This window comes from Paenibacillus sp. B01, from assembly GCF_009649995.1.
GTDB classification, from domain to species: Bacteria; Bacillota; Bacilli; order Paenibacillales; family Paenibacillaceae; genus Paenibacillus_O; species Paenibacillus_O pasadenensis.
The window spans coordinates 2,657,420-2,715,090 of sequence record NZ_CP045802.1 but is presented as its reverse complement, the minus strand read 5'-3'; the positions used below and the strand labels follow the sequence as shown (position 1 = coordinate 2,715,090).

Here is a 57,671-nt window from a genome sequence, read left to right as displayed (position 1 = left end):
GGTTGCGCCAGTCCTTGAAGTTGGCGGCGTTCGTCTGGGACACCCGGAGCTGGGCGTAGGTGAACAGCGGCACGAGCACCAGCAGGATTAGAAGGATAACATAGAACCGCTTCTTTTTCCAAATTTTCAGCGTCTCGTTCTGAACGAGCGGAAGCATCCCCTTCACTCGGCCTCCACCTCCGTCAGCCTCAGGAAAAGCTCCTCGAGCGTCGGCGCGACGCGCTGCACCGCTTCGATGCCGATGCCCCGCCGCACGAGCAGCTCCACGACATCCGGCAGCGCTTCTTCATCCACGCTCGTCACGATCGCTCCGGGCAGATGAGCGAGCGCGCCCTCGTCCAGCCGATGCTCGCCGTCGCCGAACAGCTGGACGGACGGCTGGTCCGCGAGCAGCGCCCGCGCCTCCTCCTGGCGGTCGGTCTGCCACAGCACGAAGCTGTTCGCCTGGCCGACAAGCTCGTCCACCCGGCCGACCGCCAGCACCCGGCCCTCGTTGATAATCGCGACGCGGTCGCACATGAGCTGGATTTCGCTCAGCAAGTGGCTGGAGATGAACAGGCTCAGCCCGGTTGCCGACAGCATGCGGATGAATTCGCGCAGCTCCTTGATGCCCTTCGGATCGAGCCCGTTCGTCGGCTCGTCGAGAATGAGCAGCTTCGGCCGTCCGAGCAGCGCCTGCGCGATGCCGAGCCGCTGCCTCATGCCGAGCGAGTAGTCGCGGACCTTGTCATGGATGCGCTCGTCCAGGCGCACGATCGAGACGACCTCGCGGATGCGGTCCTCCCCGATGCCCGGCTGCATGCGCGCGAACTGCTCGAGGTTTTCCCAGCCGGTGAGGTAAGGGTACATTTCCGGATTCTCGACGATGCAGCCGACCTCGGCCAGCGCCTTCTCCGGATCGCGGGCGAGATGATGTCCGCCGATGAGGATCTCGCCCTCGGTCGGCTTGATCAGATCGACCAGCATCCGGATCGTCGTCGTCTTGCCCGAGCCGTTCGGCCCGAGGAAGCCGAAGATCTCGCCGGGATGCACTTGGAACCCGACCTCGTGGATGATCCATTTCCGGCGGATTCTTTTTTTCAGGCCGCGCACGTCCAGCACGGGCTCGCCGGCGGCGACGCCCGCCTTCGAAGCGGCATCCTGCGCAGCCGCGGACGGCCTGGACTTTGGCCGTTGGCGAACGGGGTAATCAATCGTCATGCAGGTCCTCTCCTTTTGTCTCTAGCTCGTCTGCCAAGACAGCGGCGGCGCGTCCGTCAGGTCAGCGCCTGCACGATGCGCTGCGCGATGCGGACGTAGCCGTCCTGATTCGGGTGGAAATGATCGGACGCCATGTAGGCGGCCGAGCGCTGCTCGAACAGATCCATGACGGGAACGAGCACCGCATGCTCGTCCTTGGCCAGGATGCGGTACGCCTCGTCGTTCCAGCGCTGGACGGCCGCGCTGCCGTCGCGCAGCTCCGCGATGTCGTAGAACGGATTGTACAGCCCGGCGTAGACGAGCGTCGCCTCCGGGTTGATCGCGCGGATCCGCTCGACGATGCTTTTGAGCGACGCGGCCGCGGCCGGAATCTGCGCCTCGATCTCGTCGAGCGGAATGTCGCTCGAGCTCCCGTTCTCTCTCGCTTCGAGGACAGGACGGAACAAGTCGTTGCCGCCGATCGTCAGCAGGATCAGGTTCGCCTGGCGAATCGGGTTGTCGAGGCCCCGGTCCTCGGCGAGCATCTTGTCGAGCTCCGCCGCCGTCAAGCCGCTGATCGCCAGATTGTTGATCTGCTGCACCGGCTTGCCGGTCGCAGCCTTCAGCTGCTCCAGCACCGGCTTCACATAGCCGCGGCCGCTGTTGTCCCCGACTCCTTTGGTCAAGGAATCGCCGAGCGCCGTCACGAGGATCTCGTCCGCCTGCAGGTATCGTCCGCCGGCCTGAGCCTCCTCCGGAGCCTGGCGCGCCGCCTGCTGCACGGAAGGCGTGACGATCAGCATGTCGCGCATGGCGAAGGCGAATCCTCCTGCGAGGAGCAGCGTCGAGGCGAGGGACGCCGTGCCTACGACCCGCCATAATGTGCCGGATGACTTCATCTTATTTCGGCTCCCCTTGCTCGGAATTTGAATTGTGAACATTTGGTATAGCATCATCTACTAAAAATAAGGCTTGCGACAAGTTTTTGCAAATCATGCGGGACGAAAGGACTAGGGCGCGCTCGTCCCCCGCACCGCAAAGCTGCCCGCCGGCGTTCGCGCCCGCTTCTGCCGCCCGATTTTTTTGGACTGCAGCGTCCCGAGCGGACGGCAGCGTCAGACGGAAAGGAGGCGAAAGCGCATAGGTCCATGAAAAAAGCAGGCCTCGTCGGCCTGCTCTTCCTATCCGTCATATCTGATCGTCAAGCACTCCGCTGCCTGGCGAGCCGCGTCGCGCGCGCTCTCGGCATCCGTCCCCGACGCAAGGGCGACGGCCATGCGGCGTCCCTTGCGCGTCTCCGGCTTGCCGAATACGCGCACCTGCGCGCTCGGCACCGCGAGCGCCTGCTCCAGCCCTTCGACCGCGAACGAGCGGCTGTCGCGCGTCGCCTTGAGCGTGCGGCTCGCGCCCGGCGACAGCAGCCGCACGCCAGGGATCGGCAGGCCGAGGATCGCGCGCACGTGGAGCGCGAACTCCGACAGATCCTGCGTCGCCATCGTCACCATCCCCGTATCATGCGGCCGCGGCGACACCTCGCTGAACAGGACGCCGTCCTCGGTCAGGAACAGCTCGACGCCGTACAAGCCCCAGCCGCCAAGCGCTTCGGTAATCGCCAGCGCGATCCGTTCGGCCTCGCGCAGCTGCGCCTCGCTCATCGCATGCGGCTGCCACGACTCGATATAGTCGCCGTCCTGCTGCACATGTCCGATCGGCGCGCAGAACGCCGTGCCTGAGACGGAGCGGACCGTCAGCAGCGTGATCTCGGACTCGAAGCGGACGAAGCCTTCGACGATGACGCGCTTCTTTTTGGCGCGGCCGCCCTCCATCGCATAGTTCCAGCAGCTCTCGATCTCCGCCTCGGAGCGGCAGACGCTCTGGCCCTTGCCCGAGGAGCTCATGATCGGCTTGATGACGCACGGCAGTCCGAGCTCCAGCACGGCCGCCCTCATCTCCTCGAGCGAGTCCGCGAAGCGGTAGGAGGCGGTCGGCAGGCGCAGCGTCTCCGCCGCCAGGCGCCGGATGCCTTCGCGGTCCATCGTCAGCCGCGCGGCTCGCGCCGTCGGCACGACCTTGTAGCCCTCCTGCTCCAGCTCGACGAGCGTGCCGGTGGCGATCGCCTCGATCTCCGGCACGATCAGATCCGGCTTCTCCCGCAGGATCAGCTCCCGCAGCCTCTCCGGGTCGAGCATGTCGACCACATGCGAGCGATGCGCCACCTGCATCGCGGGCGCGTCCGCATAGCGGTCGACGGCGACCGTCTCCACGCCGAGCCGCTGCGCCTCGATGACCACTTCCTTGCCGAGCTCTCCGGAGCCCAGCAGCATCATCTTGCGCGCCCCTTGGGTCAGCGGCGGTCCATACGACATTTCAGTTCCCCCTGTTCCAATTTCCGGTACATGATCCCTATCATTTTGGACGCTCTCTATCGAAAAATCAAGCGAACAGAGTCGTTTTCCTTGACAGCTATATTCCACTGAACGTATATTTTAGGCATGAAATCGATCCTTCACGCGCTGGCCGAGCCGAATCGGCTGCGGATCGTCGAGCTGCTCCGCTCCGGTCCGCTCACAGTCGGAGAAATCGCCGAACGGCTGTCCTTCAACCAGCCGCAGACGTCCAAGCATCTCAAGGTGCTGAGCGAGGCCGGCGTGCTGCTTGTCGAAGCCTCGGCCAACCGCCGCATCTACCGGCTCTCGTCAAAACCGTTCCAGGAGCTGGAGGCATGGGCTTCCTCCTTCCGCCGCGACTGGGAGGAGCGCATGGACCGCCTGGACGGGTACCTGCAGCGGCTGCAGCAGGACGGCACGGAGCGCTGACGGCGCAAGGCTCGGCCTTGCGGCCCGAGCCTCGCTTGCGCGGCCGCTGCAGACGGACTTTCAGGCCGCCCGCAGAAGGCCCCTTCCGCAAAAAAAAGCTGACCCGCATGTCCGGACTTGGACAGGCGGAGTCAGCTTTTTTGGAGCCGGCCTTGGCTTGCCGGCAAGCGTCAGGCGCTGAGGAAGCGGTACTGCGCCTCGATGAGGCCGTAGTACGTGCCGCCATGCCGCATGAGCTCGTCATGGCTGCCCTGCTCGACGATGCGGCCGTGGTCGAGCACGACGATGTTGTCGCAGTGGCGGATCGTCGACAGGCGATGCGCGATGATGAACGACGTGCGTCCGGCCAGCAGCGTCTTGAGCGCTTCCTGGATCTTGAGCTCCGTCTCGGTGTCGATGCTCGCCGTCGCCTCGTCGAGGATGAGGATCGCCGGATCCGCGAGCAGCGCGCGGGCGAAGCTCAGCAGCTGCCGCTGTCCCATCGACAGGACGTTGCCGCGCTCCTGCACCTCGGTGTCGTAGCCGTCGGGCAGCGTGACGATGAACTCATGCGCGTTGACCGCGCGGGCGGCCATCTCGACCTCCTCGTCCGTCGCGTTCAGACGCCCGAAGCGGATGTTGTCGCGGATCGTGCCGGAGAAGATGAACGTATCCTGCAGCACGATGCCGACCTGCGAGCGCAGGCTGTCGATCGTCACGTCGCGGATGTCCTGGCCGTCGATGCGGACCGCTCCCTCTACGGGATCGTAGAACCGGCAGAGCAGGTTGATGATCGTGCTCTTGCCGGAGCCGGTATGGCCGACGAGCGCCACCGACTGGCCGGCCTTCACCTCGAGCGAGATGCCCTTGAGGGCGGGACGGTTCTTCTCGTACTCGAAGACGATGCTGTCGAACGACACGTCGCCCTTGATGCCGGTCAGCATGCGCGCGCGGCCGCTTTCCTTGACGGTCGGCTCCTCGTCGATGAACTCGAAGATCCGCTCCGAGCTGGCCATCGCGACGAGCAGCTGGTTGTACATCTGGCCGAGCCGGTTGATCGGATCCCAGAAGTTGCCGATGTAGTTGGCGAAGCCGACGAGCAGGCCGACGGTGATGACGTTCGTCTGGAGCAGATGCGAGCCGTACCAGAACAGGATGAGCGTGCCGATCGCCGCCGTCACCTCGATGATCGGGCCGAACGTCTGGTTGAGCACCGAGGCGCGGTCCCAGCTTTTTTTGTTGATCGTGTTCATATGGTCGAAGAACTTGTAGTTCTCCTTCTCCTGCACGTACGCCTGCGTCACCTTCATCCCCTGGATCGCCTCGTTGAGATGGGAGTTGATGCGCGACTGCTTGATGCGCACGTCCTGCCAGGCGAAGCGGATGCGCTTGCGGAGAGCGCCGGAGACGATGAACATGAGCGGCACCGTCACCATGACGGCGATCCCGAGCTGGAAGTTCCAGATGAGCAGGATCGCGGCGATGCCGACGAGCTGGATGCAGTCCATGAGCAGGTTGACGACGCCGTTCGTGAACAGGTCCTGCAGCGAGTTGACGTCATTGGTGACGCGCACGAGCACAGAGCCCGCCGGCCGCTTGTCGAAGAAGCGGAAGCTGAGCTTCTGGATATGCTCGAACAGCTGCTGCCGCAGGTCGTAGATGACCTTTTGGCCGATGATGTTCGTGTACTTGATGCGGATCGTGTTGGCGGCCCACTGGATGACGTACAGGCCGAGCATGATGCCGCCGTAGGCGAGCAGCAGGCTCTTGTCGCCGCCGTCCTTGTCGATCGCCTCGTCGATCGCGAGGATGATGACGGCCGGCGCGGCGAGCCGCGTCAGCGTGCCGAGCAGCATCATGAGCACCATCGGCACGAGCTGCTTGCGGTAAGGCTTCATATAGGAAAGCAGGCGCAGGACCTGCTTCCAGTTGAACGGCTTCTCGATGACCTCGTCATCGGTATACTTGAAGCGCTGGCGCTGAGCCTGCGCCGCCTCCTGCATGGAGGCGTCCAGGCCGGATGCGGGCGCGGCCGGCCCTTTTGCGCTGCTAGCCATCAGGCGGTCCCTCCTTTGCCCAGCGCGGGCTCGTCGTCCTGCTGCGGACGGTCGGCGTACTGGATGTTGTAGACTTCGCGGTACGGTCCGCTCTGGCGGACGAGCGCCGCATGCTTGCCGCGCTGCACGATGCGGCCCTTGTCGAGCACGAGAATCTCGTCGGCGTCCTTGAGCGAGCTGATCCGGTGGGCGATGATGAACGTCGTCCGTCCCTTCATCAGCTCCTTGAAGCCGGCCTGGATCTCATGCTCCGTCTCCATGTCGACCGCGCTCGTCGCGTCGTCGAGCACGAGGATATGCGGATTGCGGATCAAGGCGCGGGCGATGGCGATGCGCTGCTTCTGGCCGCCGGAGAGGCCCATGCCGCGCTCGCCGACGAGCGTGTCGTAGCCGAGCGGCAGCTCCATGATGAAGTCATGCGCCTTGGCCAGCTTGGCCGCGCGCTCGATCTGCTCCATCGTCGCGTCCTTGTCGGCGTAGGCGATGTTGTCGCGGATCGAGGCGGAGAACAGGAACGTCTCCTGGAACACGGTCGCGATCTGGCTGCGCAGGCTCTGGACGTCGAGCTGGCGGATGTCGAGGCCGTCGACGGTGATTTTGCCCTGCTTGACGTTGTAGGCGTGCATGAGCAGCTGGATGATCGTGCTCTTGCCGGAGCCGGTGCCGCCGAGCAGGCCGATGACGGTGCCCGGAGGGGCGTCGAAGCTGATGTCCGTCACCGCCGGCTCCTTGTCCGCGTAATTGAACGTGACGTTCTCGAAGCGGACATGACCCTTGACATGCTGCTTGTCGAGCACGACCGCGTCGGGCACGCTCTTCACATGCACGTACTGGTTCAGCAGCTCCAGCACCCGCTCGCCGGACGCCTTGGACTGCGTGTAGTTGTTGATATGGAAGCCGATGCCCCACATCGGTCCGATGATGTACCAGATGAGGCTGAAAAACGCGACCAGCTCGCCGAGCGTCAGATGCTGGTCGATGACGCGCAAGCCGCCGAAGATGAGCAGGATGACGACGCTTACGTTGGCCAGCAGCTCCATGAGCGGGAAGTACCGGGCCCAGATCGTCGCCGCGCCGACCTGGTTCGTCTGGTATTCCGCGCTGCGCGCCGAGAATTTCTCGACCTCGTGGGACTCGCGCGCGAACGACTTGACCGTGCGCACGCCGGTGATGTTCTCCTGGACGGCCGTCGTCATGTGGCTGAGCGCCTGGCGCATCTCGCGGAACGCCGGATGGATGTTCTTCTCGAAGCGCACGGCGGTGAAGGCGAGCAGCGGAATCGCCACCAGCGTGACGAGCGTCAGCTGCCAGTCCATGGTCAGCATCATGACGCCGCCGAACAGGATCATGAGGAACACGTTGAGCACCTGCGCGAAGCCGAAGCCGATGAACTGGCGGATCGCCTCCAGGTCCGCGGTCAGGCGGCTCATCAGATCGCCCGTCTTGGCGGTGTCGTAGTACGGATAGCTCAGCTCCTGCAGCTTGGCGTAGCTGGCGTTCCGCAGCCGGTAGGCGACGCGGTTGCCGAGCCGTCCGCCGAAATATCCGCTCAGGAAGTTCATGAAGCCCTTCAGCGAAACGACGCAGACGACGGCCAGCGACAGCAACGGCACCGGCTCCCAGTTCTGCGGCTTGACGACGTCATCGATCAGGTACCGCAGCAGGTTCGGATAGACCAGTCCGAGCGCGGTTGCAGCGGCCAGGCAGAGGATGGATGCGAAGATGAACTTGCGCTCCACCCAGTAGTAAGGCTTGAGTTGCCTGAAAACCTCCAAGTGTGCTCTCTCCCCCGTTAGTTAGGTTTAACTGCGATTTCAGTGCTGACATGGACGTATGTTATCAGCATCCCGCAGGAGCGGCAAACGCCTTTTGCGGCCATATTCAGCACTCTGCTCCGCTAAAAGGGAAGATAAGGCACGTAAGGGGGATCATTCTCTTTTTCCTCAACGAATCGTCACGTTTACGACACATTTGCGCGTTTTTATCCGTTTCGGCTGGAAATGCGAAAAAAACTTTTAACGCTCGCCGATTTCCGCTGCCGCCGGCACGCTCCGCAAGCAGCAAAAAAGGATGCCCCTCGGCCGCTATCAGCGGCGCGGAGGGACATCCTTTTTATCGCGCGGAATCGCGCCTGCGGGCAGCGCCGCTCGGGTAGGCAGGGGGATCAGCCCGCCTCGCCGAGCAGCTCCTGAAGCTGCCGCTCCAGCGCGCGCAGCGAGTCGAGGCTGCCGCCGTCCCGCATCGAGCCGATGCGGCCGTCCAGCTCCCGCTGGAACGAGAGGCCCAGCGCGTCGGCCGCCGCGGCGAGCCCGGCTTCGAGGGCGGTCCGGTAATGGGCGAGCCAGTCCGCCGCCGCATGATCCATCCACGCCCGGATTTCCGGAGCGATTGTCTCCTCCAGCTCCTCCCGCAGCGCTTTTTTGCCCTCTCCCTCGAAGAAGGAGCGCGGGCTGCGGAACAGGCTGTACAGCCGCTTCGCCTGCACGCCGGCGGACTGCCATGGCGCCGGCTCCGGCGGAGCGGCGAACGCAGCCGCTTCCCAAGGCGCCGGCTGGAAGCCCGGCAGCAGCTCGGCCAGCCTCGCGGCCGCCGCTTCGGCGCGGACGCGGATAAGCGCGCCGGAGGCCGTTTCGAGCCGCAGCGTCGTCGCCAGCAGCTCCTGGCTCAGCTCCAGCTGAAGCAGCCGCTGCAGCTCGAGCCATGACGTCCAGACGGCCCGCCGCAGGTCGCGCCCGTCGTCCTGCAGGCTCGACGGGTTGAAGGCATAGTTGAAGAAGTCGCCGAAGCCGTAGCGGATCCGCTGCTGGATGTAGTGGAACAGCTCCTGCAGCTCCTTCTCCAGCTCGGCGGCAGGCGGCGCCTCGGCGATGACGGCAGCGGCGTCCGCCCCGGCGGCGCGCAGCCCCTCGAGACGGGCGCGCTCATGCCGCCGCGTATCAGCGTCGCCTTCGGCCGCTTCGATCCAGCCGCGGATCGTATGCGCGGCACGCTCGAGCTCGCCGTCCGCCGCCTGCACGGCCAGCCGGCCGAGCTCGCCGCGCGTGAAGTCGAGGAAGCTTTGCTCGAACGCCGGGATGCCCGACGCCGCGAGCGCCGCCTCGTCGCCGTGCTTCCCTTTCAGCCCGAGCAGGCTCGATACCGGGAACAGCCGCGGGAAGCGGATGCCGTGCTGCAGCAGATTCGATTCGACATGCTTCAGCACGTCTCCCAGCTCCTCCGGTGAGGCCGCCAGGTCGGCGGCATTGACGAGGAAGAACATCTTGTCGAGCTCGAACTGGTCCTTCACCCGCCCCAGCTGCATGAGGAATTGCCGGTCCGCCTGCGAGAACGCATGGTTGTAATAGGTGACGAACAGGATCGCGTCGGCGTTCTTGATGTAGTTGAAGGCGACTCCGGTATGGCGGGCGTTCACCGAATCCGCGCCAGGCGTATCGACGAGCACGATGCCCTGGTCGGTCAGCGGCGAGCTGTAGAACAGCTCGATCTCGCGCACGAAGCAGGAGCGGCTTTCCTCCGCGACGTAACGGCGGTAGTCCTCCTCGCCGACGCGCAGCACCTCGCCGAGCTGCGGCGACAGCTCGCTCCAGCCGGCCGCCGCCGCCTTGAGGAAGCTGTAATGCGGCCGCCCGGCGGCATGGATGCCGTCCGGACGCAGCGCGGCGATCCGCTTCAGCAGCTCCGCCTCGGCGGCGCCGGAGGCGTCCTCGCCGAGCAGCGACAGCGAAAAGCGCAGATCGTCCAGCATCGCCTCGCGGGCTTTCATGCTGACGCGGGCCGTGCCGTGAGGCTGCTCCTCCGTCGGTGCAAGGATGCGGTTGATCGCCGCCGTTGTCGGATTCGGCGACACGGGCAGCGCCCGCTCGCCGATGAGCGCGTTGGCGAGCGACGACTTGCCCGCGCTGAACGCGCCGAACAGCGCGATCGTGAAGCGGCTCGCGCCGAGGCGCTCGGCGCGGGCGCGCATCGCCGCGGCCGCAGCGGCCAGCGCCGGCTCCGGCGCGAGCAGCTCCGCCGCGGCGCGCAGGCGCGCGGCGGCCGCGCGCTGCGGCGCGAGCGCGCCTGCGGCGGCTTCGCCGGCGGCAGTGCCAGCGCGGCGCGAGCCTGCGGCGGCCGGCGCAGGCGCGGCTTCGCCGGCGAGCGCCGGCTCCGGCGCTGCCGGAGCGCTACCGGCCGCGCCGGCGGCTGCGGCGGCGCGCGCTTGCGGCGCCGGCAGCGCCGGGCGCGCCGGCTCCGCCGGCAGCAGCGCCAGCGCGCGCGCCTCGCGCTGCGCGGCCGCCTCGCCGAGCGCGGCGAGGCCCGCGAGCGCCGCGGCTTGGCCGCCGAGCGCGGCCAGCTCGGCGCGCGCCGCTGCGGCGGCAGCGGCATAGCGCGGCCGCGCGGCCGTCGCGAGCGCCGCCGCCGCCTCAAAGGCGCCGCGCTTCAGCTGCGCCTTGATCTGCGCGGCGGCGTCGCGGCAGTACACGATCGTGTACTCGCCGCCGAACACCGCGCCGCTGCTGACGCGCTCCGCCAGCCAGGCGGCGTCCGGCCGCCAGGCGAGCGCCGCCTCGAGGCCGCTTTCCCAAGACTGCCGCTCCGGCCCCTGCAGCCCCTCGCGGTCCGCCGCCTTGCGCAGCAGGTCGGCCAGATGCCAGGCGGCCTCCGCCTGCACCTGCCGGCCGAGCTCCTCCTCGAACGCCGCCGCGCGCCGCTCCTGCTCGGCCGCCGTCTTGGAGGCGGCGAACAGCAGGCCCGTCTTGAAGCCCGGCTTGCGGCTCTCCAAAAACGACGCGGCGATGTCCCGGGTCGCGGCCGGCATCAGGTTGGCGTTGTCGAGAATTTTGCCGATCTCCGCCTGCAGCGACGCTTCCAGCGCCTGCGGTCCGGACTCGGCGCCGCCTGCGGCCTGCTCCAGCTCCCGCATCGCCGCCTGCAGTCCGGCCCGTTCCTCCTCCGGCCCGGCCTCGAGCTCCAGCCGCTCCCGCTGTGGCTCCTCCGCTTCGAGGCGATGCTTCAGCCAGCTGCGGGCGAGATGGCGGAGCGAGGCGTGCACGCTCCCGACGGCCAGCTCCGAGCGCAGCCCCTCCAGCTCGCCAAGCAGCTTCTTGAGCTCCTCGAACTGGCTCTGCGGATGCTCCGGCTCGCGCAAGGACAGGTAGAGCGTGCCGGCCGGCTCCAGATGCCAGCTGCGGAACGCCTCCTCCACGCTGCGCTTGTACTCCGCGAACGGCAGCTCCTCCTCGCGATGCTTGTCGATCTGGTTGACGATCAGATAGAGCGGCTTGCCCCAGTCCTTGAGCCCTTTGGCGAACTCGAAGTTGATCTCCGACTGGACATGATTGTAGTCCATCACGTAAAAGACGACATCCGCCAGATGCAGCGCCGACTCCGTCGCCATCCGGTGGGCGTCGTCCGTCGAGTCGATGCCCGGCGTGTCGAGCAGCGTCGTCTGCCAGCCGAAGCCGCTCGCCGGATAGGTCAGGTCGACGCTGCGGAAAACCTCTCCGTTTTTGCAATAGTCCTCCAGCCGCAGCGGATCGGCCTCGATCGTCCGCTCTTCCCCGTCCACGACCGCGTGGATGACCGCCCTCGCCGGTTCCCCCGACGCGATCGTCACGACGTTGGCGCTGGTCGGAATCGGACTCGACGGCAGCAGCCGCACGCCGCACAGCGCATTGACGAGCGTCGACTTGCCAGCCGAGAAATGGCCGCAAAACGCTACCGACAGCCGGCCGGCCTCCAGCTTCTCCTCCAGCTGGCGGGCTCTTCCCGCCAGCTCCTTCTCGCCTTGCTCGGCAAGCAGGACGGCCAGCCGCTCCGCCGAATAGCCGAGCCGCTTCGCCTCCTCCTGTCCGCTGGACATCGTTGCTGTTTCCCCTTGAGCCATGTCGCCATTCTCCTCTCCGCTTCGCCCGCCGGATCTCTCTGATCAAAAAGGTCAAAAAAGCGCAAAACAGCCGTCCCCGGGCGGCAGGGACGGCTGATGCTGCAATCGAATCGCCTTGCTCTGCGGCAGGCGCCGGCGCCGGTTTAAACGGCCGGCGCCTCCTCATCCTCATCCGTCGGGATGCAGATCTCGAACACATTGCCGTGCTGCAGGATCGTGATGCCGCGCTGCTTCTCGCGCATGACGACGACCTCCGGCTTCTGGCGCATGCGCTCCAGGTATTGGGCCGGCAGATCGCCGGAGCCGCTTACCGTCACGCCTTCGACGACGAGATCCTCGTTTTCTCCCGGAGGAGCTTCCATCACCTGCTCGTAAATATCGGAGAACAGACCGAAGTCATTCGTGAATACGCTGATGCATTTCATTGTTCATCATCCTTCGCTTAAAGGTTGGAAGCCTCGCGCCTGGCGGCGGCTCCCTTCTTGGATCTAGGTTTGGCGGCGGGGACCGCCTTCATGCGCCGCTGGCCTTCCTTGCACAGCCCGATGAGCGGACAGACGTCGCATTTGGGCTGCTGGGCCTTGCAGTGGTAGCGCCCGAAAAAGATGAAGCGATGATGGGTCAGCGTCCATTCATCCCGGGGAACGCGGCGCATCAGCTTCTTTTCGACCTCGAGCACGGAATCGTCCGGCTTCGCCAGCCCGAGCCGCTTGGACACCCGCTCCACATGCGTATCCACCGCGATCGCCGGGACGCCGAACGCGTTGCTGACGACGACGTTGGCCGTCTTGCGCCCGACGCCGGGCAGCTCCGTCAGCTCCTCATGCGTGCGCGGGACGTCGCCGTCATGCCGATCCAGCAGGATCCGGCACAGCTTCTGGATGTTCGCGGCCTTCGTGCGGAACAGGCCGATGCGGCGGATGTCCTGCTCGAGCTCGGCCAGCTCGACCTGCAGGTAATCCTCCGGCGAACGGTACTTCCGGAACAGATCCGCCGTCACGCGGTTCACCGTCTCGTCCGTGCACTGCGCGGACAGCAGCACCGCGATCGTCAGCTCGAACGCGTTTCCGTGGTTCAGCTCGCAATGCGCGTCCGGAAACAGCTCGGCCATCGTGTCGAGAATGAACCGGATTTTATCGGAAGCTTTCATTGGAACGCTCTCTCCCTAGTTGCACTATCGTTCAAAGTGTACCGAATCTGCCCGTCCGGCGCAACCGAAAAAGGCTGTCCGCGCAAAAAAAGAAGCGCCTCGCGGCGCTTTGTTGCGAAAATCTTCGTTTTTCAGCCTTTGACGACCTCCAGCAGCTTGCCTCCGAACACGTACAGCGTGACGGCATCGCCATCGGTCAGCGAAGCGATCGCGATCGCTTGCCCGTTCCAGCTGGCCGCCGCGCCTTCGGCGAGCGTGAAGCGATAGCTGTTGTCGGTAAGCGAGCTGCGCTTCACGAGCAGCTGGCCGTTCTCCATTTTCCAGAACGTCTTCTTGACGCCGGCGTTCGCTTCGATGACGACGGCTCCATCGGCGTTTTTGCGCGTCTCCACGCGGTCGCCGACAGCCAGCGTCGACACGCTGCCGCTCGCCGCTCCGTTCTTGACGATGCTGTAGCCGCTGCCGAGCTCGATCGTGCGCGCCGAGCCGCCGTACTCCTGCACGGTGACAGAGCTGGCACCGATCTGCGTGACGACGCCGTAGCGGACCGTCACGAGCGTCAGCGACGATGGCGTCTGACCCGCATAAGTGACGTTCACCGTAGCTCCCGCCGCAAGCGAGACGAACGGAACGGTCGCGCCGTCGTCGCCGCGCAGCGGCAGGCTGCCCGCGCTGAGGGCGATGCCGCTGCCGGAAGCCGGCTGCAGGCCGAGGATCTTGTTGGCCGCATCGACCGACGAGATTTTGTACTGCACGCCCTGATGGACGCGCAGGCTCGTCGCCTTGGCCTGATTCGTATCGAGGCCGGCCGTCACGCGCATTCCGACCTTGACGTCGGCAATCGTCGCGCCGCTCTTGCCGTACCAATCGACGGAGAGCGCATCGAACGGCAGCGTCGCCGACGTGCCGTCGTCAAGCGACAGCGCCAGCGTCTTGGTCGCCGTATTGAGCAAGCCGATCGTGCCCGTGTATTGATACACGAAGCGGATCAGCACGGCGTCGCTGCCGGAATAGCCGACCGTCACGCGCTGGCCCTGGCGCAGCATGCCCGCCGCCGTCGACAGCGGCACGTTCGTGCCGTTCAGCTCGACCCGCGTCTTGTCGGTCACCTGGAGCGCCGCGAGCTTGCCGTTCGTGCCCTTGACGGTGAGAGCCTTCTGCTCGGCGCTGTAGCTGAGCACCTCGGCTCCGGTCAGCGTCGTCAGCGAGCGGTTCTTGACCGTGATCGAGGTGATCTTGCCGGCGGCGTCGAGCGCGAGCTCCAGCTGGTCGTCCTTGTACAGGTCGCCGAGCACCGGCTGCTCGATGCCGGGTATCGTCAACGTCACGTTGTCCGCAAGCTTGCTCGTCTGGGCTTTTCCGGCAACCTCGTAAATCAGGTACTCTCCCGTATAGGCGCTGAACGTGCCGCTCGCGCTCCGCACCGTCGTATCCGTCACCTTCACCGACACGACCTGGCTGTCCTTGACGGAATAGCTGACCGTATCGCCCGCCTTCAGTCCGGCAAGGCCGCCCTCCAGCGCGCGGCCGTCCCAGCCGAGCACGACGAGTCCCGCCGCTGCCGGCCACGTCTCGTCGGCGCCGGACGCCGTCTTGACCGTCAGCATGCCGTTCGCCGAGGCGGCGACGGTGCCGGCGCCTTCCTTGGTCACCGGAGCCGACTTGACGACGATCTCGAGCGCGCCCGGCTTGTCGCGGAACGTATCCGTCTTGACGATGACCTGGCTGTCCGTCTTGAGATCGGCGAGCTCCAGCTTCGCGCCCTCCTGCGACTTGATCGCAAGCGACGAGTCGTAGGAAACGCCGATCATGTTCTGCCCATCCCAGAGCCATACCGTATTCTGGCCGGGAGCGATCTGCTTGATCGTGCCCTCGGTCGACTTCACCTGCTGCTCCGTGTCGGTCTGCTCCACATAAAGCGCGTCCGTGCCTCCGCCGAGCACCTGCACATGCGTGTACAGCTGCAGCTCGGAGCCGGACTTCAGCGCCGTCTCGCTGTCGAAGCGGTAGAAGCGGACATCCGCGGCGAGGTTGAACGTGCGGAAGCCTTCATCGGTATAGACGGTAGCCGTCGTGCCGCTGAGCGCCGTGAGCACGCCCTCCGTCTCGCCCGGGTAAGAGACCGGCGCGAGCGTCTGCGCGCGGCTGAACAGCGTCGCCGCCGAAGCCCGGTTGACGGCGGAGACCGGATCGAACTTCTCCGCCGTCACGCCTTTGACGAGTCCGAGCGAGACGCCTGCATTGACATACCCGGCATAACCCGCGCCGATGGAGGCGGCGTCCTGGAAGCCGGAGCTTTTGGAGGCCAGCTCCTGAGCGAGCTGCTGCTTGCCTGCGGCGCGCACGATCAGCTTCGTGATCCATTCGCGCGATGCGGCGGAAGCGCCCCATTCCTGCTTCGGCTGCGATTCGGCCAGCTTGAACTCCTCTTCCTGGCTGAGCAGGCCCAGCTTCATCGCCAGCACGACGTACGGCTTGTAGTAGTTGTTCACTTGGAACGTATCGGGGAAGACGACGGCCTGCGAGGCGTCGATCTCCTTTTCCTTGCCCATGAAGCGGAGCGCCATGACGACGGCTTCCTGGCGGCTCACCGACGCCGAAGGGCGGAATTGCCCTTGGTTGCCGACGATGATGCCCTGCAGGGCCAGCTTCATGATGCTGCGCTCCGCCCAATGTCCGGCTTTGACGTCGGCGAAGAAGGATCCGGCCGCTGCGGCCGCTGTCGTCCCCCCGGACACGGAAGAAGCCGCTGCATGAGCAGCGGCAGGTCCTCCAGCCAGGAAGGAGAGGGCGATCATGCCCGTGGCGAAACGATAGGCTTTTGTACTTAATGGCATCTGTTCCGGCTCTCCCCTATGAATGGAATGAAGTAGATCTGGTTATCGGCGGCCTTCGTACGAAGCGCGCTTGATCGGATGCTCCAGCTCGACGTGGCCCATCAGGCTCTCGACCGCCTCGCCGTCCACCGTCACGTCGAGCGACTCGATTTCGGGAAACTGAAACGCCGTGCGCGCCAGCGAGTCGATGGCAAGCTGCTCGCCCGACCCGCCCAAGCGCGCATCGTCCGGCAAGGTCAGGTCGACCTGCGCCGCCCCGTCCTTGAGCTGCACGGAACGGAACTCCACTCCTTGCCATAAGGACAAATAGCCGTCGCGGTCCGCTCCGGCCAGCGCCTCGAGCGCGGCAGCGAGCTTGTCGGCATCGCTCTTGTAGGAAATTTCCGCATCGAATGCCTTGAGCTCCAGCAGCTCCGAATCGGTTTGATAAATCTGGATCGTCGCCTTTTGCAGCTGCGCCTCCGCTCCGCTCCCGGCGGAAGCTCCGTCGCCGGAGCCTTCGGCCGTCTGCGGCGACGGCGACAAGGAAGGAGCCGCCGTCGCGGCAGGAGACGGGGACGGCGATGGGCTGGACGCTCCCGCCCCGCCCTCCGGCGCCTTGGCGCCGCAGCCTGCAAGCGCGGCCGTAACGGCGGCGGCGGCCAGCAGCGCCGCCAGCTTGAATCTAGGCTGCTTCATGGCTCTGTCGCCTCCTTACAGCTTCAAATATTCCTTGATTCCTGCCACGAGCGCTTGCGCGATCTCGTTCTGCTTCTTCTCGTCGAACAGGATCGCTTCGTCCTTGGCGTTCGTGAGGAAGCCGGATTCCGTCAGCACCGCCGGCATCGTCGTTTGCTTGATGACGACAAAGCCCGCCGTCTGCACCTTGCGGTCCGGAAGTCCGGTCGCGCCGAGCAGATGCTTCTGGATGATGTCAGCGAGCGTCTTGCTGTCCGCCCGATTATAGAAGGTTTCGGTCCCCGAAGCCGAGGAGCCTTTGAGCGCGTTCGCGTGAATCGAGATGAACACGTCCGCTTTCAGCCTGTTGGCGATTGCAGCCCGCTCTTCCAGAGCGATGAAGGTGTCGTCCGAGCGCGTCAGGATCGGCTCGATGCGAGCCTCCTTCTTGAGCAGCTCGTTCACCTTGAGGGCGATGGCCAGGTTGTACGCCTTCTCCGTCTTGCCGCTGATGCCGATCGCCCCCGGATCGTGGGCGCCGTGTCCGGCGTCGATGACGACCTTGAAGATCTTGTCGCCCGACGGCGTCGTCGGAATCGGAGGCACCGGCTCGGTCGAGCCGAGGACGCTCAGCTGCACGAGGCCTTCGGACTTGGTGAGCGTATACTGCGCCGCCGCCGTCAGATCCCATACGATCCGGACCGTAGAAGGCTTGTCCGAATAATGGGAGAAGCGAATTTTGCTCACCAGAGGGTTGTCCGTGACGATCTCGCCCATCTTGGCCGTCGTCGCCGTGAAGCCCGGGGCGAATGCGTCCGCGAACGCCGATGCCGGAATGTCCAGCACGAGCCGGTCCGGTCCGGTCAGCACCTGCGGCTCGCCTACCGTCGCGATGCCTTGGTAGGCGATGCTCGTCGTGCCGATGCCGTCGTACTGGATAGAGGTGACGAGCGCCTGCGCGTCGGAAGGCACCGTGCCGCCGCCATTGCCGCCGCCCGGCTCCGTGCCGCCCTGGCCGGGATCCGGCTGGCTGCCGGTTCCGCCTGTGCCGGGCTGGCCGCCGCTGCCGTCCGTGCCCGGGTTTGCGGGCTCCTGCACGGCCGGCTGGAACAGATACACCGACTTGGCAGGCGCGTCGTAGTACACCTCCAAGCCCATGTTCTCGCTCACGAAGCGCAGCGGCACCATCGTCGTGCTGGCCGCTCCGCTGCCGACAATTTTCGCCGGCGTCGGCAGAGCGACCTTCGAGCCGTTGACGACGGCGGACTTGCTGCCGACGATGAGCTCGATGAGGCTGTCTCCGTTATGTATGACTGCCTTTTTTGCCGCCTTGTCCCACGTCACGTCAAAGCCCATCCCCTCGGCTACCGTGCGGATCGGAATGAACGTCGTGCTCTGGTCGATCCGGGGCGCCGATGCCGACTGAAGCTCCAGGCCGTTCAGGAACAGCTTGGGAGCCTTGCTCGCCGCGGAAGTGGCCGAAGCGAACATGGTTAACGCTGCTACGAGAAACACCAGCATCAGAACTGCTTTTTTCATCATTCACCTCGAAAAACGGATTCACCCGCCTTGCCTGTCCGGCGGCAGTGGACGTTGGCAAAGTCAGGCAAAAGGTTAGACGCGAAGCGTCCCGAAAAGTTGCGAAAAAAAGGGAACCGTGGCAACTTTTTTGCGTATAGGCGAGGTTGGCTCTTCGCAGGCCGCGCCGCTCCGGCAAATGACCGCTCGACGAATGCTGACGCCGCGACAAATCGTCTTTGCTTCGCTGGCTGCAGATCGAGTTGCTCGGTTTTTCCGCACAACTCTAACAGTTCGCTCCTCTTCTGACCCAGTTACTCGGTTTTTCCGCGCAACTCCGACCGCTCGCTCCTCTTCTGACCCCAGTTACTCGGTTTTTCCGCACAACTCTGACCGTTCGCTCCTCTTCTGACCCAGTTACTCGGTTTTTCCGCGCAACTCCGACCGCTCGCTCCTCTTCGGACCCCAGTTACTCGGTTTTTCCGCGTAACTCCGACCGTCCGTTCCTCTTCGAACCCCAGTTACTCGGTTTTTCCGCGTAACTCCGACCGTTCGCTCCTCTTCTGACCCCAGTTGCTCGGTTTTTCCGCTCAGTTCTCTCTCTGATCCGCCTCCCGCGCATACGAGTAACTCGATTTTCTCGACTTAATGCCTCGGCTTCGTGCCTCCAACCACCCGCTAACTCGATTTTTTCGACTTAATGCCTCGGCTTCGTGCCTCCAACCACCCGCTTACTCGATTTTTTCGACTTAACGCCCCGGCTTCGTGCCTCCAACCACCCGCTTACTCGATTTTTTCGACTTAATGTCTTGGCTTCGTGCGAGCGGTGCGGACCTGTCCAAACCCGGTGAGACCGGCGTGGCGCGCATGGTAATCGTCTCCCAGGAGCGCGTAAGGCTCCTGTTCCGATTTTACAGAGCGTGCAGGTCAATCAGCTCCCGGTGCGTAAGATTGTCGTTCCCAGCGACACGGGAGCGCTCAACCCTGCCGTCTCCCGAGTATGCGGGAGACGCGCCCCTCCCCCAAAAAAAGGGGGAGAGGCGAAGCTGATGGACACGGCAGAGCGAAGCGAGACGATGCCTTTCGGAGAAGCGGCAGCGGTCCTCTTGGAAGACGGATGGCCTCCGCCTAGGAGGTCAAAAAATCAGGGCATCCGGCTTCCAGTGGAATCGGAGAAAGGCTCGGCTCGCGCAGCGGGCTTCTTGTCCATTAATCTGTCGGCTCACGGCCGCCCTCTCCCCCACGCCGAAAAATAAAAACCCGCCTGCGGACTCCGCAGACGGGCAAGCAAACTTTTTACGCGAAAGCGCCCTGACGACGCTCCTCATACGCGGAAATCTCATCCGCATGCTTCAGCGTCAGGCCGATGTCGTCCAGCCCTTGAAGCAGGAACTGGCGGCGATGCTCGTCGAGCTCGAACTCGATGCGCAGGCCGTGCGCGTCGGTCAGCAGCTTGTTTTCCAGATCGACGCTCAGCTCGTAGCCCTCATGCGCGGCGGTGCGCTGGAACAGGTCCTCGACCTGCTCCTCGCTCAGCTTGATCGGCAGGATGCCGTTCTTGAAGCAGTTGTTGTAGAAGATATCCGCGTACGACGGCGCGATGACGACCTTGTAGCCGTAGTCGAGAATCGCCCACGGCGCGTGCTCGCGGGAGGAGCCGCAGCCGAAGTTGGCGCGCGAGATCAGCACGGATGCGCCTTGATAGCGCGGCTTGTTGGGCTCGAAGTTCGGGTTGACGTTGCCCTCTTCGTCGAAGCGCCACTCGAAGAACAGGAACTGGCCGAAGCCGCTGCGCTCGATGCGCTTGAGGAACTGCTTGGGAATGATGGCGTCCGTATCGACGTTGACCCGGTCGACGGGGGCGACGATGCCCGTATGCTTCACGAATGGTTCCATGATCGGTGAAACTCCCCTCTGTATGAAACGGCCTGAGCCGCTGGTATTTATTAGTTCGCTACCGCTTGCTTGATCTTCCAGTCGCGCACGTCCGTGAAGCGGCCCTCGATCGCAGCCGCCGCGGCCATCGCCGGGGAGACGAGATGCGTGCGGCCGCCGCGGCCCTGACGTCCCTCGAAGTTGCGGTTGGACGTAGAGGCGCAGCGCTGGCCCGGCTGCAGCACGTCGGGGTTCATCGCGAGGCACATCGAGCAGCCCGCCTCGCGCCATTCGAAGCCAGCCTCGACGAACACCTTGTCGAGCCCTTCCTTCTCGGCCTGCATCTTGACGCGTCCGGAGCCCGGCACGACGATCGCGGTGACGCGGTCACTCACCTTATAGCCGCGGGCGATCTCGGCGGCGGCGCGCAGGTCCTCGATGCGGCCGTTCGTGCAGGAGCCGATGAACACGTAGTCGATCGGAATCTCGGCCATCGGCGTGCCCGGCTTCAGATCCATGTATTCCAGCGCCTTCTCGGCCGCCTTGCGCTCGTTCTCCGTCGGCAGGTCGGACGGGTTCGGCACGGCAGCCGTAATGTCGGTGCCCATGCCGGGGCTCGTGCCCCAGGTTACTTGCGGAATCAGGCTGTCGACGTCGAACTCCAGCACGGTGTCGTACTCGGCACCCTCATCGGTCGTCAGCTGGCGCCATGCCTCGATCGCGGCGTCGAAGTCGGCTCCCTGCGGCGCGTACTCGCGGCCGCGCAGGTACTCGAACGTCGTCTCGTCCGGAGCGATCAGGCCGGCGCGCGCGCCGCCCTCGATGCTCATGTTGCAGACGGTCATGCGCTCCTCCATCGTGAGCGACGCGATCGACTCGCCCGTGTATTCCAGCACGTAGCCGGTGGCGAAGTCGGTGCCGTACTTGGCGATCAGGCCGAGGATCATGTCCTTGGCGGTGACGCCGGGCTTGCGGCTGCCCTTGAAGCGGATCGCCATCGTCCGCGGCTTGGACTGCTGCAGGCACTGGGTGGCGAGCACATGCTCCACCTCGCTCGTGCCGATGCCGAACGCCAGCGCGCCGAACGCGCCGTGCGTGCTCGTGTGGCTGTCGCCGCAGACGATCGTCTTGCCCGGCCAGGTGAGGCCGATCTCAGGCCCCATGACGTGCACGACGCCCTGGTCGATGTTGTTGAGATCGAACAGCTTGACGCCGAAGTCGGCGCAGTTCTGCGTGAGCGTGTCGACCTGCTGCTTGGAGATCGGGTCCTTAATGTTGAAGCGGTCCTTGGTCGGAACGTTGTGGTCCATCGTCGCGAACGTGCGGTCCGGGCGGCGGACCTGGCGGCCGGAGAGGCGCAGTCCCTCGAACGCCTGCGGCGACGTGACCTCGTGGACGAGATGCAGGTCGATGTAGAGGATGCTCGGCTTGCCCTCTTCCGCGTGGATGACGTGATTGTCCCAGATTTTTTCGAACATCGTGCGCTTTTTCATAAGTTATCACCCCGTATGAGTATCGGTGCCGTTTGTTGATCTGCCTCCAGCATACACGCCGGCAGTTGATTGTTCCAAGATATAATATCTATAATCATTATAGGAGTCTGTTATAAATCGCCCGGCCGCGCCGAGGCGCCGAAGGAGTCGAACGATGGAACTACGCCAGCTGCATTACGTCATCCAGATCGCCAAGGAGCTGAACTTCTCGCGCGCCGCCGAGAAGCTCCATATCGCCCAGCCGTCGCTCAGCCAGCAGCTGTCCAAGCTGGAGAAGGAGATCGGCGTGCTGCTCGTCCGCCGCACGACCAACTCCGTCGAGCTCACCCATGCGGGGGAGGTGTTCGTGGACAAGGCCCAGGACATCCTCGACCGCATCGAGCAGCTCAAGACCGAGATGGAGGACATGGCCCAGATGAAAAGAGGCCGCCTCGTCATCGGCAGCCTGCCGATCACCGGCTCCCACATCCTGCCGATCGTGCTGCCGGAATTCGGCCAGCGCTTCCCCGACATCGAGCTCGTGCTCGTCGAGGATACGACGGCCAAGCTCGAGCAGCTCGCCGCCAGCGGGCAGACCGACATCAGCCTGCTGACGCTGCCGCTCATCGACTCGACGCTCGTCTACGAGCCGCTCATCCGCGAGGAGATCACGCTCGCCGTGCCGCCGAGCCATCCGCTCGCCGGCCGGACCGAGCCGATCGAGCTGGAGACGCTGCGCGAGGAGCCGTTCATCGTGCTCAAGAAAGGCCAGGGCTTCCGCAAGATCGCCCTCGACCTGTGCGCGGGCGCCGGCTTCCAGCCGCGCATCGTGTTCGAGAGCAGCAACATCGAGACGGTGCAGTCGCTCGTCGCCGCCGGCATGGGCGTCGCCTTCATCCCGCAGATGATCGCGCAGGGACGCCATACGGAGTTCACGCCGTCGTTCATTCCGCTCGCCGGCAAGCCGTCGCGCACGCTCGTCATCGCCAGCCGCAAGGGCCGCTACCTGTCCAAAGCGGCGGAAGCCTTCATCGAGACGATGAAGGCTTCCGTAAGCCGCCACTACGGCGGGCAGGACTAGAGCCCGGCCGCTGCGGCCGCGCCCTACAGCCGGTACAGCTGCGGCCTGCGGTCCTCGAAGACGGGAATGCGCGAGCGCACCTCGTCGACCAGCGACAGATCGATGTCGGCGCTGAGGATCGTCTCCTCCTCGCCCGCCTCGGCGATCACTTCGCCCCACGGGTCGATGATCATCGAGTGGCCGAAAAATTCCGTCGATCCGCTCATGCCCGTGCGGTTGCAGGCGATGACGTACATCTGGTTCTCGATCGCGCGCGCGATCAGCAGCGAGCGCCAGTGATGCAGGCGCGGCTTCGGCCATTCCGCCGGCACGAACAGAGCCTTGGCCCCGGCCAGCGCGAGCGAGCGGGCGAGCTCCGGAAAGCGGATGTCGTAGCAGATCATCATCGCCGCGTCCGCTCCTTCGAGCGGGAACAGGCCGAGGCGCGAGCCGGCCGCCAGATGCTTCTCCTCGTCCATCAGCCGGAACAGATGGATCTTCTCGTACTGTCCGGCCAGCTCTCCCTCCCGATTATAGGCGTAGGCGGCGTTGTACACCTCCTGCGCCCTCTTTTCCGCGATCGAGCCGCCTACGACATGCACGCCCGCCCCCCGGCTGAACGCCGAGAGCATGCCGCGCGTCCGCGCCCCTTCCTCGTCGGCCAGCTCGCCGATGCGTTCGAGCGCGTAGCCGGTATTCCACATCTCCGGCAGCACGATCACGTCGGGCTTGTCCGCCGCCGCGGCCGCCTCCTGCAGCCTGGCCTGCACCCGGCCGAAGTTCAGCTCCGGCTCTCCTGCGTCTATATGAAGCTGCAGCGCCGACACGCGCAGCTTGCCTCTGGTTCCGCTCATGCCTCCAACCCCTTTCCGCGCATCCGCCTTGGAATGCTTGTCTAGATGCTACTATTCTTGCCGCCTCATAGGGCGCTGTCAAGATGGACAGCTTAATAGCGAAGTTCCGGCTGCCCGAGGCAGCACGAAAGGAGATGTTTTGCCCATGCGATTCCTTCCCTCTCGATCGCGCGCCGCGCGCATGCGGCTGGCCGCCGCTGCGCTTGTCCTCCTGCTGCTCGCGAGCCTGCTGCCGCAGGCTGCCGCGGCTGCGGCTCCGGCGCCGAGCAAGCCCGACCGTCCCGTCCAGGTGTTCGACGTCCGCGCCGGCAAGGTCGTGCAGTCGTTTCCGAATGAGGACGCGTACCAGCAGATCGCCCGCGCCTGGCTGGACGCGGCCGAAGGGCTGTCGCCCAATCTGTCCCCGGACGATGACTGCGGCTATGTGTTCCGCATCCCGCTGCGGAAGCCCGCCTCGGTGAAGGTCGGCAGCCTGCGCCTGACCGCCGAGGACGTGTTCCTGTTCTATTGCCCCGAGCGCGAGCCGGAGCTGCTCGTGTTCGACGAGCGCAAGAAGCCGTACCTGCTGACCGCCCGCCCCGATCTGCGGCCGTTCTTCGAGCGGATCGGCTTCGAGCCCTGACCGCTCCGCTCGACAGTCCGTCCCTCCTCTGCTACCATGGGTGCAGCAAGCCGGAAGCGAGCGCGCGAGCCGCAGCGGTCCGGCCAAGGATGATGATGGAGTGATGACAAGATGAGCAAAAGCCGCTTCGGCGCGGCGGCGCCCGGCATCGTGCCCGCCCGCCGCTTGCAAGGGCTGCCCGAGCAGTTTTTCGCCAAGCTGGTCGGCAAGGCGAACGCCCGCGCCGCGCTCGGCCGGGATGTAATCAATCTCGGCCAGGGCAACCCGGATACGCCGACGCCCGCCCATATCGTGGAGAAGATGCAGCAGGCGTCCGCCGATCCGCGCTACCACCGCTACCCGCCGTTCCGCGGCTTTCCGTTCCTGAAGGAAGCGGTCGCGCTGCGGTACAAGGAGGATTACGGCGTCGAGCTCGATCCCGAGACCGAGGTCGCGATCCTGTTCGGCGGCAAGACGGGCCTGATCGAGATCAGCCAGTGCCTGCTCGATCCCGGCGACCTGTGCCTCGTGCCCGATCCGGGCTACCCGGACTACTGGTCCGGCGTCGCGCTGTCGGGCGCGCGCATGTCGTTCATGCCGCTGCGCGAGGAGAACGGCTTCCTGCCGGACTACAGCCGCATCGGCGCGGACGACCGCCGGGACGCCAAGCTGATGTTCTTCAACTATCCGAACAACCCGACCGGAGCGGTCGCGACGCCGGAGTTCTACCGCGAGACGGTCGAGTTCGCCGCGGCGAACGGCATCGTCGCCGCCAGCGACTTTGCCTACGGCGCGCTCGGCTTCGACGGCCGGCGGCCGATCAGCTTCCTCGAGACGCCCGGCGCCAAGGAGGTCGGCGTCGAGTTCTACACGCTGTCCAAGACGTACAACATGGCCGGCTGGCGCGTCGGCTTCGCGCTCGGCAACGCGCGCACCGTCGAGCTCATCAACCTGATCCAGGACCACTATTACTGCAGCCTGTTCGGCGGCATCCAGGAAGCGGCGGCGGCGGCGCTGACCGGCTCCCAGCAGTCGGTGCGCGAGCTCGGCGCCAAGTACGAGTCGCGGCGCGAGGCGCTGTTCGGCGAGCTGGAGCGCATCGGCTGGCAGGCGGAGCGGCCCGGCGGCTCGTTCTTCTGCTGGCTGCCGGTGCCGAAGGGCATGACGTCGGAGCAGTTCGCCGACATCGCGCTCGAGCAGGCCGACGTCGTCGTCGCGCCCGGCGTCGGCTTCGGCCGGCACGGCGAAGGCTACGTGCGGCTCGGCCTGCTGACGGACGAGGATCGGCTGCGCGAGGCGGCCGCCCGCATCGGCAGGCTCGGCCTGTTCGGCTAAGGCCGCTTCCGGCCCGCCCGGCTGTCCCGCCCGCATCGGCAGGCTCGGCCTGTTCGTCTGCGGGCGGCCGAGTGCCGGGGAGGCGGAGCCCCGCCTCCCCGCTCGCGGTCCTTTACGGCTTTACAGTGCCCGGGCGTCATGGTATGCTGGGTTCAATTCAACACGTTAGACGCTGTGAAGGGAAACGACAGAATCCCGCTGCGCCTCAGAGAGCGGTCTCCATCGGCTGGGAGAGACTGCGGCGCCAGCCTTCTGCACCCGTCCCGGAGCGCCCGGCGAGGAGCCGGACAGCGCCCTCTGTTACAAGGGCACCGAGCGGGACGGCTTTGCCGTCCAAGTTTAAGGTGGTACCGCGGAAGCAGCAGCTTTCGTCCTTTAGAGGACGAAAGCTTTTTTTGTTTCCGCCGCGTCCACGCCATTTTTGCCGAGCAAGAGAGGAGCAGCACGATGAGCGCTGACAGACGCGTCGTCAAGATCGGGAGCAGCTCGCTGACGAGTCCCGAAGGCGGATTGAACAAGGAAAAGCTGGCCTTTTACGCCGGAGAGCTGGCCGCCCTCCACCGGCAGGGCCGCGAGGTGCTGCTCGTCACCTCCGGCGCCGTCGCCGCAGGATTCCGGGCGATCGGCTACGCCGCGCGGCCGAAGCTGCTGCATGAAAAGCAGGCCGCGGCCGCCGTCGGCCAGGCGCTGCTCATGCAGGCCTACCAGGAGGCGCTCGCGGCCGAGGGCGTCCGCTGCGCGCAGCTGCTGCTGACGCGGCCGGACTTCACGGCCCGCGGCCGAGGGCGCAACGCGATGATGACGATCGACGAGCTGCTGCGGCAGGGCGTCATTCCGATCATCAACGAAAACGACACGGTGTCCACCGACGAGCTGAAGTTCGGCGACAACGACATGCTGTCCGCGCTCGTCGCCAATCTGGTCGGCGCGCGGCAGCTGATCATCGTCACCGACACGGACGGCCTCTATACGGCCGATCCCCGCCACGATCCGTCGGCGCGCAAGATCGAGCGCGTCGAGACGATCACCGGCGAGCTGATGGGACTTGCCGGCGGAGCCGGCTCAAGCGTCGGCACCGGCGGCATGCGCTCCAAGATCGAGGCCGCGCGCATCGCGATGCGCGGCGGCGTGCCGGCGTTCATCGGCCGCGTGCTGGAGCCGGGCGAGCTGCTGCTCGCCGCATCCGGCAGCGGCAAAGGCACCTATTTCGAATCGCGGGAGCATCATCTGCCGGTCAAGAAGCAGTGGCTCGGCTTCCACTCGATGCCGAGCGGCCGCATCGCCGTCGATGCCGGCGCGGAGCGCGCCCTCGTCAGCGGCGGCAAGAGCCTGCTGCCCGCAGGCGTCACTGCCATGAGCGGCGACTTCCATCCCGGCGACGTCGTCGAGGTGACGGATGCGGAAGGCCGCCTGATCGGCCGCGGCATCGTCAACTACGACTGCTGGCAGCTGCGGGCGGCGGCCGGTCTCGGCTCGGACGAGGTGCGCCGGCGCATCGACATCGCCCGCATCGAGGTCATCCACCGCGACGAATGGATCACGCTCGCCTGACGGCAGCGTCCACATTCGAAAAACATTCAAAACGGGCTCCGGCCCGACAAGGAGGAAACGACATGAGCATGCAAGCCAGCTTGTCCGCCGCTCAGGAGGAAGCCCGCCGCAAGGCGGCCGCCGCGCGCAAGGCCGCATCGCGGCTCGCCGTGCTGACGACGGCGCAGAAGGACGAGGCGCTCGCGCGCATGGCGGACGCGCTGCTGGAGCGCTCCGCCGAGCTGATCGCCGCAAATGCGATCGATCTGAAAACAGGCGAGGAGAACGGCACCGCCCCCTCCCTGCTTGACCGGCTGAAGCTGACGCCGGAGCGGATCGAGGCGATCGCCGAGGGCGTGCGCCAGGTGATCGGCCTGCCCGACCCGGTCGGACGGACCGTGCAGGCGATCGAGCGGCCGAACGGCCTTTCGATCGAGCAGGTCACGGTGCCGCTCGGCGTCATCGGCATGATCTACGAGGCGCGCCCGAACGTGACCGTCGACGCGGCGGCGCTCTCGCTCAAGACCGGCAACGCCGTCGTCCTGCGCGGCGGCAGCGCCGCGCTGCAGACGAACCTCAAGACGGCGGAGATTCTGCGCTCCGCGCTCGCCGGCTCGGCCATCCCGCCCGAAGCGCTGCAGCTGATCGAGGATCCGACCCGCGCCTCCGCCGACGCGATGCTCAAGCTGAGCGGGCTGCTCGACGTCATCATCCCGCGCGGCGGAGCGGCGCTCATCCGCAATGTCGTCGAAAACGCGACCGTGCCCGTCATTGAGACCGGCGCCGGAATCTGCCATACTTATGTGCATGAGGATGCGGACGCGGACATGGCGGTGTCCATCGCGGTCAACGCCAAAGCCCAGCGGCCGTCGGTATGCAATTCGATGGAGACGCTGCTGCTGCATCGCCGCTTCGCCGAGCGCGGGCTCGCCCGCATCGCCGAGGCGATGAAGGAAGCCGGCGTCGAGCTGAAGGGCTCGCCGGACGCGCTTGCCCTGCTCGGCAGCGGCGCGGCGCGTCCGGCGACGGACGCGGACTACGCCACGGAGTACAACGACTACGTGCTCAACATCCGGATCGTCGACAGCCTCGAGGAGGCGCTGGAGCATATCGAGCGCTTCGGCACGCGCCACTCGGAGTGCATCGTAACCGAGAGCGCCGAGGCCGCGGGCGAGTTCCTCGACCGCGTCGATGCGGCGGCCGTCTACCACAACGCCTCGACCCGCTTCACGGACGGGTTCGAATTCGGCTATGGCGCAGAGATCGGCATCAGCACGCAAAAGCTCCATGTGCGCGGCCCGATGGGGCTGCCGGCGCTGACATCCACCAAGTACCGCATCCGCGGAACCGGCCAGGTACGAGGCTGATTCCCCCATTCAAGGAGGCAACTGAACCGATATGACGACGCAATCCGCGGCCGGCGCTTCGCCGGCCGCTCCCGATACGCAGCTGCAGCAGCTGCGCTTCTGCTTCTACGGCGCCGGCTCGATGGCCGAAGCCGTCGCCCGCGGCATGACCGGCCGCAAGCTGTGCCCGCCCGAGCAGATCGGCATGTTCAACCGCAGCGGCGGCCAGCGGCTCGCCGACCTGCGCTCCCTGTACGGCGTGACGACCGCCGAGACGCCGGAGGACAAGGACCGCTTGCTGGCCGAAGCCGATGTCGTGATTTTGAGCATGAAGCCCAAGGACGCCGAGGAGGCGCTCCGCTCCGTCGCCGCCACGCTGCGGCCGGGGCAGCTGATCGTCTCGATGATCGCCGGGCTGTCGATCCGCACGATCCAGGCGCTGCTCGGCCAGCCGCTCGCGGTCGTGCGCACGATGCCCAATACGTCGAGCTCGATCGGCCTCGGCGCGACCGGCCTCAGCTTTTCCAGCGAGGTCAGCGACGAGCAGCGCCGCATCGGCGAGCAGCTGTTCCGCTCCGTCGGCATGACGGTCACGGTCGAGGAGCCGCTGCTCGAAGCGGTGACCGGCGTATCCGGCAGCGGCCCGGCGTATCTGTACTACATCATGGAATCGATGATTCAGGCCGGCGTCGAGCTGGGGCTGGACAGCGCACTCGCGCGCGAGCTGACCGTGCAGACGATGCTCGGCGCCGCGGAGATGATGCGGATCACCGGCGAGCAGCCGGCCGAGCTGCGCCGCCAGGTGACGAGCCCGGGCGGCACGACCCAGGCGGCGATCGCGCTCATGGAGGAGCACGGAGTCGGCCTGCATTTCCGCCAAGGGATGAAAAAATCGTCCCAGCGCGCCTCCGAAATCGGACGCGATCTGGAAAGGAGCGTACTCGGTGACTGAATCGACGAACCGATCCGGCATGTGCGTCGCGACGTACCGCGTCCATGACGACAAGGCCGACTTCGCCAAGAAAGCCCAGTCCATCGCCGTCGGCCTGACGGTCGGCAGCTGGACCGATCTGCCGGAGCTGCGCAAGGCCGAGATGGAAAAGCATCTCGGCCGCGTCGTCTCCGTCGAGGAGCATGCGGGAGACGGCACGCCGGGCAGCCGGCATGCCGACATCCGCATCGCCTATCCCGACCTCAACTTCAGCCGCGACATCCCTGCCCTGCTCGTCACCGTCTTCGGCAAGCTGTCGATGGACGGACGGGTCAAGCTGCTCGATCTCGACGTGTCCGACGGCTTCCAGAGCGCCTTCGCCGGTCCAAAATTCGGCATCGCCGGCGTGCGCGAGCAGCTCGGCGTCCACGGCCGCCCGCTGCTGATGAGCATCTTCAAGTCCGTCATCGGCCACGATCTGAGCGGGCTCGAGGAGCAGTTCTACCAGCAGGCTCTCGGCGGCGTCGATCTGATCAAGGACGACGAAATCCTGTTCGAGAACGACGAGATCGGCATCGACCGCCGCGTCGCCGTCTGCATGGAGGCTGCCCGGCGGGCGTCGCAGCAGACCGGCCAGAAGCTGCTCTACGCCGTCAACCTGACCGGTCCGACGTCGCGGCTGCATGACCAGGCCCGCCGCGCGATCGCCGAGGGCGCCAACGCGCTGCTGTTCAACGCGCTCGCCTACGGCTACGACGCGCTGCATGAGCTCGCGGCCGATCCGTCGGTGAATGTGCCGATCGCCGCCCATCCGGCGATGGCCGGCGCGTTTTATCCGTCGCCGCATTACGGCATCGCCGCCCCGCTGCTGCTCGGCAAGCTGATGCGGCTCGCCGGCGCCGATCTCGTGCTCTTCCCTTCGCCGTACGGCTCGGTCGTCATGCCCAAGGAAGAGAATCTCGCGATTACCGCGGCGCTGCTCGATCCGTCCCGTCCGATGCGGACGAGCTTCCCCGTGCCCTCCGCCGGCATCCACCCCGGCCTCGTGCCGCTGCTGCTGCGCGACTTCGGCATCGAGTCGGTCGTCAATGCCGGCGGCGGCGTGCACGGCCATCCGGGCGGCGCCGCCGCCGGCGGACAAGCGTTCCGCCAGGCGATCGACGCCGCGATGGCGGGCATTCCGCTGCAGCAGGCGGCGCAGGAGCCGGGACGCGAGGCGCTGCGCGCCGCCGTCGACGCCTGGGGAGTGCGCGAGGCCTGAGGCTTCGCGGCATCCGCCCCGCGAATTTCGCAACCGCAACCGAGAAAGAAGGCTTAGAGCGATGAGCATGGAACCGAAAAAACAAGTGCTGTTCTGCGACTTCGACGGCACGATCACCGAGAACGACAATATCGTCGCGATCATCAAGCAGTTCGATCCGGACGGCTGGCGGCAGCTCGTGCAGGACACGGTCGACCAGCGCATCTCCGTCCAGGAGGGCGTCGGCTCGCTGTTCCGCCTCCTGCCGGCCTCGCTGAAGGACGAGGTCGTCCGTTATTCGATCGCCAATGCCGTCATCCGAGACGGCTTCCGCGAGCTGCTCGCCTATTGCCGGGAGCAGGACATCGACTTCTACGTCACGAGCGGCGGCATCGATTTCTTCGTCTACCCGCTGCTGGAGCCGTTCGGCATCCCGCATGACCACATCTATTGCAACGGGGCCGACTTCTCGGGCGAGCGCATCGAGATCGTCTGGCCGCATCCATGCGACGACGGCTGTCCGAACGGCAGCTGCGGCATGTGCAAGACGGCGGTCATGCGCCGGTTCCCGGCGGAGCGCTACGAGCGTATCCTGATCGGCGACAGCGTCACCGACTTCGAGGGCGCGAAGCTCGCCGATCTCGTCTTCTCGCGCGCCCAGCTGACGGCCAAGTGCCGCGAGCTCGGCCTGCCGCATGAGGAGTTCGCGACGTTCCATGACGTCGTGCGCGGCCTGCAGGAGCGCCGCCCAGCCCATCAAGAAAGGACGCGTCAATCATGAGCGATTTTCAAGAGCATCTCGCGAAGCTGGAGGACAAGCAGCGCGCCTACGCCGAGCTGGCCGAGGTCAAGGAGCTGTTCGCCTCGCGCGGCTGGTTCGCCGGCACGAGCGGCAATCTGTCGGTGCGCGTCGGAGACTTCAACCCGGGCCGCTTCCAGTTCGCCGTCACGGCGAGCGGCAAGGACAAGTCGAAGCGCACCGCGGAGGACTTCCTGCTCGTCGACCAGAACGGCAAGCCGAGCGAGCCGACGGCGCTGAAGCCGTCCGCCGAGACGCTGATCCACTGCGAGATCTACCGTCTGACCGGAGCCGGCGCCATCTTCCATATCCATTCCGTCTTCAGCAACGTCGTCTCCGAGTGGTTCTGGGAGCGGCGCTCCGTGCCGGTCGCCGGCGTCGAGCTCATCAAGGGGCTCGGCATTTGGGAGGAAGAAGCGCAGATCGAGATTCCGATCGTACCGAACTACGCCGACATCCCGCGCATCGTGCCGGAAATTACCGACGCGCTCCAGCCTCGCCTGCCGGGCGTGCTGCTGCGCAAGCACGGCATCTACGCCTGGGGCAAGGACGCCTTCGAGGCGAAGCGCCATCTCGAGTCGTTCGAATTCCTGTTCGAATACGTCTATCGCTGGGAGCTGCTGCAGGGCAGCCGTCGATAAGCGGCCCTATTCCCTCGCGAACGAAAAACAACCAGGCACGGCTGCCGGAGCAGCCGTGCTTGGTTGTTTTTGTCGGGCCTCGACAAGTCGGCTGAAGCATGCCAAGCTCAGCCTGGCCACTCGCCGCCTGGATAAAGCGTCGAGCGGTACAGGCGCTTGGGCTGGGGCAGCGCATGCCCCGGGCGCCTGGCCGTCAGATCGATCGCGGCGCTGCCGAAGATCGCCGCTCTCTCATCGTTGTAAACGATGACCTGCTCCGTACCTGTGCCGGCGAGATCGCCATGCACGGCATACCCTTCCGCCGGAAATTCCGCCACTACGTTCATATGGCCGTCGTAGAGGGATGGCCATACGCCTCCACCGCGCCGATAGGCAAGGATGTAGTCCTGCCGCGAATCCGGCTCCCAATGCTGCAGCGTTTCCGCGATCGTCAGCCAGCCGTCGGTCCGACGGTCCTCCTTCCACAGCTGGGCGCCGCTAGAATCGAGCAGGAACAGCGCATCCTTTCCTTTCAGCCCCTTGCCGTCGTCTTCCCGGACGAGCCGGTCCAGTCCCGCGATCTGCAGCCCGGGAAGCTCCGGGCGGAACTTTCCGAGCGCGATATGCTGGGACTCGATCGAGTCCGCATGCCGCCATAGCTCCTGTCCGTCGCGGCTGTACATGACCGTCACGCTGCCTCCGACGACAACCTCCGGAATTCCGTCTCCGTCGACATCGCCGAACCAGATGCAGTCGGCATGATCCTCGAGGCCGCTGCAGCTCCATCTCCTCCGGCCTGTATGATCGAGCAGATCGTATCCCGCCATGATTTCGTCGAAGCCGTCTCCATCCAGATCGCCAGCCCATGGAAAATGGCCCGGATTGCCCTCGTACGTCCAAAGCAGGTTGAATCGGTTGTCCATCGCCCACAGCTTATGGTAGCGGTCTTTCAGGATGAGGTCCGAAGCGCGCGGGCCTCCGCTCAGATTGGCGATGATCAGGCAGTCATGCGCATGGGGAGACGGCAGCTCATGAGACGCTTTCTGCGCTCCCGTCGCGCCGTCCAGCACGACAATGCGATCGTTCATGACGCAGAGCACCTCCAGCCGCCCGTCGCCGTCCCAATCATACACCTGGGCCGGATAGTCGGAGCCCTGGCTTCCCGCTCGAGGATCCGGTTTGCCGGCTTGCCAAAGCCGGTTTCCGTCCAGGTCGAAGGCCGTCACGCATTGCACTTGATGCGGAATATGACGGACATCCTGCCGGTTGTCGGGCTGCACGAGCACGAGCTCCATCCGGCCGTCGGCGTCCAGGTCCCCGAGCAGCATCTTGCATCTCGGGCCTGCCGGGCTGATGTCTAGCTCGGCCAAGCGCGCCGCGCCTTCCTGTCTGCTGCGTTTCATCGGCCACTCTCCTTTAACATAATCGCGCCGCTGCCCGGAATCGCCGGCCGCTCGGGCAGCGCATCGCCGAGCAGCTCCAGGCAAATGATCGCATTGAGCGACCACTGCGAAGCCTCGTTCGTATTCATCCAGCCGATCTCTCGCAGCTCGCGGACATAAGAGACAGTCTGCGCGTCGTTGACCAGATCGACGGTCGCAAACGGATGCTCCATGAGGAACGACCAGGCCAGCCGGGCCGTCCGCTCCTCTTGCCTGTACGAAGCTCCGTAAGCGACGAGGGCAAGCGTCAGAACGGGATGCCCGAAGCTGCTCGCGCTGATCTTCCCGCCGGTGATGTCATCCTTCTCCTCCTGCGGCAGATGATAGAACAAGCCGAAGTCGGCCATCATCTCGTTCCACTGCGGGTCCTTCAGCATGCCGGCCAGCTCCATCCACACTTGCGGTCCGCCCATGCACACCGCCAGATGGCGCCCCCAATTGTCGTCTCCCATCGGCGTCAGCCGGCCCGTCTGCGGGTCGTAGCCGTACGTCGGGCCGGAGATGAGGCCGAAGCTCGCCTGCTTGATGCATGCGATGCCCGTCAGCAGCTTGTCTCGATAAGCCGCGTCCTCGAAGCGCTCCCAGCGGGTCATCCAGTTCGAGCTGAACGCCGCCCAGTCCGGCCCGACGCGGGCATGCGTCGGATGCTCGTCTTTCGGAAAATACGCTCTCATCGGGTCGAGCGAGACGGTGGTGTAATCGGCATCCTTCACTTCCTCCATCATGTCGCCGATCCGCTCGTCGGCGGTCAGATAGTAATAATAGCGATGCAGGCCGGCCATGCTGATGCGAGCCTCCTTGCAGCCGCAGCCCCAATGGACGACATTGTGGCGCGATCCGAGTCCGGCGTATTCGCCAAAGTGATAGACGTCCACCTCGCTCGTATGGCGCGTCATCGCCTCCGCCAGGCGGAAGATGTCCTCCCGGCCCGAGCGCAGGAACATGAGCCATAGCCACATGTTCGGCACGAGCTCCGTATTCTGCCAGGCGCAGCCGCCGAGGTCGTAGTTCCATACATGGCGGGCGGAATCGTAGCTGTGCATGAAGTCGCCGTAGTCCCAGAAGCCGTACCAGCGCCGCTGCTCGATTTCCCGCTGATAAAACGCGATGATGCCGTCCAGCTGCCGCTCCAGATGCGCTTTGGCCTCCGTGCCGCGGTCGGGCAGGCTCCAGATGCCGAACGCGCCTTGACGGTGGAAATGCTCCGGCTCGCATGCCAGCTGCGGCGGCGACTCGTTGTGTTCCGCCAGCCGCTCGAGCCGCTCGGGCGTCGGCGTGGACGCGCAGCCCCACAGCGTCAGCTCGTTCGTATTGGCGACGCCGTAGGGCGTCGCCCGCATTTCCTCGGCGCCTTCGTAGGAAGACTCGACATGCGTCTCGGTGTCGTAATGGCGCATGTCCATGGCAGGGGCGTCCGGAGACCAGAACCAGGCGGTCAGCGCCGCCTCCGCGCCGAGCATCCCCTCGACTTCGAGGGCGGAAGGATGCTTGCGCCAGAAGTCGCGCATCGTTGCCGCCAGGCCGCCGCCTCGGCTGCCTGCGTAGACGACGCCGCGAGCGCGGCGTCCTTCCGCCGCCTTGACCCAGCTGCAGCCCGGCTTGGTGCGCTTGAGCATCCGATAGCTGTCGGCCGAGTGCTGCGTCAGCTTGAAGCTGTCCCAGGAGGCGGATTCCTCGAGCAGCCCGAGAAAATAACCGTCGTTCACTTGCTCCTCGAGCAGCCATTCCCCTCTCAGCTGCCGCTCGAACAGCTCCAAATAACGGCCTTTCGTACGGCGCGTATGCAGCGTCTTGGCGGCTTCGCTCCAGAATCCGCTGTCTCCGGCGAAGCGGACATGGCGGTTGTAGTGAGGCCCGCGCATCGGCACGGAGAAGCGGATTCCGAGCCCTTTGACGAAGTCCTGGCTCGGATTGCCGTCGTAAAAGAACGTGTGCACGATCCGGATCGTCTCGAGCCCCGCGTAGGCGTACAGCCGCAGCGAGAACGGCAGCCACTCGCCCGTGCTGGCCGGCCCGGCCGGCCCGTCGTCGGCCCGATGCCGACCGGACAGCTTCAGGACGGCCCGCGCCGGCCCTTGCTGCTCCAGCTCCACCCTGGCGATCCGCGACCGAAAGCGTTCTTGCCGATACGTCCTGCTTCCGGACAGCTCGCTCCTCGTTTCCCGCATGGCGATCAGCTCAGCCCTTCCGCCGATCGGCACGCCATTCCGAAAGATGCCGTCAATGATTGCGCTTCCTGTCTTCGGAACCCGAAACGAAATGACGCCCGTATCGACATCGACATGCTCCTCCGTCTCCGTCACGCTCAGCGCCGGAGCAGCGGCCATCGTCCGCGCCGATCCGCGCCGAACGGAATATTCGGCCGCCGCATCGGCGGGAAAGGCCGCCGCATGCGCCGTCCATTTGACGCTGCCGTCCGGCCAGTAGGCGGCCGGCCAGCTTTGCAGCGCTGGCGGAGCGCTGCCGTCCTCCGCCTCCAGCGCCAGCTCCTCGCCGCGCCCCAGCTCCCCTTCCTTCCACGGCATTCCCCATGCGACTCCTGCGGGCAAAACAGGCGCTTCCTTCAGCCAGCGTAAACGTACCGTCGTCGTACCGCTCATAGCCTCATCTCCTGCCGAGATAGTATGCAGACGATTTCATTATATCGGCGCCTGCTTTCCCGGCAATCGGACAATCTTGCAGGAGGCGCGCAGGCTCCTTGCACCGTCCGGTCCGGGCTAGCACTTTTTTGCCGGCCGGCCTCGCCGATCGGCTTCGCCTTGCCTGCCAGGGGACGCGTCACTCCGGCCGGCTCATCATGCGGTAGCGAGTTGGCGTCATGCCCTCCAGCTTTTTGAAGATGCGGTTGAAATAGCTGTGCTGATAGCCGACCTGCTCGGCGATGTCCTGAATTTTCAGCTCGGACTCGCGCAGCAGCTCCTTCGCCTTGTCGACCCGCAGCCCGGTCAAGTAATCGATGAAATTGACGCCGGTCACCTGCTTGAACGATTTGCTGAGGAAAAATGGATTGGTGCCGATATGGTCGGCGCAATGATCGAGCGAAATGTCGCGCATGTAATTCCGCTGCAGGAAAAGCACCGCCTGCTCGATCAGGCGTCTCGTCTGGCCATTCGAACGGGTTTCCATCTCTCGGAGGTACGGCTCGAACACTTTGGCCGAAAACCATTCGCAGGCATGCTCGGGCTCCTTGATCTGCGACAGCTGCTCGTACAGATTGGCGCCCTTGTACAACCGGCTCGGCTGGATGCCGGAAGCGAGAATCGCGTGCTGGACCGAGCCGAGCAGCTGCAGCATGCCTTGGTGGACGTCGATCGCCTTCGCTCCCGCCACCGAAAGCGATTGCTGGAACTCGCCCAGCAGCGTCTTGGCGTCCGCCGCCTGCCCGGCGCGCAGCGCCTGCAGCAGCTCGCGCTCCAGCGCGAACGGATAGGTCGGCGCCGGCGAGCCCTCCCAGTCCGACTGCTCCATGTCGATGACCTGGTTCGCATCGTCGAAGTTGCGGAAGCTGGCCGCTTGCTTCACCGCTTCGAAGGCGCGCGGAACGTCGCTCGCCCGCATCATGGAGCGGCTGATCGCGACCGTCACGTTCAGATGGAGCAGGCGGTTGACGGACTGCATCAATTCTTCGCAGAACGATCGGATCTTCGCTGCGAACGATCCCCCCTCGGGCAGGATCAGCAGCAGCCCCGAGCCGAGATCATGGAAGTTGATCGCGTTGTACTGCTCGAAGTACCGCGCGGCCGTCTCGTCGATGATGTTGACCGAGGCGAATGTCACCAGCCCTTCGTCCCCTTGCTTGAACTTGCCCTCCAAGCTGGCGATGCCGCTCAGCTGCACGTACAGCACGATGAACTGCCTGTTGCGGACGTCCCATTTGTACCGTTCCAGGCGCGAGAGCAGATCCTCTTCCGAGTAGGCGTAAAGATAGCCTTGCAGCAGCTGATGCAGGAAGCTCTCCTTGACGTAGGGCAATTGCTCGGTCAGCCTGGCGTTCAGCTCGCGGCTTTCGCGGCTCAGGTCGCGCCAATGCCTTTCGATCAGCGTGAACTCGTCCTCCCTCGCCTCTCCTTGTCCGCCATGCGGAATGAGGCTGCCCATCAGCCGCTTGATCGGCGAATAGATCCGGCCGGAAGCGAGCCAGGCGAGCAGCAGTCCGAGCAGCAGCGCACTGACGCTGACGCCGAGGATGATTCTGGAGACGAATACGACCGGAGCAGTGATCGTCGTGATCGGCGAGGCGGATACATACATCCACGGGTCCATGATGCGTCCAAACTGTCCGGATGTAACCGCGTACGTCCTGCCGTCCCAATCCAAAAGAAAAGAGCCTGTCCCTCCGTCATCCGTCGAGATCCGAGCCCTCAGCCCCGCAATGAACGGCGAGTCCGCGGCATGGCCGTGAGCGGAGACGAACAGGCTGCCGTCCGCGCCGACCAGGAAGTTGTCGCCGTCATCATAGGGAGCGAGCGCCAGCAGCGCTTCCGCCACCTGCTCGCGGTCCAGCCGGGCGACGAGCGCGCCGAACGGCTTCAGGCTGCTTCCGGGAATTGGATGGACGAAGGCCAGCTCCCGCTGCTGAGGCTTGGCCGGATCAAAGGCGAGCTGCGTCCAGTACGTCGTCTTGTTCCCGTTTGCCAGCAAGCTGTCGTAAAGGCCAATCACACGTTCATCCTGCAGCGAGGAATACTCCGGATCGAACAAGATCGGCTGCTCGCCCTGCAAGTAGAGGCTGACGCTGCCGATCATGGCGTTCGAGCCTTGCATGACGAGCAGCGTGCTCGTCAAGTCGCGGGTCCGGATGAAGTCGCGGACGAAGTCATGATCCTGCAGCGAATAGTCGAACCGGGTGTCGAATGCCCAGTGCGACAGCATCATTTCCAGATTCGCAAGCTGCGCGTCCATCGTGCGCGCCCGCTGCTCGATCTGGCCGACATGCTGCTGGAGCAGCTCCTTCTCGAGATTCCCTCCCGCCATCGCATACACCAATACGCTCGTGATGATGCCGGGTATGCTTGCGACGACGAGAAGCAGAATCAGGCTTTTCCGATAATAGCTGCCTGCGCCTCGCGTTAGACGAGCGGCAATCGTTCTCCCCTGCACTCTTTCGCCCCCTACTTTTTTGTAAGCGGATTCAAAAACGCCCGGCCAGAAGATGCATCCAGCATAACCGGAACGGCCTGGATGAACCAGTTTGAAAACCGACTTTTTCCGTTAAAAAGCCGTCTACATCGTGTTCTCGATGCAGACGGCCCGGTGTCGCTTTCGCTTTAATTTGCAGCAGCGTAGAGATCGTTGATCTCTTTCACATAGTCGTCGCCGCCGGATTTTTTCCACAGCTCGATGGCCTCTTTCCAGCCCTTCTCGTCGATCTGGCCGACGATGAACTTGATGCGCGCGTCATTGATGATGTTGCCGAGCTGCTGGCCCTTCTGGGAGTATACGGCGGAGATGAACGGAGCGGACGGGTCGGCAACGATCGTCTCCCGATTTTTCGCCATCACCTCGGCCTGTTTCTTGCGCAGCGGCGTCTGCTTTACGTCCAGTCCGAGGTTGGTCGCAGGCGTGAACGGCGCCATCTGGTTGAGTCCCTCGACCTCGGACTCCAGCAGCGCGCTGTCGTCGGACGGCTGGATCGTATTGTCCTCCGATTTTGTATAATGCACGCCTTCGAGACCGGATCCGACGAGCGTCAGGTTTTCCGGCTCGTTCAGCGCATCCAGGAAGGCCAGCACCTTGTCGACCTCCTCCTCCGTTTTTACGCTCGACTTCGGTATCGCCAGCATGCCTGAGAACCCGGCCGTCGGCAGCGTGCGGATCGAGCCGTCGGGGCTTTTGACCGCGCCGAACACATCCATGTAATGCTCTCGTTTGTCCTCCTTGCCGGCTGCGGCGAGCGCGTCATGAATCCGCAGGTCGGCGCGGGCAGCCCCGTCCACGACGTCGATGATCACGCCGGCCTGGCCATTGACGATCGGATCGGTCCACTTCGCAGAGTCCATGACGGCAAAGTCCTGGTTGACGAGCTTCTCGTCGTACAGCTTTTTCATGAACTTGAGCGCTTCGAAGTATTCGTCGTACATGAAGTCCGGCGTCAGCTGGCCGTCCTTAGTCCCCCAGTTGTTCGGCGCGCCGAACCAGAGCTTGATCTGATCGAAGCCCGCCCCCCACGCCGGCGCCCATTTCACCATGACGAGGCCGTACGTATCGTGCTTGCCGTTGCCGTCCGGATCTTTTTCGGTAAACGCTTTCAGCATTTCGTAGAACTCATCGATCGTCGTCGGCTGCTTCAGCCCGACGCTTTCCAGCCAGTCCTGGCGGTAGTAGACGCCGTTGCGGCCGATCTCGCGGCCTCGGTACACGCCGTAATTGCGGCCGTCGATCGAGGCGTTTTTGAGGATGACCGGATCGGATTGGCTCAGATTCGGATACTTTTTCAGCTTGTCGGTCACGTCCCAGAACGCGCCCGCTTTGACGGCGTTGACGAAGCTCGGGCCTTTCACATCGGGCACGTAGAGGATGCTCGGCAAGTTGCCCGAGGCGAGCGTAATGTTGAACTTGTCGCCGTACGAGGCGTTCGGCACCCATTGGAAGTGGATGTCGGTGTTCGTCCGCTTCTCCAGCTCGGCCGCGACCGGGCTATCGTCCTTCGGAAAATTCGTCTTGAAAATCGGCAGCATGATGCTCAGCGCCAGCGGCTTGTCCGCGGTCGGCGATGCGTTCGGAGAGCCGCTGGCGGCAGGCGGAGCGGAAGCGGCAGGCTCGTTGCCGCTGCTGTCGGACGCGCAGCCTGCCATAGCGGCGGCGAAAACGGAACTGAGCAGCACGAGCCGGGAAGCGGAACCGGCGAGCGTCGATTTTTTCATTGTGATCTCCTCCTGGAACGGAAATGGCTCAGCCTTTGACGGAACCGAGCAGGACGCCTTTGGCGAAGTGCTTTTGCAGGAACGGGTAGACGCATAGGATCGGAATCGTACCGACGACGATGACGGCCATCTTGATCGACTGGTCCGGCGGAGCGACGAAGCTCGGATCCATCGAGTTCATGTCTCCGGCAGCAGCCTGAGATAAGAGGACGATCTGGCGCAGCATGACCTGCAGCGGCCATTTTTGCGGATCGTTGATGTAGAGCAGCGCCGCGAAAAAGTCGTTCCAATGGCCGACGGCATAAAACAGCGTGAAGGTGGCGAGCACCGGCATCGACAAGGGCAAGACGATGCGGCCGAGCAGGCCGAGCTCCGTGCAGCCGTCGATGCGGCCTGCATCCTCGATCTCTTTCGGGATTTCCTGGAAGAAATTTTTGACGATGATCAGGTTGAACGCGCTGATCGCGCCAGGCAGCATGAGCGACCAGAGGGAATCAAGCAGATGCAGCTCCCGAACGACGAGGTAAGTCGGAATCATGCCGCCGCCGAACAGCATCGAAAAGATGACGAGGTTCAGCACGAAATTCCTCCCCCACAATCCTCTGCGGGCGAGGGCGTAGGCCATCGTCACGGTGAAGAACAGATTGACTGCCGTGCCGATGACGGTGACGTAGACCGATACGCCGATGCTCTGCATGATCGTGTCCGTCGAGAAGATGAACTTGTAGGCATCGAGCGTGAGCGATTCCGGAATGAAGAAGACCGCTCGGCTCGTCAGCTCCGCGTCCGAGGCAAACGAGCCGGCGACGACGTACACGAAGGGCAGCACGGCCGCCAAGGCGCATGCGGTCAGGAAGATGATGTTTGCCGCGTCGAAGATCGTCCCGGCGATGCTGCGGTTGCGTTTGGACATGGTTTCCGATCTCCTTTCGAATCAATATAGGCCGGACTCGCCGAATTTTTTGGCCAGCCAGTTCGTCCCCAGCACGAGGATGATGCCGACGACGGACTTGAACAGGCCGACCGCCGTGCTGTAGCTGAACGCGCCTTGCGTGATGCCCATCGCATAGACGTAGGTGTCGAACACTTCCGCGGCCGAGCGGTTGAGCGGATTCAGCATCAGATAGATCTGCTCGAAGCCGTTGTCGAGCACGCTGCCCATTCGCAGGATGAGCAGGATGACGATCGTGCTGCGGATCGCAGGCAGCGTGATGTGCCAGATCTGCTTCCAGCGGTTCGCTCCGTCGATCGTCGCCGCCTCGTACTGCTCGACATCGACAGCAGAAAGCGCTGCCAGAAAGATGATCGTTCCCCAGCCGCATTCCTTCCATATCGTCTGCAGCAGGATGATCGGCCGGAACCAGTCCGGATCGGACAAAAAGGCGATCTTCTCGCCCGTATGCTGGAGCAGCAGCTCATTGACGGGCCCTCCTTCTGTCGTCAGGAAGACGTAGGTCAGGCTCGCGACGATGACCATGGAGATGAAATGCGGGATGTAGATCATCGTCTGGACGACTCTTTTGAACAGAGCCCGCCGGACTTCGTTCAGCAGCAGCGCCAGCACGATCGGAGCGGGGAAAAAGAAGACCAGATTCAGAAAGGATAGGATGAGCGTGTTCTGCAACAGCAGGAAAAACTCCGGATTGGCGAAGAACAGGCGGAAATGCTCCAGTCCGACCCACTCGCTTTTCCAAAAGCCGGTGAACGGCTGGTAGTTCTTGAAAGCAAGCAGGATGCCCCACATCGGCACATATTTGAAGAGAGCAAAATACAGCAAGCCCGGAAGCAGCAACAAGTAAAGCCACTTGTCCCGCCGCAGCCGGATGGCAAGGGACGGCCGATAGGCCGCCTCTCCAGCCGCTTGAGGCGGCTTCCCTCGTTCTGTGGCCTGCTTCATCGTTTCTCCCACCTCCTTCTTCGCTATGATCGCATGCTCGCCTCGAGAGCGCTGGCCCTATTATGCAGAGGCGCTCGATTTTCCGGCAATGAGACATTTTTGAAGAAGGACGAAGCGCGGTGCTCGCGACGCCGGCCCAGCTTTCCCAAAAAGTGCAAGTCCGGCAAAAGAGTGGCATCCGCTCCGGCGCAGTCGCAAAAAAATCGCATCGCCAGCCGCAGCGGGCGGCGCAGACGATGGACGAATGAAAGACAAAAAAACCGCCGGTCTGCATGCATGCAGCTCGGCGGGCTTTGCCTTTTCTTTTGCTTATCCGATCTTGACGCGGATGACGTTCCAGGACGCCTTCGGCAGCGTCGCTTCGATCTTGCCTGCGTCCATCTGGGCGGCATTGCCGCCGACATGCGGCTTGACGCGGTTCGGCTCCTTCGCCGTATTCACCGCTTTCAGATCGTCGCTTTCCAGCACGATATGCTCGATGACCCGGCTCTGCTCGAAGCTGCGCAGGTCGATCTCGAACGGCAGCTCCTCGTCCAGATGGCGGTTGACGGCAAACACCGTCACCTCGCCGAGCTGCTCGTTGTAGACAGCGACCGATTCGAGGTAAGGGACGTCCGTGAAGTCCTTGGAGTCGTACTTCGGCGACTTCACCAGCGGCACGAGCACGGTGCCGCGTCCGAACACGCTCGCATGCATGTACGGATAATAGATCGTCTGCTTCCACGCCGCGCCGCCGTTCTCCGTCATGATCGGCGCGATGACGTTGACGAGCTGCGCCATGCAGGCCATCTTCACCCGGTCCGCGCGCTTCAGCAGGCTGATCAGCATGCAGCCGACGAGCAGGGCGTCTTCATGGTTGTAGATGTCCTCCAGCTGCGGAGGCGCGATCGTCCATGGCTCCAGCTTGCTGTCCTGCTCGTTGGAGTGGAACCAGACGTTCCATTCGTCGAACGACAGGTGGATCTTCTTCTTGCCGCGCTTTTTGGCCTGGATGTAGTCGCATACCGAGATGACCGTATGGATGAAGCTGTCCATGCCGACCGACTGGGCGAGGAAGTTGGCGGTGTCGCCGTCCCGATTGCCGTAGTATTGGTGAAGCGAGAGATAGTCGACGTTCTCGTAGGCCTGCTCCAGCACGGTCGCTTCCCATTCCGGATAGGTCGCCATCTGGATGCTCGAGCTGCCGCAGGCGACGAGCTCGATCGTCGGGTCCGTCCAGCGCATCACCTTCGCCGCTTCATTGGCGATGCGGCCGTATTCGTAGGCCGTCTTGCTGCCCATCTGCCACGGGCCGTCCATCTCGTTGCCGAGGCACCAGGTCTTGATCGCATGCGGCTTGGCATAGCCGTGGCTCGCGCGCAGGTCGCTCCAATAGGAGCCGGCCGGATGGTTGGCGTACTCGAGCAGGTTCCGCGCCTCGTCGGGACCGCGCGTGCCGAGGTTCACCGCCATCATTGCCTCGGTGTTGGCTTTTTTGCACCAGTCCATGAATTCGTTCAAGCCGACCCAGTTCGGCTCGACCGTGCGCCAGGCGAGATCCAGCTTGCGCGGACGCAGCTCCTTCGGCCCGACTCCGTCCTCCCAGTTGTAGCCGGAGACGAAGTTGCCGCCCGGATAACGGACGATCGGCACGTCCAGCCCTTTGACCAGCTCCAGCACGTCGCTGCGGAAGCCCTGCTCATCCGCCCCCGGATGATCCGGCTCATAGATGCCGCCGTATACGGCCCGTCCCAGATGCTCGATAAAGGAGCCGTAAATGCGCTTGTCCACCTCGCCGACTCGAAAATCCTTGTCCACGATCATCGAAGCTTTGTTTTTTGTCGTCATAACCGCTTCACCTCGTCTTCATATAAATACCGTTATTAATTAGTTAACAACTTCATGAATGAGTCACCCTTTCATTTAACCCTATTCTTTAAAAATGTTCAATATCTCGAATACAATTTATATTTTTATTAACGTTATGGAGGAGAGGGAATGCCAAAAAACCGCTGCGATCGGCCAAGGCCGAAACCAGCGGTTTCGCTCGAGGGCATGGCGGCGGCGAGACCGGCTAGCCCAGCTTTCCGTGCCGCATGACGCCGAACATGCCGGTCATCCCCTCGTGGCGGGCGAAGCCGTACGAGGTATAGAACGGCTGGATCTCGCCGCATCGGGAGAGAGGCCATCTGCCTATCCCATCCCCTCCGCCGCCTCGAGGACTCGGGCGAGTCCTTCGGCCAGCCGGCGCTCGTCGAGCAGCGAGTAGCTGAGCCGGATCCGGTCCTGCATCGCGTCCAGCGGATCGCAGATCGGTCCCGGGACGAAGGCGGCGGACAGCTCCAGGCTGCGCTCCAGCAGCCGCGAGGCCTGCATGCCCTCCGGCAGCCGCACCCACAGATTGAGTCCGCCGGCGGGACTTTCCCAGCTCCAGCCGGATGCGGACAGCGCCTGCTCCATCGCTTCCTTGCGCATCGAGACGGCGACGCGCAGCTTGGCCAGATGCTCCTGCATCCGGTGCGAAAAGAAGAACGACTGGAACAGCTTCTGCCCGAGCAGCGGCGTGCCGCCGTCCGCCAGCGCCTTGAGCGGACGGATCGCCGCCAGGAGCGGCGGCCTCGCCGCGAGAAAGGCGATCCGCAGCCCGGGCGCGATGTATTTGCTGTAGGAGCGCAAATAGACGACCCAGCCTTCGGTATCGTAAGCGAACAACGGCGCAGGCGGCGGCTCGTGGAAATAAAGGTCCGAGTAGGCCTCGTCCTCGATGAGGATGCAGCGGTAGCGCTCGGCCAGCTCGAGCAGCGCCTTGCGCTGCCGGACCGGCACGGTGTAGCCCGTCGGATTGTGATACGTCGGGTTGAGGTAGAACAGCTTGGGCCGCTCCGCGGCCATAAGCTTTTCGACCCTATCTAGGTCATAGCCGTCCGGACGGATCTCGACCGGCAGCATGCGGACGCCGAGCTGGCGCAGCATGTCGATGGCCGGACTGTAGGTCGGCCGCTCGATCAAGGCTTTGTCGCCCGGCTGCAAAAGCGCCCGGAAGGCCAGATCCATCCCTTGCTGGGCGCCGGTCGTCACCATCAGCTCCTCGGCCGACAGCTCCAGCCGCCGGTCCTGCATATAGCCCGCCATCGCCTCCCTCAGCTCCCCGTCACCCATGACCGTGGAGTACGTGCTGAGCAGCAGCGGCTGGCTCGCGATGACCTCCTGAGCGTGCCGGGCGAGGAAACGGTTCGGCAGCAGCGTCGGATCGAGCAGCGCCTCGGACATCCGGTAGCGAACCGCCCGCCGATGGATGTCCGACAGCCGGCTCTCGGCTCCGTAGGCCGTTCCCGCGCCATAGCTCCAGCGGACGCCGCTGCCCGCCGCCTCGCCGGCAGGCACTTCCGCGCGGACGTAATAGCCGCTCCGATAGCTCGCTTCGAGCAGTCCCTCCTCCTCCAGCAGCCGGTAGCCTTTGAGCACGGTCAAGCGATGCACGCCGAGCTCCTCCGCCATCGCCCTCACCGACGGAATCTTTTCTCCCGCCGCCCAGCGGCCATGACGGAGCCCGCTGCGCAGCGCCTCCTCCACTCTCTTTCCTTTGGAGCCGATTCCATCGGCCGTCCACGCAGGACGCATCCGCCATCCCTCCCGATCTCCGCCTTCATCTGTTCTACTATTGCTCCATCTGGTCGGTTTGTCAATCGTATGATGGTGGCCAAAAGGAGGCTTTTCCTCATGGTCGTTCTGCTCTACTCTCTCATGTGCGCCATCTTCGGCACGACCTTTCTCGTCATCAAGCTCGGCGTGGATGCCGGACTGCCGCCGCTTTTGTCGGCCAGCCTCCGGTTTTTCGCCGCCGGCGCGCTGCTGCTGCTCGGGCTGCGCCTGCGCGGCAAGCCTTCCTTCGGCCTGCTCGCGCGCAAGGAAACCTGGCTTATCGGCTGCGGCAGCACGTTCGTCACGTTCGCGACGCTCTACTGGGCGGAGCAGCATCTCGACTCCGGCACGGCCGCCGTCCTGTCGGCCACCGCGCCGATCGCGGTCCTCCTGCTGCAGTCCGTCTTCTGGAAAAAGCGCTCGACGAAGCTGGAGCGGCGCGGCGCGCTCGTCAGCTTCGCCGGCGTCGTCGTCCTGCTGCTGCCGAGCTTGGCGGCGGTCCATCCGGACCGGCTCTGGCTGCTCTCGGCCGCGCTCGTGCTGCTCGGACAGATCGGGTATGCCTCCGGCAGCCTGCTGCAGCGCCGGCTGCTGACGAAGGAGCCGGCTCTGTCTCCGATCGCGCTCAATGGTGGCCAGATGCTGGCCGGCGGCGCCGGCATGGCGCTGCTGTCCCTGCTCACGGAGCGGATCGATCCGTCCGCCGTCGAGCCGCTGCCGGCGCTTGCCTCGCTGCTTTATCTGATCGTCATCGGCTCGATGCTCGGCCACAGCCTGTTCGCTTGGCTGATCCGCGCGACGAACGCCTTTTTCCCGTCCACCTGGCTCTACATCTCGCCGGCGCTGGCGCTCGGGCTCGGAGCCGCGCTGTACGGCGAGCGGCTGAGCGGCTTCACCGCCGCAGGCTCCTTGATCGTCCTGGCCGGCATCGTGCTGCTGCGGCTCCCGGAGCTGAAGTCCCAGCTGCTCGCGGCCAAGAAGAGAAGCCGGGAAGCGGCATGAGTCCGACCGCCAAAGCGAAAAGCCCTCCTCGGGATCATCCGGGGGGGCTTTGCGGCGGCAGCGAGCCGCGATATTCCGAAGCCTTCAATGATTTTCCGCTCCAGCTGTGCATCCAAGCTACATCTGGATCCGGATCCCGACCTTCCCGTCCTCGACGACGACGGGGTACGACTTCACCCGGACGCGCTCGCTGAACAGCGAGCGGCCGGACTTGATGTCGAACTCCCAGCCATGCCAAGGACAGCGGACGATCTCGCCGTCGCGGTCATAGCGGTAGCAGTACACGTCCGACGGAGCGTTCGTGCCGCCCACGCGGCCGGCAAGCATCGGCGCGCCTTGATGCGGGCAGTAGTTGTTCAGCGCATAAAAGCCGTCCTGCAGCCGGTAGACGACGAGCTCCCGCTCGCCGACCGCGACGAGCCGGGCTTCGCCGACGGCCAGCTCCTCCTCGCGGAGGACGACATGCACGGTCATTGGCTTCCCTCCTCCCTCGCCGGTCATCCAAGCCGGTACAGCTGGCGCGCGTTGTCGTAGAACACCTTGCGCCTCGCCTCGGGCTTCAGCTTGCGCAGGATCTTGTCCGGCGCGTCGAAGTCCCAATGCGGATAGTCGCTGGAGTAGAGCAGCATGTTCTCGGCATCCATCATGTTGAACAGATCGGCCAGATGCTGCGGGTTGTCCGGCTCCTCGATCGGCTGCGTCGTCAGATAGCAGTGGTCGCGGACGTACTCGCTCGGCAGGCGCGTCAGCCAAGGCACCGTCGAGCGGAGCGCCTTGTAGTTCTTGTCGAGCCGCCACAGCAGCGGAGCGAGCCAGGCGACGCCGCCTTCGACGAGCACGAGCTTCAGGCTCGGAAACTTGACGAAGACGCCCTCGCAGACGAAGCTGACGAGATGGGCCATGAACATCTGCGACAGATTCGTATGCCACTCGAGATAGCGGCTCGGATAGCCGGCCGCCGTCGGAGCCGTCGACAGTCCCCCGCCCTCCGCGCCCGGATGGACGGCCAGCGGCAGTCCCGCCCGCTCGCAGGCCGCGTAGATCGGGTGGTAATAGCGCTGGCCGAGCGGAAATCTCGCGGCGCTGGAGATGATGACCTCGACGAAGCCGGGATGGCCGGCGAGACGGTCGATCTCGCGCGCGGCCAGCTCCGGATCGAGCGTCGAGACGGCGATCGCCGCCTTGAAGCTCGGATGCTTGCCGAGCCACTCGTGCGCGACATAATCGTTGTACGCGCTGCAAATGGCGGCGGCATAATCGGGATCATGGGTCGTCGAGATGTTGTAGACGACGCCGGTGAGGACGGCCGCCTCGACCTGAAAAGGCTCGATCAGCTGCTCGACGATCAGCTCAGGCACGGAGCCGGCGCGCGCGCCGTTCGGCGGCAGCGCGTCCTTGCGCATGACGCCGACCGGCGACCAGTAGCCCGACATCGCGTAGCCGATGCCGGAGCCCGCCACGCGCGAGCGCCACGGCTCGGGCAGATAGGGCAGCAGCGCCCGGTCCTCCTGCTCGTTGTGGATGTCGGCGTCGATGATCGGATAGGCTGCGTTCGCGGCCATCGCTCAGCCTCCTCCGTAGGTGCGGTCGTAGGCGGTCTGGTACATGGCGAGCAGCTCGTCGGCGCCGAGCTTCTTGAGCTGGTCCGTGAACTGGGCGAACGCCTCGTCGGTCATCGGCGTCTTGCCGGTGATGAACTCGGTCAGCTTCTGATCGATATGCTTGGTCAGGTTCGTCAGCTTGGACTTCTCGAGCTCCAGCTCCTCCTGCGTCTTGACGATCTGCTTGGGCGCCGGCACGATGAACGAGGCGTACGACTCGTTGATCGCCTTGGCCTGGTCGCTCAAGCCTGCCTCCCACGCGGCGCGGGACTTGGCGTTGTTGAGCGTGATCATGTCGTACCAGACGCCCCAGTCCTTGCGCAGCGTCGTGAACGGCGACGGGCCGAAGTCCTTGTTGTACACCGGCGCTCCGTCCGCCAGCTCATACGTCTTGCCCTCGATGCCGAGCGACAGGTAGTCGCTCCCCTCTTCTCCGGCGAGATAGTCGAGGAACTTGACCGCACGCTCCTTGTCCTTGACCTTGGCGGAGATCGCCCGGCCGACCGCGCCGACGACCGGACGCGAGAACTGGTACGGCTTGACGCCGTCCGCGGCGAACATCGGCATCGCCCCGAGCTCGAACGAGGCCGTGCCGGCCTGCTTGCCTTTGTCGATCAGCGTCTCGCGGTCGGCTTTCCAGAAATACGTGACGCTGGATTGACCCCGCAGCAGCCGCTCCTCCCACTGCGCCGGCGTCAGGATCGCATACTCGGGATCGAGCAGCTTCTCGGCGTACAGCTTGTTCAGGAACCGGATCATCTCCTTGTAGCCGTCGCGATACGGAGCGAACGCGTAGTCGCCCGATTCGGGGTCGAGGTTGAAATAGCCCTCGATGCCGGTGAACATGCGTCCGAACACCGTATACAGGCCGGTGTCGCCCGTGATCGCGCTCGTGATGAGCGGATAGCTGTTCGGCTCCTTTTCCTTGAGCGACTTCAGCAGCGCGTAGAACTCGTCCAGCGTGCCCGGCGCCTGAAGGCCGTGCTTGTCCATGAGGTCCTTGCGCGTATACCAGATGAAGTTGAAGCCCTTGCCCTCCGCGTCGCCCTCCAGCACCGGCACCGTGTAGATGCCGCCGTCCGCTCCGGTCGCCACCGCCTTCGCCTCGGGGTACTTCTCGTAGAACGCCTTCAGGTTCGGCGCCTCGTCGAGATAGTCGGCGAGGTTGAGGAACACCTTTTCCGGGCCGTTCTCGCGGCCCTCCTGGTTGGTCACCTGGATGAAGTCGGTCACCGTATTGGTGGCGATCATGATCTGCTTCTTCTCGGCGAGCCCTTCCTGGCTGACGATCTGGAACTCGGGCTTCACGCCCGTCTTCGCCTCGATCTCCTTGAAAATCTCCCAGTCGGACCGCACCTTGCCCTCCGGCCGGTCGTAGACGAGCCAGCTGTAGGAGATCGGTCCGTCCGTCTTCTCCTCGCCCTCTCCGCTGCAGCCGCTCAAGGCGCTTGCGGCAAGCGCCGCGGCAAGCAGCAGCGCCATGCGTGTCGAACTCGACTTCATGAATGGTTGCCCCCTTCTTGAAATAGGCTCAGCCTTTGATGCCGCCGATCATGGCGCCCTGCACGAAATACTTCTGCGTGAACGGATAGACGCACAGGATCGGCACGGTCGCCAGCATGATCATGGCGTACTTGGTCGTCTCCAGATGGGACAGGTCGCCCTCGCCCTGCACGGTCTCGCCGGCGATGAGGATGTTGCGCAGCATGAGCTGCAGCGGATAGCGTCCGCGGTCGTTCAGATAGATGAGCGCGTCGAAGAACGAATTCCACTGGTTGACGGCGCTGAACAGGCCGATCGTCACCATGACCGGCATCGAGAGCGGCATGACGATCCGCAGCAGCACCTGCAGCGGACCGCAGCCGTCGATGCGCGCGGCGTCCTCCAGCTCCTCCGGCATCGCTTCGAAAAACGTCCGCATGATGAACAGATACCAGGTGCTGATGAGCGGCGGCAGCACGATCGCCCAGATCGAGTCGAGCAGGCCGAGCTTCTGGACGACGAGGAAGGTCGGGATGATACCGCCGCTGAACAGCAGCGTGAAGGCGGCCAGCAGCAGGATCGTCCTGCGGCCCGGCAGCCAGCGCTTGGACAGCGGGTACGCCATCGCGGCGGTCGCCAGCAGCGTGAGCACGACGAAGACCGCCGTGTAGCGGATCGTATTCCAATAGCTCGTCCACAGCTCCGAACGGGCGACGAGCTGCTCGTAGGCGATCCAGGTGATGCGTCTCGGCCAGAGCAGCACCTGGCCGCTGGCGACGAGCGCGTTGTCCGAGATCGAGGCGGAGAAGACGTAGAGCATCGGATAGAGCATGACGGCGGCCAGCAGCAGCATGACGACGACGTTGAAGGCGTCGAACAGCCGCGAGGCGAGGCTTTGCTTGATTTTCACGGCAGCTTGCTCCTCCTTACCACAGACTCGTGTCCGAATGCTTCCGCACGAAGCGGTTGGCCGCGACGACGAGCACGAAGCCGATCGCCGACTGGAACAGCCCGACAGCGGTCGCGAAGCTGAAGTCGGCATCGAGGATGCCGCGGCGGTAGACGAATGTGTTGATGACGTCGGAAGTCTCGTAGTTCATCGAATTGTACAGCAGCAGGATCTTCTGGAAGCTCGCATCCATGAAGTTGCCGAGCGTGAGCACGAACAGCACGATCATGATCGGCACCATCCCGCGCAGCGTGATGTGGCGGATCTGCTGGAAGCGGCTCGCGCCGTCGATCCGGGCCGCTTCGTAGAGCGCAGGATCGATGCCGGCGATCGCCGCCATGTAGAGGATCGTGCCCCAGCCGAGCTTCTGCCAGATTTCCGAGCCGACGTAGACGGTCCGGAACCACTCCGGCATGCCGAGGAAGGCGATCGGCTCCAGGCCGAGCAGCTGCACGAGCAGCGCGTTCACGATGCCGGTCGTCGGCGACAGGAACGTGACGAGGATGCCGGCGATGACGACGGTGGACAGGAAATGCGGCATGTAGCTGATGCTCTGGATGAAGCGCCGGAAGCGGGCGCTGCGCAGCTCGTGGAACAGCACCGCGAGCAGGATCGGCAGCGGGAAATGGAAGATCAGATCATAGACGTTGAGCAGGATCGTGTTGCGGATCAGCTTCCAGGCGTCCGGCGTGTAGTAGAAGAAGTCGACGAAATGCTTGAAGCCGACCCACTTGCTGCCGAGGATGCCTCGGCCGATGGAGAAGTCCTGAAACGCGATGATGATGCCGTACATGGGAACGTACTTGAAGATGATGTAGTAAAGCACTCCCGGCAGCATGAGCAGATACAGCGCCCGATGCTTGCTCAGGGCGGCCAGCAGCCGGCTGCCTCGCGCCAAGCCGAACTCCCCCTTTCCGGTTGTCCCCTTCCGCGGCGGACTGCCGCAGCAAGAAGCTTGCCCTCAGCTTAGAGGCCGCTCGGACCGGGCGTAAAGGGACGCTTTTTTCGCTCGACGCCAGAGAGGGCGAAACCCGCGAAGCCGCATGGCAGGCCGCTTTCCGCGAAAAAAAAGCGACGCCGAAAAAATGGCGACGCGGGTTTTGACGGTCAGGAGCCGGCCGAGGAGCGGGCGGCATCGCGGTATTGGCTCGGCGTGATGCCTTCATGCTTGCGGAACACCCGGTGGAACGAGTTGCGCCCCCAGTAGCCGACCTTCTCGGCGATGTCGTCGATGCGCAGGTCGGTTCCGAGCAGCAGCTCCTTGGCCTTCTCAAGACGATATTTGGCGATGTAGTCGACGTACTTCTCCCCGATCTCATCCTTGAAGACGCGGCTGAAATAACCGGGCGACATGTCCAGCCGGGCGGCGAACTCGTCGATCGACAGCTCCTTGTCGTAATGGGCGTGGATATGGGTCATGATCTCGCCGAGCCGGGTCGGACGGGAAACGGGGTCCGGCGCGTCCTGCCCGACGAGCTGCCGATGCGCCTGGCGCAGCCACTGCCGGAACTCCGCCTCGCTCCAGCAGCGCTCCAGCCCGGCGAGCAGCCGCTCGGCCGCGGCGGGATCGCCGGTCTCGGCGGAGGGCAGCAGCCGCTGCCAGGCGCGCAGCGTGTCGCCGCACCACTCCCGGAGCCGCGCGCAGGAGGCGCCTGCAGCGGCCAGCTTGGCGGCGCCGTCCAGCGAGCTCTCCAGCATCGCCCGGCGGTCGCCCGTCCGCCTGCGGTTGAAGACGACCGCCAGCTCCTGCGCGCTCAGCAGAGCGGGCGGCTCGGCCGCGGCCTGGCTGCGCGCGGGCGCCGCGCAGACGGCGATCGGCTCGCTGCCGACGAGCCGCTCTTCGACGGCCGCCTCGGCGGCGCGCCAGCAGGCGGCGATGCCGTCCGGCGCGTCAAAGCGGCCGCCGATGCCGATCGTCGCGCGGCCGGACGGCAGCTCCCGGCGCAGCGCGAGCCGGATCATCTCGGCCAGCTCTCCGCCGGTGACGAGCAGCAGCGGGTCATCGCCGGCGACGACCGCGATCGTATCCGCCGCCGGCCGCCCTGACAGCACTTGCGTCGGCAGCAGCGCCGCGATGCGCTCCGACAAGCTCGCCGGATCCGGCCGCGGCTCTGTGCGGGACGGGCTGTCCGGCTCATCGTGGAGGCGGATGCAGAACGCGTATCCGCATGCCGGCAGCTCCAGGCGAATGCCGAGCGTTTCGGCCTCGCCGCGCAGCTGCGCGGCATCCCGCCATTTTCCCGACAGCAGCCCTTCGAACAGCGACTGCCGCAAGGCTGGATAGCCGTCGAGCGGCGGCGGCGGATCAGACGGATGGCGCTCCGGGGCTTCGGCGAGCGGCCGGTAGATGCGCCGGCTCAGCCAGTAGGAGACGACGCTGCCGACGAGCAGGAACAGCGCCGCGAACAGCAGGATGCCGAGCCGCAGCTGGCGCGCGGGCTTCATGAGCTGGGGCAGGTCGACGAGGCTGACGATCCGGTAGCCCTCGTGGAAGCGCATCGCGGCCGCCTGCAGCACGTAATCGCCGGCCAGCTCCGTCGCGAAGCCGCCGCGGACGTCCCCGCTCGCAGAAGCCGCCAGCCCGCGCAGCTGCTCCGGCCCGACTCCGTCCGTCCGATACGAGCCGGCGATCCGCTCGCCCTCCCGATCGACGAGCGCGGTGCCGGCCGACCAGCGCTCCGGGATGTCGAGCAGGCGGAGCAGCTCCGGCTGCCGGAGGCGGACGACCAGGTACAGATCCGGCGCGGCGCTGTTGAACGGATAGCTGGCCGCCGCGGCCAGCTGGCCGGTGCCCGGCAGGATGAGGTCCATCATCATTCTTCCGCGCAGCGAGGTCAGCAGCCCGTAGCGGAGGCTGTCGTCCATCGGGTCCACGAAGCGGAAATAGTAGGACCGGTCGGTGTACAGGTCGGAATCGACGATCAGCTCGCTGCGGGCCGAGACGACAAACGCCTTTTCCGCGAGCGGATGGCCCTCCAGCCGCTGGAGCTGCTCGCGCAAGGCGAGGAGAGCTTCCGCGCGCTGCTGTTTTTTGGCGTCGGAGACGCTTGCGCCGGCGGAGGCGCCGGCGGGGCCGGAGGCTGGCGCGGCGCCCGAACTGCCGGAGGCGGTCATGCTGCCTGACGGATCGAGGAGGTCCGTCGAGAGGGAGGAGAGCGTGGCGATCATCGCCGTCTGCAGCGTCTCGAAGGACGCCTCGGTCTTTTCCGAGGCGCGGGCGAGCAGCAGCTCGTTCCGCTTCTCGGCGTCGTCCGTTATGAGCTGGAGCACGAGCATCTGCACGAGCGCGGCGGCGGCAAGCACGGGCACGAGGATGAGCAGCAGATAGACGGCGAAATGCCGGCGGAACAAAGAGGCTTTGAAAGAGGGCATGCGGGTCGACAGGTCCATCGTTCTCACCACCTGGGAAAGGGTCGGCAAGCAGGCATGCGGGATTGAGGCGCGACATGACGCGGCCGCGGCCGCGTCTGTCCTTCGCGGGGGAATCTAGGTAAAAGTATAGACAAGCCGTAATTTAATATCAACAATATGTTAAGTTTATGAAAATAAAAATCAAAAACTCTCCCGGCTCCGCTTCCCGCCTGTCGTCGGATGCTTCGTGCGTCTCGTAAAGCTATGGAACGCAAAGACGGCCATTCTCTGAGAATGGCCGTCTTTGCTGCCGCGCGCTTCAGTCGCGGAACTTCTTCAGAAACTGCACGGCAGCGGCGATATCCTGCTCCGGCTGGCCGCCGACCTCGCGCTCGATCGTCAAGTAGCCGCTGTAGCCGATGTCCTGCAGCGCCTGCAGGTAGCTCGGCCAGTCGACGCCGCCCTCGCCGAGCGGCACCTCGCGGAAGTCCTCGCCCTGCTCGGCCGCCTCGGCGATCTTCTCGTGGCTCATCGCTTCGAAATCGAAGCCGAGCATGCCGTACACCTTGCGCGGATCGACCTCGTCCTTCAGCTTGATGCCGTCCTTGGCATGCGTATGCACGATGTAGCGGCCGAGCGTGCGTACGCCCTGCACCGGATCGTCCCCTGTCACCATGACCATGTTCGCCGGATCGAAGTTGACGGACAGGCCGTCCGTGCTGAGCTTGTCGAGGAAAGCCTTCAGATGCGCCGCGCGCTCCGGCCCCGTCTCGATGGCGAAGTAGGCGCCTCGGCTCGTCGCGTACGAGCTGATCTCCTCGCAGGCTTCCTGCATCGCCGCGTAGATGTCGCTCTGCTCGTCATCGGGCACGATGCCGATATGCGTCGTGACAATATGGCAGCCGAGATCGAGCGCCAGGTCGAGGATGCGCTTCGACTTCTCGATTTTCCAGCCGTTCTCCTGCCGATCCTGAAAGCCGTGTCCGCCCAGATCGCCGACGAGCGCGGAAATTTCCAGGCCGAGCGAGCCGATATAGTCGCGCAGCTCGCGGCGCGCGGCCGCGTCGAGCCCGTCCGGATCCATTTCGCCGGATACGGCATAGATCTGCACGCCGTCCGCGCCGACCTCCTTCGCCTTGCGCAGCCCCTCGCGCACGCCGACCTGGAAGCTGTCGACGATGACGCCGATCGGATTGTTGATGCCCATGACGATCCCGCTCCTTTGCCCTTTTGTTCAGGCCCCCGCGAAGGCAGGCCGCTTGCTCCTCATTGTAAAGGCTGTCCGGCAAGCGGAGCTAGAACAGCGATGCGGCCGAGTTGGACATTTGTGCGGCGGGCTTCCTCAGCCGACCGCCACCCATTCTCCGCGGCGGTCGGCCGAGGCGATCTCGGCGGCGACGATGCGGATCGTCGCCTTGGTGCTCTCGGGATCCGCTTCCTCGATCGGGGCGCCTGCCAGCAGCCGCTCGACGAAATAGCGGAGCTCGTAGTAGTATCCCTCTCCGGGAGCCAGCGCCGCCTCGTAGCCTGGCGCGCCGTCCGGATTGACCCGCAGCCTGCCGCCGGCGAGCTGGACGTTTCCGCGCTCGAACGTCACGCGGAAGCCCATTTCGAAGCCGTAATCGCCGTTGAGCGTCCAGTCGACCTGGGCATGCACGATGCGCGGATCGGCATACCGGTAATGCGTCGAGACGATGTCGTAGCCGCTGCCGGGAATGACGTTCAGGCCGACGGCCGACACCGCCTCCGGCTTGCCGAACAGCCAGTTGACGACGTCCGCGTCATGGACGTGCATGTCGAGGATCGCGCCCCCGCCCTTGTCCTTGTCGAGCACCCACGGTCCCCAGCTCGGCGTGCCGCCGCCCCGGTAAAAGGAAGCGTACGTCACCTCGCCGAGAACGCGGGCGTCGATCAGCCGCTTCAGCTCGACATAGGCCGGCCAGAAGCGCAGGCATTGCCCGATCATGAGCGACCGGTCCGCAGCGGCTGCCGCCCCGATCATCGCCTCGCATTCCGCCTCGTCCATCGCCATCGGCTTCTCGCACAGCACATGCAGGCCCGCCTGCAGGCACTGGATCGTCACGTCCTTATGCAGGTAGGTCGGCAGCGTGATGTCCACCGCATCCAGCTGTTCGCGGGCCAGCATGTCGGCGACCGACTCGTAGGCCGCATACGCGCTCAGATCGGTGACGCTGCCGCCCGCGGCCAGATTGCCGCCGCTCCCCTCGCCGCGCAGCTTGGCCGGATCCGCGTCGCAGATCGCGGCGATCTGCACGGCGACTCCTTCCCGCTCCAGCTGCCGGTAGTTCTCCAAATGCGCCTTGCCCATGAAGCCCATGCCGATGAGGCCGATCCGGATCATGACCGCACGCTCCTTCCGAGGATGGCGTCCATCGCCGCCGACGTATTGAAGACGATCTGCTCGCCATGATGCGCATAGGACGGGATCATCTCCGCCGTCACGTAGCTGTCGTACCCGATCGCTTCCAGCTCGCGCACGACCGCCGGGTAGTCGACGTCCCCGGCCAGCAGGTCCACGAAGCCGTGCAGGCCGCCGGCGGCGCGCCGGTAGTCCTTGAAGTGGACCTTCTTGATGCGCTTGCCGAGGATCGGGATCCAGTGCTCCGGATAGCCCCCGTGCAGGGCGTTGCCGACGTCGAAATAGCTGCCGACCGCCGGCGAGCCGACGGCGTCGATGAAGTCCCTCATTTCCAGCGGCGACAGCAGGAACTTGTTCCACACGTTCTCGATGCCGATGCTCACGCCCAGCCGCTCGGCATCGCCGGCCACCTCCCGCAGCGCCTCCAGCGCGCGCTCGTAGGCGACGTCGTAGCGGACGGCCGGAGCGTCCGGCAGGAAGTCGACGCCGACCGCCCCCGGCACGATCAGAATCGTATCGACCTCCAGCAAGGCGGCAAACTCCAGCTGCCGGCGGACGATCGCCTTCGCCTTGGCGCGCGTCTCGCCGTCGCCGCTCGTAAACGGATACGACCAGTACAAGCCGCTGGCCAGGCTGGCGATCTCGATGCCGATGTCCCGCGCCAGCTTCGCATGGGCCTCGATCTGCTGCGGCGTGCTTTCCAGGCTGAGCTCTCCCGTCTCCTCCAGCGCCAGCTCGATGCCGTCGAAGCCGGCCTCCTTGGCGAGCCTCAGGCTTCGTTCCACCGTCGTTCCCGCGGGAAACGACCAGGCGTTGATTCCTTTTTTCATCGTCTCGCTCCTCCTTCAGGCATGATGGCCATCCGCCATCGCCATCCGCCATCAGTATAGCTCTCCCGGAGTCCGTCCGCTTTGCCATCAGCGCCGCCGGATTTGCATTTTTGTGGTAAGATGGGAGCACAACCTGCGCCATGGAAAGGAGCGGTCGAGCTGGAGTTCCATCCGCTGACGCTGAGGCAGGAGCTGGCCGTCGAGCAGCTCATTTCCTTCCACTATTTCGAATATCCGAAGGGCTATCTGTTCGAGGGAGAGTCGCATGACTTCTGGGAGCTGCTCTATGTGGACAAAGGCGAGGTCGAGGTCCGCGCCGACGACCGCCTGCTCCGCTTGAGCCAAGGCAGCATCGTCTTCCACAAGCCCGGCGAGTTCCATACCGTCCGGGTCGGCGAGGAGCATCGGCCGCCGAACCTGATCGTCGTCGCCTTCGTCTGCCGCAGCCCGCTCATGGACCGCCTGCGGGACTGGACCGCCGCGCTGGAGGACGGAGAACGGGCGTGGCTGTCGATGCTGCTGCGCGAAGGC

At 64.8% G+C, this 57,671-nt stretch carries 44 protein-coding genes (2 of these 44 running past the window's edge); 12 read left to right on the top strand and 32 right to left on the bottom strand.

What is annotated here, in order from left to right; all coding sequences use genetic code 11:
• The 4 genes from GE073_RS11750 to purT all read right to left on the bottom strand — a co-directional run.
• On the bottom strand, window positions 1-166 hold the 5' portion of the coding sequence (locus GE073_RS11750) for an ABC transporter permease (protein WP_153783507.1). 821 nt of this gene lie to the left of the window's left edge; the window shows 166 of its 987 coding nt (coding positions 1-166); the start codon lies at window positions 164-166; its stop codon lies beyond the left edge, outside the window.
• Window positions 163-1,200, bottom strand: coding sequence for an ABC transporter ATP-binding protein (locus GE073_RS11745; RefSeq protein WP_153783506.1), 1,038 nt, complete (start codon window positions 1,198-1,200; stop codon window positions 163-165). Before GE073_RS11745 ends, GE073_RS11750 begins: the two co-directional genes overlap by 4 nt.
• A gap of 56 nt (window positions 1,201-1,256) precedes the next feature.
• Window positions 1,257-2,078 carry a GDSL-type esterase/lipase family protein gene (locus tag GE073_RS11740; RefSeq protein WP_194843349.1) on the bottom strand — a complete coding sequence of 274 codons (822 nt, stop codon included), beginning with the start codon at window positions 2,076-2,078 and terminating at the stop codon, window positions 1,257-1,259.
• Window positions 2,079-2,360: 282 nt separating this feature from the next.
• Complete coding sequence (gene purT, locus GE073_RS11735; protein WP_153783504.1) at window positions 2,361-3,545, bottom strand: formate-dependent phosphoribosylglycinamide formyltransferase; 1,185 nt, start codon at window positions 3,543-3,545, stop codon at window positions 2,361-2,363.
• 126 nt (window positions 3,546-3,671) lie between these two features.
• Between purT and GE073_RS11730 the strand changes: the two genes are divergently transcribed.
• On the top strand, window positions 3,672-3,995 hold the full coding sequence (locus GE073_RS11730) for an ArsR/SmtB family transcription factor (protein WP_153783503.1): 324 nt from the start codon (window positions 3,672-3,674) through the stop codon (window positions 3,993-3,995).
• Between the two features lie 170 nt (window positions 3,996-4,165).
• Here GE073_RS11730 and GE073_RS11725 read toward each other — a convergent pair whose 3' ends face one another.
• From GE073_RS11725 to leuC, 10 genes are all read right to left on the bottom strand, one after another.
• Complete coding sequence (locus GE073_RS11725; RefSeq protein WP_028599687.1) at window positions 4,166-5,977, bottom strand: ABC transporter ATP-binding protein; 1,812 nt, start codon at window positions 5,975-5,977, stop codon at window positions 4,166-4,168.
• Between the two features lie 53 nt (window positions 5,978-6,030).
• Window positions 6,031-7,806, bottom strand: coding sequence for an ABC transporter ATP-binding protein (locus tag GE073_RS11720; RefSeq protein WP_028599688.1), 1,776 nt, complete (start codon window positions 7,804-7,806; stop codon window positions 6,031-6,033).
• A 389-nt stretch (window positions 7,807-8,195) separates the two neighbouring features.
• On the bottom strand, window positions 8,196-11,897 hold the full coding sequence (locus tag GE073_RS11715) for a dynamin family protein (RefSeq protein WP_153783502.1): 3,702 nt from the start codon (window positions 11,895-11,897) through the stop codon (window positions 8,196-8,198).
• A 143-nt stretch (window positions 11,898-12,040) separates the two neighbouring features.
• Window positions 12,041-12,322, bottom strand: coding sequence for a hypothetical protein (locus GE073_RS11710; protein ID WP_028599689.1), 282 nt, complete (start codon window positions 12,320-12,322; stop codon window positions 12,041-12,043).
• Between the two features lie 17 nt (window positions 12,323-12,339).
• A complete protein-coding gene (gene nth, locus GE073_RS11705) occupies window positions 12,340-13,047 on the bottom strand; it encodes an endonuclease III (protein ID WP_153783501.1) in 708 nt (235 codons plus the stop codon).
• 131 nt (window positions 13,048-13,178) lie between these two features.
• Entirely contained in the window at window positions 13,179-15,884 is a 2,706-nt protein-coding gene (locus GE073_RS11700; protein ID WP_153783500.1) for an S-layer homology domain-containing protein, read from the bottom strand.
• Between the two features lie 42 nt (window positions 15,885-15,926).
• Window positions 15,927-16,562 carry a GerMN domain-containing protein gene (locus GE073_RS11695; RefSeq protein ID WP_043111586.1) on the bottom strand — a complete coding sequence of 212 codons (636 nt, stop codon included), beginning with the start codon at window positions 16,560-16,562 and terminating at the stop codon, window positions 15,927-15,929.
• A 15-nt stretch (window positions 16,563-16,577) separates the two neighbouring features.
• A complete protein-coding gene (locus tag GE073_RS11690; RefSeq protein ID WP_228551440.1) occupies window positions 16,578-18,032 on the bottom strand; it encodes an N-acetylmuramoyl-L-alanine amidase in 1,455 nt (484 codons plus the stop codon).
• Between the two features lie 1,323 nt (window positions 18,033-19,355).
• Complete coding sequence (gene leuD, locus GE073_RS11685; protein WP_028599694.1) at window positions 19,356-19,955, bottom strand: 3-isopropylmalate dehydratase small subunit; 600 nt, start codon at window positions 19,953-19,955, stop codon at window positions 19,356-19,358.
• A 50-nt stretch (window positions 19,956-20,005) separates the two neighbouring features.
• Window positions 20,006-21,427: a 3-isopropylmalate dehydratase large subunit gene (gene leuC, locus GE073_RS11680; RefSeq protein ID WP_101809085.1), complete on the bottom strand. Its 1,422-nt coding sequence runs from the start codon at window positions 21,425-21,427 to the stop codon at window positions 20,006-20,008.
• A gap of 154 nt (window positions 21,428-21,581) precedes the next feature.
• Here leuC and GE073_RS11675 point away from each other — a divergent pair, with 154 nt between their 5' ends.
• A complete protein-coding gene (locus GE073_RS11675; protein WP_101809084.1) occupies window positions 21,582-22,487 on the top strand; it encodes a LysR family transcriptional regulator in 906 nt (301 codons plus the stop codon).
• 23 nt (window positions 22,488-22,510) lie between these two features.
• Here the strand turns inward: GE073_RS11675 and GE073_RS11670 are convergent, their stop codons facing one another.
• Window positions 22,511-23,320, bottom strand: a complete 810-nt coding sequence (locus tag GE073_RS11670; RefSeq protein WP_101809083.1) for a carbon-nitrogen family hydrolase — start codon at window positions 23,318-23,320, stop codon at window positions 22,511-22,513.
• A 145-nt stretch (window positions 23,321-23,465) separates the two neighbouring features.
• Here GE073_RS11670 and GE073_RS11665 point away from each other — a divergent pair, with 145 nt between their 5' ends.
• From GE073_RS11665 to mtnB, 8 genes are all read left to right on the top strand, one after another.
• A complete protein-coding gene (locus tag GE073_RS11665; protein ID WP_028599698.1) occupies window positions 23,466-23,942 on the top strand; it encodes a hypothetical protein in 477 nt (158 codons plus the stop codon).
• A 111-nt stretch (window positions 23,943-24,053) separates the two neighbouring features.
• Window positions 24,054-25,256, top strand: a complete 1,203-nt coding sequence (locus tag GE073_RS11660; RefSeq protein ID WP_101809082.1) for a pyridoxal phosphate-dependent aminotransferase — start codon at window positions 24,054-24,056, stop codon at window positions 25,254-25,256.
• Between the two features lie 447 nt (window positions 25,257-25,703).
• Window positions 25,704-26,807 (top strand): glutamate 5-kinase, encoded by a 1,104-nt coding sequence (proB, locus tag GE073_RS11655; protein WP_219623330.1) that lies wholly within the window; start codon window positions 25,704-25,706, stop codon window positions 26,805-26,807.
• A gap of 62 nt (window positions 26,808-26,869) precedes the next feature.
• Complete coding sequence (locus tag GE073_RS11650; RefSeq protein WP_153783498.1) at window positions 26,870-28,153, top strand: glutamate-5-semialdehyde dehydrogenase; 1,284 nt, start codon at window positions 26,870-26,872, stop codon at window positions 28,151-28,153.
• 31 nt (window positions 28,154-28,184) lie between these two features.
• Window positions 28,185-29,084: a pyrroline-5-carboxylate reductase gene (gene proC, locus GE073_RS11645; protein ID WP_153783497.1), complete on the top strand. Its 900-nt coding sequence runs from the start codon at window positions 28,185-28,187 to the stop codon at window positions 29,082-29,084.
• A gap of 19 nt (window positions 29,085-29,103) precedes the next feature.
• Window positions 29,104-30,324 (top strand): 2,3-diketo-5-methylthiopentyl-1-phosphate enolase, encoded by a 1,221-nt coding sequence (locus GE073_RS11640; protein WP_153784716.1) that lies wholly within the window; start codon window positions 29,104-29,106, stop codon window positions 30,322-30,324.
• A gap of 61 nt (window positions 30,325-30,385) precedes the next feature.
• Window positions 30,386-31,084, top strand: a complete 699-nt coding sequence (locus tag GE073_RS11635; RefSeq protein WP_153783496.1) for a 2-hydroxy-3-keto-5-methylthiopentenyl-1-phosphate phosphatase — start codon at window positions 30,386-30,388, stop codon at window positions 31,082-31,084.
• Window positions 31,081-31,743, top strand: coding sequence for a methylthioribulose 1-phosphate dehydratase (gene mtnB / locus GE073_RS11630; RefSeq protein WP_153783495.1), 663 nt, complete (start codon window positions 31,081-31,083; stop codon window positions 31,741-31,743). The genes GE073_RS11635 and mtnB overlap by 4 nt, the downstream gene beginning before the upstream one ends.
• A gap of 107 nt (window positions 31,744-31,850) precedes the next feature.
• Here the strand turns inward: mtnB and GE073_RS11625 are convergent, their stop codons facing one another.
• From GE073_RS11625 to GE073_RS11590, 8 genes are all read right to left on the bottom strand, one after another.
• Window positions 31,851-33,125: a rhamnogalacturonan lyase family protein gene (locus GE073_RS11625; RefSeq protein WP_153783494.1), complete on the bottom strand. Its 1,275-nt coding sequence runs from the start codon at window positions 33,123-33,125 to the stop codon at window positions 31,851-31,853.
• Window positions 33,122-35,764: an exo-rhamnogalacturonan lyase family protein gene (locus GE073_RS11620; protein ID WP_153783493.1), complete on the bottom strand. Its 2,643-nt coding sequence runs from the start codon at window positions 35,762-35,764 to the stop codon at window positions 33,122-33,124. The genes GE073_RS11625 and GE073_RS11620 overlap by 4 nt, the downstream gene beginning before the upstream one ends.
• Before the next feature lie 178 nt (window positions 35,765-35,942).
• Entirely contained in the window at window positions 35,943-38,264 is a 2,322-nt protein-coding gene (locus GE073_RS11615) for an AraC family transcriptional regulator (protein WP_153783492.1), read from the bottom strand.
• Between the two features lie 167 nt (window positions 38,265-38,431).
• On the bottom strand, window positions 38,432-40,027 hold the full coding sequence (locus tag GE073_RS11610; RefSeq protein WP_153783491.1) for an extracellular solute-binding protein: 1,596 nt from the start codon (window positions 40,025-40,027) through the stop codon (window positions 38,432-38,434).
• A 28-nt stretch (window positions 40,028-40,055) separates the two neighbouring features.
• The gene (locus tag GE073_RS11605) at window positions 40,056-40,940 is read right to left on the bottom strand and encodes a carbohydrate ABC transporter permease (RefSeq protein WP_153783490.1); all 885 of its coding nucleotides are present in this window, start codon (window positions 40,938-40,940) and stop codon (window positions 40,056-40,058) included.
• A 21-nt stretch (window positions 40,941-40,961) separates the two neighbouring features.
• Window positions 40,962-41,924 (bottom strand): ABC transporter permease, encoded by a 963-nt coding sequence (locus GE073_RS11600; protein ID WP_153783489.1) that lies wholly within the window; start codon window positions 41,922-41,924, stop codon window positions 40,962-40,964.
• 309 nt (window positions 41,925-42,233) lie between these two features.
• On the bottom strand, window positions 42,234-43,751 hold the full coding sequence (locus GE073_RS11595; protein WP_153783488.1) for an arabinosylfuranosidase ArfA: 1,518 nt from the start codon (window positions 43,749-43,751) through the stop codon (window positions 42,234-42,236).
• 345 nt (window positions 43,752-44,096) lie between these two features.
• Window positions 44,097-45,524: an aminotransferase-like domain-containing protein gene (locus GE073_RS11590; RefSeq protein ID WP_153783487.1), complete on the bottom strand. Its 1,428-nt coding sequence runs from the start codon at window positions 45,522-45,524 to the stop codon at window positions 44,097-44,099.
• Between the two features lie 99 nt (window positions 45,525-45,623).
• Here GE073_RS11590 and GE073_RS11585 point away from each other — a divergent pair, with 99 nt between their 5' ends.
• Complete coding sequence (locus GE073_RS11585) at window positions 45,624-46,547, top strand: DMT family transporter (RefSeq protein WP_153783486.1); 924 nt, start codon at window positions 45,624-45,626, stop codon at window positions 46,545-46,547.
• Window positions 46,548-46,664: 117 nt separating this feature from the next.
• On the opposite strand, the gene GE073_RS11580 is transcribed toward GE073_RS11585, so the two are convergent.
• The 9 genes from GE073_RS11580 to GE073_RS11540 all read right to left on the bottom strand — a co-directional run bounded on the left by GE073_RS11580 (window position 46,665) and on the right by GE073_RS11540 (window position 57,140).
• Window positions 46,665-47,021, bottom strand: a complete 357-nt coding sequence (locus GE073_RS11580; protein WP_153783485.1) for a Rieske (2Fe-2S) protein — start codon at window positions 47,019-47,021, stop codon at window positions 46,665-46,667.
• A 23-nt stretch (window positions 47,022-47,044) separates the two neighbouring features.
• Window positions 47,045-48,109 (bottom strand): amidohydrolase family protein, encoded by a 1,065-nt coding sequence (locus tag GE073_RS11575; RefSeq protein WP_153783484.1) that lies wholly within the window; start codon window positions 48,107-48,109, stop codon window positions 47,045-47,047.
• A 3-nt stretch (window positions 48,110-48,112) separates the two neighbouring features.
• Window positions 48,113-49,651, bottom strand: coding sequence for an extracellular solute-binding protein (locus GE073_RS11570; RefSeq protein ID WP_028599717.1), 1,539 nt, complete (start codon window positions 49,649-49,651; stop codon window positions 48,113-48,115).
• A gap of 28 nt (window positions 49,652-49,679) precedes the next feature.
• Complete coding sequence (locus GE073_RS11565) at window positions 49,680-50,540, bottom strand: carbohydrate ABC transporter permease (protein ID WP_028599718.1); 861 nt, start codon at window positions 50,538-50,540, stop codon at window positions 49,680-49,682.
• Window positions 50,541-50,556: 16 nt separating this feature from the next.
• The gene (locus tag GE073_RS11560; RefSeq protein WP_101809465.1) at window positions 50,557-51,417 is read right to left on the bottom strand and encodes an ABC transporter permease; all 861 of its coding nucleotides are present in this window, start codon (window positions 51,415-51,417) and stop codon (window positions 50,557-50,559) included.
• A gap of 269 nt (window positions 51,418-51,686) precedes the next feature.
• Entirely contained in the window at window positions 51,687-53,969 is a 2,283-nt protein-coding gene (locus tag GE073_RS11555; protein ID WP_153783483.1) for a helix-turn-helix transcriptional regulator, read from the bottom strand.
• A 280-nt stretch (window positions 53,970-54,249) separates the two neighbouring features.
• The gene (locus GE073_RS11550; protein ID WP_101809074.1) at window positions 54,250-55,137 is read right to left on the bottom strand and encodes a sugar phosphate isomerase/epimerase family protein; all 888 of its coding nucleotides are present in this window, start codon (window positions 55,135-55,137) and stop codon (window positions 54,250-54,252) included.
• A gap of 135 nt (window positions 55,138-55,272) precedes the next feature.
• Window positions 55,273-56,292: a Gfo/Idh/MocA family protein gene (locus GE073_RS11545; RefSeq protein WP_153783482.1), complete on the bottom strand. Its 1,020-nt coding sequence runs from the start codon at window positions 56,290-56,292 to the stop codon at window positions 55,273-55,275.
• Window positions 56,289-57,140 carry a sugar phosphate isomerase/epimerase family protein gene (locus tag GE073_RS11540; RefSeq protein ID WP_101809072.1) on the bottom strand — a complete coding sequence of 284 codons (852 nt, stop codon included), beginning with the start codon at window positions 57,138-57,140 and terminating at the stop codon, window positions 56,289-56,291. The genes GE073_RS11545 and GE073_RS11540 overlap by 4 nt, the downstream gene beginning before the upstream one ends.
• Before the next feature lie 120 nt (window positions 57,141-57,260).
• Between GE073_RS11540 and GE073_RS11535 the strand changes: the two genes are divergently transcribed.
• Window positions 57,261-57,671: the start of an AraC family transcriptional regulator gene (locus GE073_RS11535; RefSeq protein WP_101809071.1), read on the top strand. 558 nt of this gene lie beyond the right edge of the window; the window shows 411 of its 969 coding nt (coding positions 1-411); its start codon is at window positions 57,261-57,263; its stop codon lies off the right edge, out of view.

What these genes read in the sequence shown, in the direction of transcription:
- GE073_RS11745 (WP_153783506.1), bottom strand. Translation starts at nt 1,200, where the DNA reads ATGACGATTGATTACCCCGTTCGCCAACGGCCAAAGTCCAGGCCGTCC.
- GE073_RS11740 (WP_194843349.1), bottom strand. Translation starts at nt 2,078, where the DNA reads ATGAAGTCATCCGGCACATTATGGCGGGTCGTAGGCACGGCGTCCCTC.
- purT (WP_153783504.1), bottom strand. Translation starts at nt 3,545, where the DNA reads ATGTCGTATGGACCGCCGCTGACCCAAGGGGCGCGCAAGATGATGCTG.
- GE073_RS11730 (WP_153783503.1), top strand. Translation starts at nt 3,672, where the DNA reads ATGAAATCGATCCTTCACGCGCTGGCCGAGCCGAATCGGCTGCGGATC.
- GE073_RS11725 (WP_028599687.1), bottom strand. Translation starts at nt 5,977, where the DNA reads ATGCAGGAGGCGGCGCAGGCTCAGCGCCAGCGCTTCAAGTATACCGAT.
- GE073_RS11715 (WP_153783502.1), bottom strand. Translation starts at nt 11,897, where the DNA reads ATGGCTCAAGGGGAAACAGCAACGATGTCCAGCGGACAGGAGGAGGCG.
- GE073_RS11710 (WP_028599689.1), bottom strand. Translation starts at nt 12,322, where the DNA reads ATGAAATGCATCAGCGTATTCACGAATGACTTCGGTCTGTTCTCCGAT.
- nth (WP_153783501.1), bottom strand. Translation starts at nt 13,047, where the DNA reads ATGAAAGCTTCCGATAAAATCCGGTTCATTCTCGACACGATGGCCGAG.
- GE073_RS11700 (WP_153783500.1), bottom strand. Translation starts at nt 15,884, where the DNA reads ATGCCATTAAGTACAAAAGCCTATCGTTTCGCCACGGGCATGATCGCC.
- GE073_RS11695 (WP_043111586.1), bottom strand. Translation starts at nt 16,562, where the DNA reads ATGAAGCAGCCTAGATTCAAGCTGGCGGCGCTGCTGGCCGCCGCCGCC.
- GE073_RS11690 (WP_228551440.1), bottom strand. Translation starts at nt 18,032, where the DNA reads ATGTTCGCTTCGGCCACTTCCGCGGCGAGCAAGGCTCCCAAGCTGTTC.
- leuD (WP_028599694.1), bottom strand. Translation starts at nt 19,955, where the DNA reads ATGGAACCATTCGTGAAGCATACGGGCATCGTCGCCCCCGTCGACCGG.
- leuC (WP_101809085.1), bottom strand. Translation starts at nt 21,427, where the DNA reads ATGAAAAAGCGCACGATGTTCGAAAAAATCTGGGACAATCACGTCATC.
- GE073_RS11675 (WP_101809084.1), top strand. Translation starts at nt 21,582, where the DNA reads ATGGAACTACGCCAGCTGCATTACGTCATCCAGATCGCCAAGGAGCTG.
- GE073_RS11670 (WP_101809083.1), bottom strand. Translation starts at nt 23,320, where the DNA reads ATGAGCGGAACCAGAGGCAAGCTGCGCGTGTCGGCGCTGCAGCTTCAT.
- GE073_RS11665 (WP_028599698.1), top strand. Translation starts at nt 23,466, where the DNA reads ATGCGATTCCTTCCCTCTCGATCGCGCGCCGCGCGCATGCGGCTGGCC.
- GE073_RS11660 (WP_101809082.1), top strand. Translation starts at nt 24,054, where the DNA reads ATGAGCAAAAGCCGCTTCGGCGCGGCGGCGCCCGGCATCGTGCCCGCC.
- proB (WP_219623330.1), top strand. Translation starts at nt 25,704, where the DNA reads ATGAGCGCTGACAGACGCGTCGTCAAGATCGGGAGCAGCTCGCTGACG.
- GE073_RS11650 (WP_153783498.1), top strand. Translation starts at nt 26,870, where the DNA reads ATGAGCATGCAAGCCAGCTTGTCCGCCGCTCAGGAGGAAGCCCGCCGC.
- proC (WP_153783497.1), top strand. Translation starts at nt 28,185, where the DNA reads ATGACGACGCAATCCGCGGCCGGCGCTTCGCCGGCCGCTCCCGATACG.
- GE073_RS11640 (WP_153784716.1), top strand. Translation starts at nt 29,104, where the DNA reads ATGTGCGTCGCGACGTACCGCGTCCATGACGACAAGGCCGACTTCGCC.
- GE073_RS11635 (WP_153783496.1), top strand. Translation starts at nt 30,386, where the DNA reads ATGAGCATGGAACCGAAAAAACAAGTGCTGTTCTGCGACTTCGACGGC.
- mtnB (WP_153783495.1), top strand. Translation starts at nt 31,081, where the DNA reads ATGAGCGATTTTCAAGAGCATCTCGCGAAGCTGGAGGACAAGCAGCGC.
- GE073_RS11625 (WP_153783494.1), bottom strand. Translation starts at nt 33,125, where the DNA reads ATGAAACGCAGCAGACAGGAAGGCGCGGCGCGCTTGGCCGAGCTAGAC.
- GE073_RS11620 (WP_153783493.1), bottom strand. Translation starts at nt 35,764, where the DNA reads ATGAGCGGTACGACGACGGTACGTTTACGCTGGCTGAAGGAAGCGCCT.
- GE073_RS11610 (WP_153783491.1), bottom strand. Translation starts at nt 40,027, where the DNA reads ATGAAAAAATCGACGCTCGCCGGTTCCGCTTCCCGGCTCGTGCTGCTC.
- GE073_RS11605 (WP_153783490.1), bottom strand. Translation starts at nt 40,940, where the DNA reads ATGTCCAAACGCAACCGCAGCATCGCCGGGACGATCTTCGACGCGGCA.
- GE073_RS11600 (WP_153783489.1), bottom strand. Translation starts at nt 41,924, where the DNA reads ATGAAGCAGGCCACAGAACGAGGGAAGCCGCCTCAAGCGGCTGGAGAG.
- GE073_RS11595 (WP_153783488.1), bottom strand. Translation starts at nt 43,751, where the DNA reads ATGACGACAAAAAACAAAGCTTCGATGATCGTGGACAAGGATTTTCGA.
- GE073_RS11590 (WP_153783487.1), bottom strand. Translation starts at nt 45,524, where the DNA reads ATGCGTCCTGCGTGGACGGCCGATGGAATCGGCTCCAAAGGAAAGAGA.
- GE073_RS11585 (WP_153783486.1), top strand. Translation starts at nt 45,624, where the DNA reads ATGGTCGTTCTGCTCTACTCTCTCATGTGCGCCATCTTCGGCACGACC.
- GE073_RS11580 (WP_153783485.1), bottom strand. Translation starts at nt 47,021, where the DNA reads ATGACCGTGCATGTCGTCCTCCGCGAGGAGGAGCTGGCCGTCGGCGAA.
- GE073_RS11575 (WP_153783484.1), bottom strand. Translation starts at nt 48,109, where the DNA reads ATGGCCGCGAACGCAGCCTATCCGATCATCGACGCCGACATCCACAAC.
- GE073_RS11570 (WP_028599717.1), bottom strand. Translation starts at nt 49,651, where the DNA reads ATGAAGTCGAGTTCGACACGCATGGCGCTGCTGCTTGCCGCGGCGCTT.
- GE073_RS11560 (WP_101809465.1), bottom strand. Translation starts at nt 51,417, where the DNA reads ATGCTGCCGGGAGTGCTTTACTACATCATCTTCAAGTACGTTCCCATG.
- GE073_RS11555 (WP_153783483.1), bottom strand. Translation starts at nt 53,969, where the DNA reads ATGGACCTGTCGACCCGCATGCCCTCTTTCAAAGCCTCTTTGTTCCGC.
- GE073_RS11550 (WP_101809074.1), bottom strand. Translation starts at nt 55,137, where the DNA reads ATGGGCATCAACAATCCGATCGGCGTCATCGTCGACAGCTTCCAGGTC.
- GE073_RS11545 (WP_153783482.1), bottom strand. Translation starts at nt 56,292, where the DNA reads ATGATCCGGATCGGCCTCATCGGCATGGGCTTCATGGGCAAGGCGCAT.
- GE073_RS11540 (WP_101809072.1), bottom strand. Translation starts at nt 57,140, where the DNA reads ATGAAAAAAGGAATCAACGCCTGGTCGTTTCCCGCGGGAACGACGGTG.